The sequence below is a fragment of the Halolamina pelagica genome (assembly GCF_001307315.1).
In the GTDB taxonomy this organism is placed as follows: Archaea; Halobacteriota; Halobacteria; order Halobacteriales; family Haloferacaceae; genus Halolamina; species Halolamina pelagica_B.
Window position 1 is genome coordinate 2,465,627 of record NZ_LGUC01000001.1, and the last position, 53,885, is coordinate 2,519,511.

Annotated in this window: 57 protein-coding genes, 4 tRNA genes, 1 other RNA gene and 7 pseudogenes (2 of these 69 running past the window's edge); 21 read left to right on the plus strand and 48 right to left on the minus strand. The window is 69.9% G+C overall.

What is annotated here, in order from left to right:
• Together rimI and SY89_RS12835 are read right to left on the minus strand one after the other, a co-directional pair.
• On the minus strand, positions 1-7 hold the 5' portion of the coding sequence (rimI, locus tag SY89_RS12830; protein WP_054584513.1) for a ribosomal protein S18-alanine N-acetyltransferase. The gene continues 509 nt to the left of window position 1, outside the view; 7 of the gene's 516 nt are visible here — the first part of the coding sequence; its start codon is at positions 5-7; the stop codon falls past the left edge of the window.
• A gap of 144 nt (positions 8-151) precedes the next feature.
• A complete protein-coding gene (locus tag SY89_RS12835; RefSeq protein ID WP_054584514.1) occupies positions 152-2,125 on the minus strand; it encodes an aconitate hydratase in 1,974 nt (657 codons plus the stop codon).
• A 136-nt stretch (positions 2,126-2,261) separates the two neighbouring features.
• Between SY89_RS12835 and SY89_RS12840 the strand changes: the two genes are divergently transcribed.
• Positions 2,262-2,729 carry a deoxyuridine 5'-triphosphate nucleotidohydrolase gene (locus SY89_RS12840; RefSeq protein ID WP_054584515.1) on the plus strand — a complete coding sequence of 156 codons (468 nt, stop codon included), beginning with the start codon at positions 2,262-2,264 and terminating at the stop codon, positions 2,727-2,729.
• Positions 2,730-2,767: 38 nt separating this feature from the next.
• Here SY89_RS12840 and SY89_RS12845 read toward each other — a convergent pair.
• Positions 2,768-2,841, minus strand: a tRNA-Lys gene (locus SY89_RS12845).
• A gap of 79 nt (positions 2,842-2,920) precedes the next feature.
• On the opposite strand from SY89_RS12845, the pseudogene SY89_RS12850 reads away from it, so the two are divergent.
• A pseudogene (locus SY89_RS12850) lies at positions 2,921-4,170 on the plus strand (M20/M25/M40 family metallo-hydrolase).
• On the opposite strand, the gene SY89_RS12855 reads toward SY89_RS12850, so the two are convergent.
• From SY89_RS12855 to SY89_RS12865, 3 genes are all read right to left on the minus strand, one after another.
• Positions 4,161-4,835, minus strand: a complete 675-nt coding sequence (locus tag SY89_RS12855) for a DUF7119 family protein (protein WP_054584516.1) — start codon at positions 4,833-4,835, stop codon at positions 4,161-4,163. The pseudogene SY89_RS12850 and the gene SY89_RS12855 sit on opposite strands and share 10 nt — an antisense overlap.
• A 69-nt stretch (positions 4,836-4,904) precedes the next feature.
• On the minus strand, positions 4,905-5,261 hold the full coding sequence (locus SY89_RS12860) for a DsrE family protein (RefSeq protein WP_054584517.1): 357 nt from the start codon (positions 5,259-5,261) through the stop codon (positions 4,905-4,907).
• 79 nt (positions 5,262-5,340) lie between these two features.
• A complete protein-coding gene (locus SY89_RS12865; RefSeq protein ID WP_054584518.1) occupies positions 5,341-6,786 on the minus strand; it encodes a dihydrolipoyl dehydrogenase in 1,446 nt (481 codons plus the stop codon).
• A 100-nt stretch (positions 6,787-6,886) separates the two neighbouring features.
• On the opposite strand from SY89_RS12865, the gene SY89_RS12870 reads away from it, so the two are divergent.
• Positions 6,887-8,320, plus strand: a complete 1,434-nt coding sequence (locus tag SY89_RS12870; RefSeq protein ID WP_054584519.1) for an FAD-dependent oxidoreductase — start codon at positions 6,887-6,889, stop codon at positions 8,318-8,320.
• Between the two features lies 1 nt (position 8,321).
• Here the strand turns inward: SY89_RS12870 and SY89_RS12875 are convergent, their stop codons facing one another.
• Complete coding sequence (locus SY89_RS12875) at positions 8,322-8,705, minus strand: winged helix-turn-helix transcriptional regulator (RefSeq protein WP_054584520.1); 384 nt, start codon at positions 8,703-8,705, stop codon at positions 8,322-8,324.
• A 120-nt stretch (positions 8,706-8,825) separates the two neighbouring features.
• On the opposite strand from SY89_RS12875, the gene SY89_RS12880 reads away from it, so the two are divergent.
• The 4 genes from SY89_RS12880 to SY89_RS12895 all read left to right on the plus strand — a co-directional run bounded on the left by SY89_RS12880 (position 8,826) and on the right by SY89_RS12895 (position 10,206).
• Positions 8,826-9,014, plus strand: a complete 189-nt coding sequence (locus tag SY89_RS12880) for a hypothetical protein (protein WP_054584521.1) — start codon at positions 8,826-8,828, stop codon at positions 9,012-9,014.
• Positions 9,015-9,090: 76 nt separating this feature from the next.
• A complete protein-coding gene (locus SY89_RS12885) occupies positions 9,091-9,396 on the plus strand; it encodes a CGCGG family putative rSAM-modified RiPP protein (RefSeq protein WP_054584522.1) in 306 nt (101 codons plus the stop codon).
• Between the two features lie 25 nt (positions 9,397-9,421).
• Positions 9,422-9,724 carry a hypothetical protein gene (locus tag SY89_RS12890; protein ID WP_054584523.1) on the plus strand — a complete coding sequence of 101 codons (303 nt, stop codon included), beginning with the start codon at positions 9,422-9,424 and terminating at the stop codon, positions 9,722-9,724.
• 56 nt (positions 9,725-9,780) lie between these two features.
• Positions 9,781-10,206, plus strand: coding sequence for an SRPBCC family protein (locus SY89_RS12895; protein ID WP_054584524.1), 426 nt, complete (start codon positions 9,781-9,783; stop codon positions 10,204-10,206).
• Here SY89_RS12895 and SY89_RS12900 read toward each other — a convergent pair.
• Both SY89_RS12900 and SY89_RS12905 read right to left on the minus strand, forming a co-directional pair.
• Positions 10,194-11,479: pseudogene (locus tag SY89_RS12900) on the minus strand (MBL fold metallo-hydrolase). The gene SY89_RS12895 and the pseudogene SY89_RS12900 sit on opposite strands and share 13 nt — an antisense overlap.
• Positions 11,480-11,530: 51 nt before the next feature.
• Positions 11,531-12,792, minus strand: a pseudogene (locus tag SY89_RS12905) (MFS transporter).
• Positions 12,793-12,926: 134 nt separating this feature from the next.
• Here SY89_RS12905 and SY89_RS12910 point away from each other — a divergent pair.
• Positions 12,927-13,661, plus strand: a complete 735-nt coding sequence (locus SY89_RS12910) for a helix-turn-helix domain-containing protein (RefSeq protein WP_054584525.1) — start codon at positions 12,927-12,929, stop codon at positions 13,659-13,661.
• Positions 13,662-13,664: 3 nt separating this feature from the next.
• On the opposite strand, the gene SY89_RS12915 is transcribed toward SY89_RS12910, so the two are convergent.
• From SY89_RS12915 to SY89_RS12945, 8 genes are all read right to left on the minus strand, one after another.
• On the minus strand, positions 13,665-14,567 hold the full coding sequence (locus SY89_RS12915; protein WP_144427223.1) for a hypothetical protein: 903 nt from the start codon (positions 14,565-14,567) through the stop codon (positions 13,665-13,667).
• Positions 14,568-14,691: 124 nt separating this feature from the next.
• Complete coding sequence (locus SY89_RS12920; protein ID WP_054584527.1) at positions 14,692-15,000, minus strand: hypothetical protein; 309 nt, start codon at positions 14,998-15,000, stop codon at positions 14,692-14,694.
• Between the two features lie 127 nt (positions 15,001-15,127).
• Positions 15,128-15,522, minus strand: an RNA gene (gene rnpB / locus SY89_RS13610) — RNase P RNA component.
• Positions 15,523-15,829: 307 nt separating this feature from the next.
• Positions 15,830-16,660, minus strand: a complete 831-nt coding sequence (locus SY89_RS12925) for a DUF4097 family beta strand repeat-containing protein (protein ID WP_054584528.1) — start codon at positions 16,658-16,660, stop codon at positions 15,830-15,832.
• 82 nt (positions 16,661-16,742) lie between these two features.
• Positions 16,743-17,294 carry a sensor domain-containing protein gene (locus SY89_RS12930; protein WP_054584529.1) on the minus strand — a complete coding sequence of 184 codons (552 nt, stop codon included), beginning with the start codon at positions 17,292-17,294 and terminating at the stop codon, positions 16,743-16,745.
• A 179-nt stretch (positions 17,295-17,473) separates the two neighbouring features.
• Positions 17,474-17,752 carry a DUF7521 family protein gene (locus SY89_RS12935; protein ID WP_054584530.1) on the minus strand — a complete coding sequence of 93 codons (279 nt, stop codon included), beginning with the start codon at positions 17,750-17,752 and terminating at the stop codon, positions 17,474-17,476.
• Entirely contained in the window at positions 17,745-18,089 is a 345-nt protein-coding gene (locus SY89_RS12940) for a hypothetical protein (RefSeq protein ID WP_054584531.1), read from the minus strand. Before SY89_RS12940 ends, SY89_RS12935 begins: the two co-directional genes overlap by 8 nt.
• The gene (locus tag SY89_RS12945; RefSeq protein ID WP_054584532.1) at positions 18,089-18,433 is read right to left on the minus strand and encodes a winged helix-turn-helix domain-containing protein; all 345 of its coding nucleotides are present in this window, start codon (positions 18,431-18,433) and stop codon (positions 18,089-18,091) included. The genes SY89_RS12940 and SY89_RS12945 overlap by 1 nt, the downstream gene beginning before the upstream one ends.
• Positions 18,434-18,583: 150 nt before the next feature.
• Here SY89_RS12945 and SY89_RS12950 point away from each other — a divergent pair, with 150 nt between their 5' ends.
• A complete protein-coding gene (locus SY89_RS12950; protein WP_054584533.1) occupies positions 18,584-19,345 on the plus strand; it encodes a sensor domain-containing protein in 762 nt (253 codons plus the stop codon).
• 27 nt (positions 19,346-19,372) lie between these two features.
• Here the strand turns inward: SY89_RS12950 and SY89_RS12955 are convergent, their stop codons facing one another.
• Both SY89_RS12955 and SY89_RS12960 read right to left on the minus strand, forming a co-directional pair.
• Entirely contained in the window at positions 19,373-20,521 is a 1,149-nt protein-coding gene (locus tag SY89_RS12955) for a nicotinate phosphoribosyltransferase (protein WP_054584534.1), read from the minus strand.
• A gap of 73 nt (positions 20,522-20,594) precedes the next feature.
• Positions 20,595-21,809 (minus strand): iron-containing alcohol dehydrogenase family protein, encoded by a 1,215-nt coding sequence (locus SY89_RS12960; RefSeq protein ID WP_054584535.1) that lies wholly within the window; start codon positions 21,807-21,809, stop codon positions 20,595-20,597.
• A 95-nt stretch (positions 21,810-21,904) separates the two neighbouring features.
• On the opposite strand from SY89_RS12960, the pseudogene SY89_RS12965 reads away from it, so the two are divergent.
• Positions 21,905-22,707, plus strand: a pseudogene (locus SY89_RS12965) (YqcI/YcgG family protein).
• Here the strand turns inward: SY89_RS12965 and thiD are convergent.
• Together thiD and SY89_RS12975 are read right to left on the minus strand one after the other, a co-directional pair.
• Entirely contained in the window at positions 22,695-24,038 is a 1,344-nt protein-coding gene (thiD, locus tag SY89_RS12970) for a bifunctional hydroxymethylpyrimidine kinase/phosphomethylpyrimidine kinase (protein WP_054584536.1), read from the minus strand. The pseudogene SY89_RS12965 and the gene thiD overlap by 13 nt on opposite strands.
• Positions 24,038-24,961, minus strand: coding sequence for a sulfide-dependent adenosine diphosphate thiazole synthase (locus SY89_RS12975; RefSeq protein WP_054584537.1), 924 nt, complete (start codon positions 24,959-24,961; stop codon positions 24,038-24,040). Before SY89_RS12975 ends, thiD begins: the two co-directional genes overlap by 1 nt.
• Before the next feature lie 128 nt (positions 24,962-25,089).
• Between SY89_RS12975 and SY89_RS12980 the strand changes: the two genes are divergently transcribed.
• Positions 25,090-25,800, plus strand: a complete 711-nt coding sequence (locus SY89_RS12980; RefSeq protein ID WP_054584538.1) for an AzlC family ABC transporter permease — start codon at positions 25,090-25,092, stop codon at positions 25,798-25,800.
• A gap of 126 nt (positions 25,801-25,926) precedes the next feature.
• On the plus strand, positions 25,927-26,097 hold the full coding sequence (locus SY89_RS12985; RefSeq protein ID WP_239685667.1) for a hypothetical protein: 171 nt from the start codon (positions 25,927-25,929) through the stop codon (positions 26,095-26,097).
• A 3-nt stretch (positions 26,098-26,100) separates the two neighbouring features.
• On the opposite strand, the gene SY89_RS12990 is transcribed toward SY89_RS12985, so the two are convergent.
• Genes SY89_RS12990 through SY89_RS19120 form a run of 4 tightly spaced genes read right to left on the minus strand, consistent with a single transcriptional unit; the run spans position 26,101 to position 29,126 of the window.
• Positions 26,101-27,432, minus strand: a complete 1,332-nt coding sequence (locus tag SY89_RS12990; RefSeq protein ID WP_054584539.1) for an Hvo_1808 family surface protein — start codon at positions 27,430-27,432, stop codon at positions 26,101-26,103.
• A 31-nt stretch (positions 27,433-27,463) separates the two neighbouring features.
• Entirely contained in the window at positions 27,464-27,517 is a 54-nt protein-coding gene (locus tag SY89_RS19690; RefSeq protein WP_080506746.1) for a hypothetical protein, read from the minus strand.
• The gene (locus SY89_RS19115) at positions 27,502-28,332 is read right to left on the minus strand and encodes an Hvo_1808 family surface protein (protein WP_054584540.1); all 831 of its coding nucleotides are present in this window, start codon (positions 28,330-28,332) and stop codon (positions 27,502-27,504) included. The genes SY89_RS19690 and SY89_RS19115 overlap by 16 nt, the downstream gene beginning before the upstream one ends.
• Positions 28,314-29,126 carry an Hvo_1808 family surface protein gene (locus SY89_RS19120; protein ID WP_054584541.1) on the minus strand — a complete coding sequence of 271 codons (813 nt, stop codon included), beginning with the start codon at positions 29,124-29,126 and terminating at the stop codon, positions 28,314-28,316. The genes SY89_RS19115 and SY89_RS19120 overlap by 19 nt, the downstream gene beginning before the upstream one ends.
• A gap of 88 nt (positions 29,127-29,214) precedes the next feature.
• Here SY89_RS19120 and SY89_RS13005 point away from each other — a divergent pair, with 88 nt between their 5' ends.
• Positions 29,215-29,784: a cysteine hydrolase family protein gene (locus SY89_RS13005; RefSeq protein WP_054584542.1), complete on the plus strand. Its 570-nt coding sequence runs from the start codon at positions 29,215-29,217 to the stop codon at positions 29,782-29,784.
• On the opposite strand, the gene SY89_RS13010 is transcribed toward SY89_RS13005, so the two are convergent.
• Positions 29,781-30,272 (minus strand): PaaI family thioesterase, encoded by a 492-nt coding sequence (locus SY89_RS13010; protein WP_189319167.1) that lies wholly within the window; start codon positions 30,270-30,272, stop codon positions 29,781-29,783. The genes SY89_RS13005 and SY89_RS13010 overlap by 4 nt on opposite strands.
• A gap of 42 nt (positions 30,273-30,314) precedes the next feature.
• Positions 30,315-31,235 carry a hypothetical protein gene (locus SY89_RS13015; protein ID WP_054584543.1) on the minus strand — a complete coding sequence of 307 codons (921 nt, stop codon included), beginning with the start codon at positions 31,233-31,235 and terminating at the stop codon, positions 30,315-30,317.
• A gap of 53 nt (positions 31,236-31,288) precedes the next feature.
• Between SY89_RS13015 and SY89_RS13020 the strand changes: the two are divergent.
• The 3 genes and pseudogenes from SY89_RS13020 (at position 31,289) to SY89_RS17375 (ending at position 33,627) form a co-directional block, all read left to right on the plus strand.
• A pseudogene (locus tag SY89_RS13020) lies at positions 31,289-32,022 on the plus strand (lipoate--protein ligase family protein).
• A gap of 24 nt (positions 32,023-32,046) precedes the next feature.
• A pseudogene (locus tag SY89_RS13025) lies at positions 32,047-33,347 on the plus strand (dihydroorotase).
• Positions 33,348-33,468: 121 nt separating this feature from the next.
• Positions 33,469-33,627: a DUF7563 family protein gene (locus SY89_RS17375; RefSeq protein ID WP_166623270.1), complete on the plus strand. Its 159-nt coding sequence runs from the start codon at positions 33,469-33,471 to the stop codon at positions 33,625-33,627.
• Between the two features lie 78 nt (positions 33,628-33,705).
• Here SY89_RS17375 and SY89_RS13030 read toward each other — a convergent pair whose 3' ends face one another.
• From SY89_RS13030 to SY89_RS13065, 8 genes are all read right to left on the minus strand, one after another.
• Positions 33,706-35,589 carry an FAD-binding protein gene (locus SY89_RS13030; protein ID WP_054584544.1) on the minus strand — a complete coding sequence of 628 codons (1,884 nt, stop codon included), beginning with the start codon at positions 35,587-35,589 and terminating at the stop codon, positions 33,706-33,708.
• Between the two features lies 1 nt (position 35,590).
• On the minus strand, positions 35,591-36,493 hold the full coding sequence (locus SY89_RS13035; RefSeq protein WP_054584545.1) for a succinate dehydrogenase/fumarate reductase iron-sulfur subunit: 903 nt from the start codon (positions 36,491-36,493) through the stop codon (positions 35,591-35,593).
• Between the two features lie 2 nt (positions 36,494-36,495).
• Positions 36,496-36,864 carry a succinate dehydrogenase/fumarate reductase transmembrane subunit gene (locus tag SY89_RS13040; RefSeq protein ID WP_054584546.1) on the minus strand — a complete coding sequence of 123 codons (369 nt, stop codon included), beginning with the start codon at positions 36,862-36,864 and terminating at the stop codon, positions 36,496-36,498.
• Between the two features lies 1 nt (position 36,865).
• A complete protein-coding gene (gene sdhC, locus SY89_RS13045; protein WP_054584547.1) occupies positions 36,866-37,258 on the minus strand; it encodes a succinate dehydrogenase, cytochrome b556 subunit in 393 nt (130 codons plus the stop codon).
• Between the two features lie 138 nt (positions 37,259-37,396).
• Positions 37,397-38,032, minus strand: a complete 636-nt coding sequence (locus tag SY89_RS13050; RefSeq protein ID WP_080506747.1) for a DNA-3-methyladenine glycosylase family protein — start codon at positions 38,030-38,032, stop codon at positions 37,397-37,399.
• A gap of 2 nt (positions 38,033-38,034) precedes the next feature.
• Entirely contained in the window at positions 38,035-38,787 is a 753-nt protein-coding gene (locus SY89_RS13055) for an MBL fold metallo-hydrolase (RefSeq protein ID WP_054584548.1), read from the minus strand.
• A gap of 38 nt (positions 38,788-38,825) precedes the next feature.
• Entirely contained in the window at positions 38,826-40,481 is a 1,656-nt protein-coding gene (locus SY89_RS13060; RefSeq protein ID WP_189319168.1) for a sensor histidine kinase, read from the minus strand.
• Between the two features lie 84 nt (positions 40,482-40,565).
• Positions 40,566-41,453, minus strand: coding sequence for a complex I NDUFA9 subunit family protein (locus tag SY89_RS13065; protein ID WP_054584550.1), 888 nt, complete (start codon positions 41,451-41,453; stop codon positions 40,566-40,568).
• Between the two features lie 95 nt (positions 41,454-41,548).
• On the opposite strand from SY89_RS13065, the gene tmk reads away from it, so the two are divergent.
• Positions 41,549-42,142, plus strand: a complete 594-nt coding sequence (gene tmk, locus SY89_RS13070) for a dTMP kinase (RefSeq protein WP_054584551.1) — start codon at positions 41,549-41,551, stop codon at positions 42,140-42,142.
• 60 nt (positions 42,143-42,202) lie between these two features.
• Here the strand turns inward: tmk and SY89_RS13075 are convergent, their stop codons facing one another.
• Together SY89_RS13075 and SY89_RS13080 are read right to left on the minus strand one after the other, a co-directional pair.
• Entirely contained in the window at positions 42,203-42,523 is a 321-nt protein-coding gene (locus SY89_RS13075; RefSeq protein ID WP_054584552.1) for a hypothetical protein, read from the minus strand.
• 137 nt (positions 42,524-42,660) lie between these two features.
• On the minus strand, positions 42,661-43,185 hold the full coding sequence (locus SY89_RS13080) for a DUF5813 family protein (RefSeq protein ID WP_054584553.1): 525 nt from the start codon (positions 43,183-43,185) through the stop codon (positions 42,661-42,663).
• 141 nt (positions 43,186-43,326) lie between these two features.
• On the opposite strand from SY89_RS13080, the gene SY89_RS13085 reads away from it, so the two are divergent.
• Together SY89_RS13085 and SY89_RS13090 are read left to right on the plus strand one after the other, a co-directional pair.
• Entirely contained in the window at positions 43,327-44,547 is a 1,221-nt protein-coding gene (locus tag SY89_RS13085; RefSeq protein ID WP_054584554.1) for a carboxylate--amine ligase, read from the plus strand.
• Positions 44,548-44,696: 149 nt separating this feature from the next.
• Positions 44,697-46,052 carry an LLM class flavin-dependent oxidoreductase gene (locus tag SY89_RS13090; protein WP_054584555.1) on the plus strand — a complete coding sequence of 452 codons (1,356 nt, stop codon included), beginning with the start codon at positions 44,697-44,699 and terminating at the stop codon, positions 46,050-46,052.
• Between the two features lie 214 nt (positions 46,053-46,266).
• Here SY89_RS13090 and SY89_RS13095 read toward each other — a convergent pair whose 3' ends face one another.
• Together SY89_RS13095 and SY89_RS13100 are read right to left on the minus strand one after the other, a co-directional pair.
• On the minus strand, positions 46,267-46,455 hold the full coding sequence (locus SY89_RS13095; protein ID WP_054584556.1) for a hypothetical protein: 189 nt from the start codon (positions 46,453-46,455) through the stop codon (positions 46,267-46,269).
• 182 nt (positions 46,456-46,637) lie between these two features.
• Positions 46,638-47,873 (minus strand): RNA-guided endonuclease TnpB family protein, encoded by a 1,236-nt coding sequence (locus SY89_RS13100; protein WP_054584557.1) that lies wholly within the window; start codon positions 47,871-47,873, stop codon positions 46,638-46,640.
• Between the two features lie 54 nt (positions 47,874-47,927).
• Here SY89_RS13100 and SY89_RS17380 point away from each other — a divergent pair, with 54 nt between their 5' ends.
• Entirely contained in the window at positions 47,928-48,065 is a 138-nt protein-coding gene (locus tag SY89_RS17380) for a hypothetical protein (RefSeq protein WP_189319169.1), read from the plus strand.
• 174 nt (positions 48,066-48,239) lie between these two features.
• Here SY89_RS17380 and SY89_RS13105 read toward each other — a convergent pair.
• The 8 genes and pseudogenes from SY89_RS13105 to SY89_RS13140 all read right to left on the minus strand — a co-directional run bounded on the left by SY89_RS13105 (position 48,240) and on the right by SY89_RS13140 (position 52,213).
• Positions 48,240-48,324: transfer RNA gene (locus tag SY89_RS13105), tRNA-Leu, on the minus strand.
• A 45-nt stretch (positions 48,325-48,369) separates the two neighbouring features.
• Positions 48,370-49,331: pseudogene (locus SY89_RS13110) on the minus strand (succinylglutamate desuccinylase/aspartoacylase family protein).
• Between the two features lie 42 nt (positions 49,332-49,373).
• Positions 49,374-50,027, minus strand: coding sequence for a DUF7504 family protein (locus SY89_RS13115; RefSeq protein ID WP_054584558.1), 654 nt, complete (start codon positions 50,025-50,027; stop codon positions 49,374-49,376).
• Positions 50,020-50,889: a GAF domain-containing protein gene (locus SY89_RS13120; RefSeq protein WP_054584559.1), complete on the minus strand. Its 870-nt coding sequence runs from the start codon at positions 50,887-50,889 to the stop codon at positions 50,020-50,022. Before SY89_RS13120 ends, SY89_RS13115 begins: the two co-directional genes overlap by 8 nt.
• A 40-nt stretch (positions 50,890-50,929) precedes the next feature.
• Positions 50,930-51,469 (minus strand): hypothetical protein, encoded by a 540-nt coding sequence (locus SY89_RS13125; protein ID WP_239685626.1) that lies wholly within the window; start codon positions 51,467-51,469, stop codon positions 50,930-50,932.
• 96 nt (positions 51,470-51,565) lie between these two features.
• A complete protein-coding gene (locus SY89_RS13130; protein ID WP_054584561.1) occupies positions 51,566-51,760 on the minus strand; it encodes a hypothetical protein in 195 nt (64 codons plus the stop codon).
• Between the two features lie 108 nt (positions 51,761-51,868).
• Positions 51,869-51,980 (minus strand) — tRNA-Ile (locus SY89_RS13135).
• Positions 51,981-52,140: 160 nt separating this feature from the next.
• Positions 52,141-52,213: transfer RNA gene (locus SY89_RS13140), tRNA-Asn, on the minus strand.
• Positions 52,214-52,314: 101 nt separating this feature from the next.
• Here SY89_RS13140 and cca point away from each other — a divergent pair.
• Complete coding sequence (gene cca, locus SY89_RS13145; protein ID WP_054584562.1) at positions 52,315-53,727, plus strand: CCA tRNA nucleotidyltransferase; 1,413 nt, start codon at positions 52,315-52,317, stop codon at positions 53,725-53,727.
• Positions 53,728-53,748: 21 nt separating this feature from the next.
• Here cca and SY89_RS13150 read toward each other — a convergent pair whose 3' ends face one another.
• Positions 53,749-53,885, minus strand: partial view of a histone deacetylase family protein gene (locus SY89_RS13150; RefSeq protein WP_054584563.1) — the final stretch only. 871 nt of this gene lie beyond the right edge of the window; only the last 137 of its 1,008 coding nucleotides appear in the window; its start codon lies beyond the right edge, outside the window — the gene reads right to left on this strand; it ends in the stop codon at positions 53,749-53,751.

Here is a 53,885-nt window from a genome sequence, read left to right on the forward strand (position 1 = left end):
GCGGCATAAACGCCGTGGCCGCAGGCGCCGTCGCTGGGGCGAAAAAGAACGGAGAACCGCAAGTCGCGAGCCGTGGGTGGCTACACGATCACGGCATCACGCTCCCTGGCCGCGCGACGGAGCGCGCGGCAGGACGCGAGCCGTGATCGGTTCAGTCGTCAGCCGGCGCGGCGCCGCTGCCGTCCTGGGCCTGCTGCTTCGTCCACGAGAGCTTGCCACCGGCCGCGAGGATCTCGCGCTCGCGCTCGGAGGCGTCGAGGTGGGCGGTCCCCTCCCACTCGTCGTTGACGCGGAAGGTGAACTCGTCCTGGCCGGAGCGCACGCCGGCGCCGACGTCGTCGACGATCTCGACGTTGTCGCCCTGCTCGATGCGCTCGTAGTCGTCCTCGTCGATCGTCAGCGGGACGAGGCCGAAGTTGAACAGGTTCGCCTTGTGGATGCGGGCGAACGACTGCGCGAGGACGCCCTCGACGCCGAGGTACATCGGACAGAGGGCGGCGTGCTCACGCGAGGAGCCCTGGCCGTAGTTCTCGCCGGCGACGAGGAAGCCGCCGTCGGCGTCCAGCGCGCGCTGGGCGAAGCTCTCGTCGACACGCGAGAGCGTGAACTCCGAGAGCTTGGGCACGTTGGAGCGGAACTTCAGGATGTCCGACGTGGCCGGGATGATGTGGTCGGTCGTGATGTTGTCGTCCATCCGGAGCAGCACCTCACCCTCGAGGTTGGACTCGAGTGGGTCCTTCAGCGGCACGTCGCCGATGTTGGGGCCCTTGACGAGCTCGTCGTCGACGGCCTCGTCGGGGGCGATGAGGTCGACGTCGTGTCGGTCGTAGCCGCGACCGAGCTCGAAGCCGGGGTCCTCCATGTCGCCGAGTTCGTCGGCGAGGTCACGCGGGTCGACGATCTCGCCCTTGATCGCCGCGGCGGTGGCGACCTCCGGCGAGCAGAGGAAGACGGAGTCGTCCTCGATCCCCGAGCGGCCCTCGAAGTTGCGGTTGAAGGTGCGCAGCGAGACGGTGTCGCTGCCGGGGACGTGGCCGATCCCGATACAGGCACCACAGGTCGCCTCGGAGAAGTTCACGCCGGCGGCCATCAGCTCGGCCGTCCAGCCCTCGCGAGCCAGCATCTCGGAGGCCTGCTTCGAGGCGGGCGCGATGATCATCTCGGTCTTCTTGTTGACCTCGCGGCCCTCGAGCATCTTCGCGGCGGGGAGGATGTCCTCGTAGGCGCCGTTGGTACAGGAGCCGATCATGACCTGCTCGACGGACTGGCCCGCGGCCTCGCGGACCGGCACGACGTTGTCGGGCATCGACGGCTCGGCGATCATGGGCTCGATCTCCGAGAGGTCGACGACGATCTCGTCGGCGTACTCCGCGTCGTCGTCGGGCTGGAGGTCGACGTAGTCCTCGGGGCGGTCGACCTCTTCGAGCCACTCCTTCGTGCGCTCGTCGGTCGGGAAGATGGAGGAGGTAGCGCCGAGCTCGGTCCCCATGTTGGTGATCGTCGTTCGCTCCGGCACGGAGAGCGTCTCGACGCCGGGGCCGGTGTACTCGAACACTTTGCCGACCCCGCCCTTGACGCTCAGGCGTCGCAGCAGCTCGAGGATGACGTCCTTCGCGGTGGCCCACTCGCCGAGTTCGCCCTCGAGTCGGATGTTGACGACTTCGGGCATCTCGACGTAGTAGGCGCCCCCGCCCATCGCGACGGTGATGTCGAGGCCACCCGCACCGATGGCGAGCTGGCCGAGGCCGCCGGGCGTCGGCGTGTGGGAGTCCGAGCCGAGCAGCGTCTTGCCGGGCGCGGCGAAGTTCTCCTTGTGGACGTTGTGACAGATACCGTTACCGGGCCGGGAGAAGTGGGCGCCGTAGGTGCCCGCCGCCGAGCGCAGGAAGCGGTGGTCGTCGGTGTTCTTGAAGTCGAACTGGTACGTCTGGTGGTCGCAGTACTGCGCGGCGAGTTCGGTCTGGACTTCGTCGAGACCCAGCGCCTCGAACTGCAGCCACACCATCGTACCGGTGGTGTCCTGCGTCAGCACCTGATCGATCTCGATCCCGATCTCCTCACCGGGGGTCAGCTCGCCCTCGACGAGGTGATCGTCCAGGACTTTCTCCGTGATTGTCTTTCCCATATCGTTCCAAGATGGGCTTGGTACGGTGATAAATCCGGCGAGAACGAAGTGCGGCCGCCACACCCGCACGACGGCGGGCGAGAGGCGCTCACGACGGGTTCGGCAGGGTTTTGACGCCGGGGCCGAACCGCCGACCATGTTCCGCTCCGGAGCCAGCCTCGCCGCCGGCATCGACGGCGTCGCCGACGACGCAGTCCAACCGAACGGCGTCGACCTCACCGTCGCAGCGGTGTTCGAACAGACCAGCCCCGGCTACGTGGGCCGCGACGGGAAATCCGTCGGCGACCGCACGGAGGTCGACCCACACGGCGGCGACCCGCCGATCTACCGGCTCGAACCGGGCGACTACGTGGTTCGCTACGGCGAGCGACTGGCGGTACCCGAGGACAGTGTTGGGTTCGTGCTCCCGCGCTCGACGCTGCTGCGAAACACCTGCTCGCTCGATACGGCGGTCTGGGACGCCGGGTACGAGGGCCGCGGCGAGGGGCTGTTGCAGGTCGGCCGGGCGATCGAGATCGAGCAGGGGGCCCGGATCGGGCAGTTCGTCGTCGCGGATGCGGACCACGAGGGGACGTACGACGGGACCTATCAGGGCGAGAACTGAGGCGTCGACGGCGCTCGCGGGTCGGTTGGTCGGAGAAACGGGCTGAGAGGGACTTGAACCCCCGACCGTCTGGTTAAAAGCCAGACGCTCTCCCAAACTGAGCTATCAGCCCTCACCCCAACCCAGTAGGAGCACCGGGTAAGCGTTTACGGTTCCCTCGAAGCTAAGCCCCCGCCGACCGACCCCCCGTCATGGACATCCGGACGTTCACCGAACGGCTCATCGAGTCCCGGACCGTCGACGGCGGGGAGGCCGATGCCGCGGCGTGGGCCCGGGAGCAACTCGACGCGCTCGGGTTCGAAACGTACGAGTGGCTCGCCGACGCCGAGGCGCTGGCGAATCACTCCTCGTTCCCGGACGACCCGGACCTGATCGACACGGCCGACCGACCGAGCGTGGCGGGCGTACTGGAGTTCGGCGATCCCGACGCCGGCCCGACGCTCGTCCTGAACGGCCACCTCGACGTGGTGCCGGCCGACGAGGACGCGTGGTCGTCGGACCCGTTCAAGCCCGTCTGGGGCGAGACCGACGACGGCGCGGAGACGCTCACCGCCCGCGGCGCCGTCGACATGAAGGCGCCCGTCGCCGCCTGCGTGTTCGCGGCGCTGGACGCCGCCGAGCGCGCGGACTCGGCCGACCTGAACGGCCGACTCGTCGTCGAAGCCGTCGCCGGCGAGGAGGAGGGCGGCATCGGCGCCGCCGCGGCCGCGCTGTCGAACCCCTACCCCTTCGACCGCGACGCCGCGATCGTCGCCGAGCCGACCGAGCTGACCCCCGTCACGGCCGTCGAGGGAACCGTGATGAAGCGCCTGGAGATCCAGGGCCGGGCAGCCCACGCCGCCTCGCGCTGGCGCGGCGAGGACGTGCTCCCCCACTTCGAGCGCATCCGCGCGGCGTTCAAAGCGCTCGAAGCCGAGCGCGGGGAGACGGTCACGCACCCGCTGTACGAGGAGTACCCCGTCCCGTGGCCGATCGTGATCGGGATCGTCGAGGCCGGTAACTGGGCCTCCTCGGTGCCGAGTTCGCTCACGGCCGAGATGCGCTTCGGCGTCGCCCCGGGCGAGACCGTCGACGAGGTGGAAGCGCAGTACGAGGCGGCGCTGCAGACCGTCGTCGACGGCGACGACTGGCTCTCGTCGCACCCCCCAGTTTCGAGCGGTTCAGCATCCAGTTCGAGCCCGCCGAAACCGACGCCGACGAGCCGATCGTGCGGACGCTCCAGGCGGCGATGAAAGCGACGAGCGTTCCCGACACCGAGCCCCGGGGCGCGACCTACGGCGCCGACTCCCGACACTACGTCGCCGCCGGGATTCCGACGGTGCTGTTCGGCCCCGGAAGCATCGAGCAGGCCCACTTCCCCGACGAGACGATCGAGTGGGCCGACGTGGAGCAGGCCAGAGAAACGATCGCCGAGACCGCCGTCCGCTTCCTTCAGTCGTAGCGCTCGGCGAGCGCCTCGGCGACGACGTCGCCCGGCTGCTCGTTGCGCATCGACGCCTCGCGCCGGAGTTCGCGGTACTGCTCGACCGGCAGCGAGAGCGCGATGTCGCCGAGTTCGATCCCCCGCTCACGCAGCGCTTCCTGTGCCGACGCGCCGTCGGTGATCTCACTCGCCAGCGAGCGCACCTCCCGGACGGTGAGGTCGTGGTCGAGGGTCGCCCACGCCAGATCCAGCCGGGCGGTGCCGCCGACGCGCGCGAGATGTTTCGCTGTCGACGGGGCGATGTTGCCCCGGGCGACGTGGCGCCGGACCGACTGCGGCAGGTCGTGAACCCGGGCCCACGTCCGGAGGAACGAGACGGAGACGCCGTCGGCGCGCTCGGCGGCCTCGCGGTAGGAGCCGACGCCCCGGACCAGCGCCGCACACGCCGCCGCCCCGCGGAGCATGTCGAGGTAGTCGCCCGGCCCGTCGCCGTCGGCGAACGCGGCGAGCACCTCGGCGGCGTGCTCGACGCTCTCGGGGTCGTCGGGGTCGAAGTCGATCGCCTCCGCTGCACGCTCGCCGGTGATCTCCGGATCGGCGCGGACGACCGGCTCGCCGACCCGCGAGCGGCGGTCGGTCGAGGGCGTCGGCTTCTCGCCGTCGTCGGGGGCATCACGGGGCAGTTCGAGCCCGGTCCCGAAAAGCCCCCGGCGCTCGGGCGATCGCTTGCCGTACTGGGACAGCTCGCATGGTCAGAACGTGATGATCTCGTAGTCGTCGTCGACCAGCGACCGGATGCTCGGGTGGCCGTCGTGGTCGTCGAGCTGGACGACGCCGGCGTCCTGGACGGCCTCATCGACGCCGAAGGCGCCCGAACAGTACTCACACGCCGACGCCTCGGGCTTCACGGCGGCGTAGAGGTCGTGGTAGTCGCTGTCCTCGTCTTCGAGTTCCGGGATCCACTGCGTGCCCGCGCCGTCGAAGATCAGTTCGAGCTCGTCGTCGTCGTTCCGGGCGAACTCCCGCGCGGTTTCGAGTCCGTTGACGAGTCGACCGAGGTTTGCGTGCCCGTCCGTCCCTGCGAGGATCACGACTGCCGCGTTCGTCATGCGAGTACCGTACCCAACCCAGCGGGAAAAGCGCGGGCGAACCGCGGGGTAACGGGGTTACGTCGGTGTTACCGAGGTGTCAGTGGTGATGCTGGTGGCCGGCGCCGCCGCCCCGCGTGAACTGCCCGGAGAAGGCGCGCTGGACCACCTCCGGCAGCGCCGGGTGGACGTGGATCGACTCGCGGATATCCCGGACGGTCCCGCTGCCCGCGGTCATCGCCGTCACGACCTCCTGAATCAGCGTCGAGGCGTCCGGGCCGACGATGTGACAGCCGAGGATCTCGCCGTCGAGATCGATGATGGCTTTCACGAACCCGTCGGCGTGCATCGCCTTCCCGCGAGCGGTGTCGTCGTAGCGGTAGGTGTTGGTCGCGTATTCCGCACCGTCGGCCCGCAGCGCCTCCTCGGTCGCGCCGACGCCGGCGACCTCGGGCGAGCCGAACACCGCGAACGGCATCGCCGAGTAGTCGACCGGCTCGGGCTCGTCGCCGAAGAGGTTGCGCATCACCGCCCGGGCCTCGTGGTTCGCGCTGTGTTTCAGCAGGTACTCGCCGACGATGTCGCCCAGCGCCCAGACGCCGTCGGCGTCGGTCCGGAGGTGCTCGTCGGTCTCGACGAACCCGTCGTCGTCCGTCTCGACGGCGGTGTGCTCCAGATCGAGCGTGTCGGTGTTCGGCACCCGACCCGCCGCGACGAGCAGTTCGTCGCTGGTGACGCTGAGCGTGTCACCGGCCTCGACGACGTGTCCGTCCTCGCCGTCGTCGTACTCGTACGGCAGCGCTTCGACGGTGATCTCGCCGCCCGTCTCGCGCACGCTCGTCGCCGCGTGACCGGTGTGGACCGCGACCCGCTCGCCGTAGCGGTCGGTGAACGCCGCGGCGACCTCCTCGTCGGCGTTGGGGAGGAGGGTGGGCCGCCGGCCGAGGATCGTCACGTCGGTGCCGAACGTGCCGAAGAAGTGGCCGAGTTCGGCGGCGATGTAGCCGCCGCCGACGATGGTGAGCCGGTCCGGCGGCGTCTCCAACTGGAGCGCCTCGCGGCTCGTGAGGTACTCCACGTCCTCGATGCCGTCGATCGGCGGAATCGCCGGTCGGGTGCCCGCCGCGATCAGGATGGTCTCCGCGCGGACGCGGGTGCTGTCTTCTTCCCCACCGTGGATCTCGATCGTGTGGTCGTCGACGAACCGAGCCTCGCCCTCGTAGAGGCGGTGCTGGTCCGACGAGCGCAGGCCACGGCGGATCGAGTCCGACGACTCCCCCACGTCCTCGTTGACCTCGCGGACGATCTCGGCGAACTCGACACCCGCGATCTCGGCGTCGATGTGGAACTCGTCCGCGCGCTCGATCGTCTCGTACACGTCGGCGTGGTAGAGCAACTGCTTCGAGGGGATGCAGCCGCGGTTGAGGCAAGTCCCACCGAGGGGTCCCTTCTCGACGACGGCGACGGATTGGCCCTGGTTCACGGCGGCGTTGGCCACGTCCAACCCGGAGCCGGAACCGATGACGAGGAAATCGTACTCTTCCATACGCCGATGTGGGGCTCGCGGCTAATCAAACACCAGTAGCGTTCGGGTCGATACTGTTGAAACACGCACCATTACGTGGTTCGCGGTCGCCCGTCGAACGATGAGTGATCCGTTCGTCGTCGTCGGCGGGGACGCCGCGGGGCTGAGTGCGGCGAGCAAATGCAAACGCGAGGATCCGGACCGCGAGGTGATCGTCTTCGAGAAGGGGGAGTGGGTCTCCTACGCCCACTGCGGGATGCCCTACTACGTGAAAGGCGAGGTCGAGTCGCTGAGCGACATGCTCTCGCTCACGCCCGCGGAGATCGAGGACCGCGGGATCGACCTGCGCCGGAACCACGAGGTCGTCGCCGTCGACCCCGACACGAACACCGTCACCGTCGAGCGCGAGGGCGAGCGGTTCCAGCAGCCCTACGGCGATCTGCTGGTCGCGACGGGCGCCCACGCGGTGTCCGACCCCATCGCCGGCGCCGACCTCGCGGGCGTGTTCACGATCCACAGCATGGACGCCGCGGCGGCGCTGCGTGCGTTCCTGACGCCGCCGGCGGCGTTCGACCCCGACGCGTTCGACGGCGCCGGCGAGTTCGTCGACTGGGAGCTCGTCGAGGCGTACGCCGCCCGCGACCCGCCCGAGTCGGCGGCGATCGTCGGCGGCGGCTACGTCGGCGTCGAGATGGCCGAGGCGTTCAGCGCTCACGACCTCGACGTCCACCTGTTCCAGCGACCCGAGCGCCTCCTCCCGCCGTTCGGTGCAGCGCCCGCCGAGCGTGTCGCCGAGACGCTGTGCGAGCACGGCGTCACGCTCCACCTCGACACCGAGGTCGACGAGCTGGTCGCCGGCGCCGACGACACCGTCGCGGGCGTCGTCGTCGACGACGAGCGCGTTCCCGTGGACACCGCTGTCGTCGGGATCGGCATCGAGCCGAACACCGCGCTGGTCGACGGGGCCGGGATCGAGCTGGGCGTCGAAAGCGCGATCGCGATCGACGACTACGGCCGAACCGACCGCGAGCGCGTCTACGCGGCCGGCGACTGCGCGGAGATGCGCCACGCCGTCACCGGCGAACCCGACTGGGTGCCGCTGGGGCTGACGGCCAACCGTGCGGGCCGAGCGATCGGCCAGACCGTCGCCGGCACGCCGACGCCCGTCGGCGACATCGCGGGCACGGCGGTCGTGAAGGCGTTCGAGATGGAGTGTGGCCGGACCGGTATTCTCGATCACGAGCGCGCCCGCGAGGCCGGTTTCGACCCGGTCTCCGAGACGATCACCGCCGGCTCTCGGTCGGGCTACTACCCCGGCGGCGCCGAGACGACGGTCACGCTGACCGCCGACCGCCGGACGGGCCGCCTGCTCGGCGGCAGCATCGCCGGCGAGGACCGCGCCGCAATCCGGATCGACACGCTCGCGACGGCGCTCGAGGGCGACATGACCGTCGGCGAACTCGAACGGCTGGATCTGGCGTACGCGCCGCCGTTCAGCCCGGTCTGGGACCCGATTCTCACGGCCGCGAAGGTGCTGAACGGGGAGCTCGCCTGAGTCAGGCGAGCGACGTGCTCGGGTCGTCGACTTCGACGAGGTGTTCCTCGCCCCACTCGTGCATGGCGTCGATGACCGACTCGAGCGAGGCGCCGTGGTCGGTCAGCGAGTACTCGGTTCTGACTGGCTTCTCGTTCACGATCTCGCGGTCGATCAGCTGCTTGCTCTCCAGATCGTCGAGCACGTCCGAGAGCACCTTACTGGAGATGCCGTCGACGCGTGCCTCGAGTTCGCTGAAGCCACAGGCGCCCTGCGCGAGCAGTCGATCGATCACCACCGGATGCCACTTCTTCCCCACGAGCATCGCCGTCGTCGTCACCGGACACCACTCCTCGCCCGCACACCACACCGGCAGTTTCTCCGGATCGTCTGGCTGACTAGTCATGGGTGGTTCTCACCCGACGACGACTTAGCAGTTACCCCCAGTTACTTGGTTACGGGAGGTATCCCTCAGTTGGTCGTCGTCATGCAGGCGTTTTACGTCGATGGATCCGTACGCCCGCCTGTGGTCACCAGTAGCCAGCAAGCGCTCGCGGTCTGGGGTGTGCTCGTCGCCCCGTTCGCCCTGCTCGCACTGGTCCTGTGGACGCGGGATGCGCTCACCGTCCGGTTCGTCGGCGCCTACTGGTTCGCGCCGGTGGTGCTGACCCTCATCGGCGTGCTCCCCGCGCCGTGGCACGCAGTTCCGGGCTGAGTCGGCACAGCCCTCCGAAGGCGAACACGTTCGGGCGGCCGGACTAGGTCGTTTGGCCCGAACCTCGGGTAGAGCCATGTCCCAACACGATCACGAGACCCCGGACCCCGTCACCGACCACGTTCACGACAACTCCTGGTCGGCGAACCTCGAAGGGCCCGAGCACGCCGCTGACCGCGAGCTGCTCGTCGAGCAGGGGATCGAGGCGGTCGCACACACCACCGCCGGAAACCACGTCAACCTCGTGACCCACGGCGAGCACGGCCACCCCGAGACGTTCCTCTACGACGCGCTCGACCGCGAGTTCGGCGACGACGTGGACTGGGAGTACGTCGAACAGTGCGGCTGTGGCGGGCACGTCGTGCGCGTCCACGTGAACTGACTGCCCACCCGACGATCGCTCCGCTATGCCACCACACGGCCTACCTCGGCGGGGGGCGGGCCCCGAGCTGGTCGAGGAGTCGGCGTCGGCGATCCACGACGTGGCGGAACGGGAGTTCGCGGCGCTCACCGGCGTCGCGGCGACGGCCGTCGACGCTGCCCGGCTCCGACGGTGGATGCCCGCCTACGACGGGACGTGGGACGCGCTCGACGCCGTGGATCTCCCGGCCGGCGTCGATCTGTGTGCGAACTACGCGGCCCGGGCCGGGATCCCCGGGCGGCTCCGGTCGGCCGAGCGGCTGGCGACCCGGATCGCCGGCGGGGGCTGACTCACGCGGAGATGTTCGCACGGGGAGCTATCAGTCGGGCGGTCGTAGCCGAGGGTATGAACTCGGTCAGTGTCTCGCGTGAGGTGGCGGCGCCGCCCGAGGCGGTACGGGCGCGGATGAACGACGTGGGGGCGTTCATGCGCGCCGCGGGGTTCGACGAAGTGACCACCGACGGCGACCGGATCACGATCACCAACGGCGTCGGCATCGCCACGGTCGAACTCGAACTCGAACTGATCGACCACCCGGACGCGGCGCTGGCGTACCGCCAGCGCGACGGGATCTTCGAGGAGATGGTGACGCGGTACACGCTCGAACCGACCGACGACGGCACCGAGGTGACCGCCGAGACCGAGTTCGCCGTCGACGTGGCGCTGGTCGGCAAACTGCTCGACGCGACCGTGATCAAGCGCCAGCGCCGCCGGGAGTTGGACCAGCAGTTCGACTGGCTGGAACGGGAGTTTGCCGGTCAGACTGAGTAGGTCGCGCCCAGTTCGGGCGCCGACGCGTCGTAGCCGTTCGTGCGGAGTTCCGCCGCGAACTCGCCACAGCGGTCGCCGTGGTTGACGAGGATCTCGGCGTCGTCGTACGCATCGAGAAACTGCCGCAGGCCGTCGTGGTCGGCGTGCGCGGAGAAGTCGTACCCCTCGACCTGCGCGCTGACGGGCATCACGCGGCCGTCGATCTCGGCGCGGCCGGTTTCCAGCAGGTCGCGGCCGGGGTCCCCTCGACCTGGTACCCGGTCAGCGTCACCTTGTTCACGGGGTTCGCCCGGATCTCCGGGATGTACGTCATCGCCGGGCCGCCCGAGAGCATCCCGCTCGTGGTGACGATCGCCGCGGGCTGGTCGGCGATCCGTTTTCGCTGGCCGTCGCGACCCGTCACGAACCGGGCGTGTGATTTTGCGCGCCGCAGCGCGTCGGCGTCGCGGACGAACTCGGGGTGGCGCCGCAGCATCTCGGTCACCTCCTTCCCCATCCCGTCGACGTAGCAGGGGATGTCGTGGGCCGCACAGACGAGCAGCAGCTCCTGCGTGCGGCCGATGGCGAACGCGGGGACGACGACGGTGCCGCCCTCCCACAGCGTCGTCTTGGCGCTCCGTGCGAACCGGTGTTCGACGCTCGCCCGCGGCTCGTGATCCACGTCCGAGTACGTGCTCTCGCAGAGCACCACGTCGGCGTCCGGGCGCGCGGTCGACCCCGCGACGAGGCGCTGGCCGGCCGGCGGGTCGCCGGCGTCGAACCCCGCGGGCGGGTCGGCGGCGGACTGCTCGTCGACGTGGAAGTCGCCGGTGTAGAGGAGGCGGGTGTCCCCATCGTCGACGAGCACGTGCGCGCTGCCGGGGATGTGGCCGGCGTTGTAGAACGTCACCTCGTAGCCGGCGGCCGTGAACGTCTCGCGGTAGCCGTGGGTCTCGGACACCTCAGTGACCCGCTTCACGTCGGTCTCGGTGAACGGGCAGTGCGGCGAGTGGCCGTGGAGTTTGAGCGTGTCGCGCGCGAGCGTCAGCGCGAGCTCGCGGGTCGGCGGCGTCCAGTGGATCGGCGGCCGGTTCGACCCCGAGAGCAGCGACGGGATCGCCCCCACGTGGTCGAGGTGGCCGTGGGAGACGACGACGGCGTCGGGCGCCGGCGTCGCCACGGGGTACTGCGGCGGCTCGGCGGTCAGCAGCCCGAAGTCGAGCAGCAGCGAGTCGTCGACGAGGACGGCGCTGCGGCCGACCTCGCCCGCGCCGCCGAGGAACCGAAGCTCCATGTGCGCCAGGGTAGCCGGGCGGCGGGTTTGACGCCGTCGGTCCGCGCCGGTTCAGTCGTCCGCCGGCGCGGGTGCCGGCGGCTCGTGGGTGCCGAACTCGGGGTGGGTCTCCTCCATCCAGACGACCACGACGGCCCCGGAGAGGAACATCAGCCCGGCGGTGAGGTAGAACGCCGCCTCGGGCGACGCGAACTGCATCGTGACCCCGATCAGGATGGCGCCGACGCCGTAGCCGGAGTCGCGCCACATCCGGTAGACGCCCATCCCCGCCGAGCGCCAGGTCGGGTGGGCGGCGTCGCTGGGCACCGTCATCAGGTTCGGGTACAAAAGCGCCATCCCGAGGCCGGAGACCGCCGCCAGCACCGCCCACGGGAGGTAGCCGTCGACGAGCACCATCCCGAGCACGCCCGCGCCGGCGAGGAACATCCCCGCGACCACCGGGGGTCGCCGGCCGATCCGGTCGGCGAGGCCGCCGGTCCCGATCTGGAGGAAGTACATCGCGCTGTGGACCCCGACGACGACGCCGACGAGCTCGATCGCGAGCCCCTGACTCGTGAGGTACAGCGGCACCGCGATCCAGAACAGCGTGTCGACGAAGTTCTCGACGTGGCCGGCCTGTGCGGCCGCGAACAGCGTCCGGTCGCCATAGGTCGCCCGCTTGAGCACGTCGACGAACGGCAGGTTCGCGTCGTGGTGGTCGTCGTCGCCCTCGAGCTGGGCGAGCTGGACGGTCTCCTTGATGAGGAACACCGAGATGAGGAACGCCAGCAGGACGACGGCGCCGAGGAAGTAGAACGGCTCGGGCCGGAGGTTCGTCTGGCCCGCGATGACGCCCGTGATCCACGCGCCGACGGCGACGCCCGTGTAGCCGAACGCCTCGTCGATACCGACCGCGAGCCCGCGCTGGTCGGGCCTCGCGAGGTCGATCTTGGCGTTGATCGCCATGCTCCAGGTCAACGCCTGGTTGACCCGAGCAGGACGTTCCCGACCGTGATCCAGCTCCAACTCGGCGCGTAGATGAGGATGATCGGGATCGGCAGCGCGGTGAGCCAGCCGAGGACGAGCACCGGCTTCCGGCCGTACTCCTCGCCCCACTTGCCGGCGTAGAGGTTGAGCAGCGCCTTGACGAAGCCGAAGGAGACGACGAACGAGCCGATGACGAGGAACGACTCGACGCCGAGCACCTCCTCGCCCAGCACGGGGACGACGGTTCGCTCGGAGCCGATCGTCAGCCCGGTCGCGAACACCAGCAGGACGTGCAGCGAGAACTGTCCGAGATGTTCGCGGATCCCCTGTCGATGCTGCCCCGCCATTAGGTATCGCTGCCTCCCCCAGTTCGGAATCGCTGTCGGTCGCTCGGCATGGGAGCCGGTACGCCGTTGTCCGGGATATGGGTGGTGCCGGTCATGACCGGCACCGTTACGGGCGGCGACCGCCTACCCGGGGTATGAGCCTCTACGAAGCCTCCTTTCGGGTGAAACACGAGTGCCCGTACCGGGAGATCTCGGAGCGACACCCCGACCTCACGATCCGGGAGTGGTACCTGAGCGACTGTCAGGTGTTGGAGATCACCTCCGCGTCGGCGCCGACCGACGAACTGCTCGCCGAGATCGACGCCATGGGGACGGTGCTGCACCAGTCAGTCGACGACGACGGGCTCCACGTCGTCACGCAGGCGTGTCTCTGCTCGCTCGAGGAGTCGATCGTCGACCGCTTCGAGGCGCACAACTGCCTCTACCAGCCGCCGACGATCTACCGGCGGGGGTGGGAGCATTACACCGTGATCGCGTTCGACGAGGGCGACGTGCGGGCGCTGTTCCGCGACCTCGAGGCCGACCGCGAGATCGACGTGCTCTCGAAGACCGCCATCGCCGAGCAGCAACTGCCCCACAGCATGCTCGCGCCCGTCGATCGGCTGTTCGAGGCGCTCACCGACCGCCAGCTGGCCGCGCTGCGGTTCGCCCTCGAGCAGGGGTACTACGAACAGCCCCGGGGCACCTCGCTGCGGGAGTTGGCCGAGCAGACCGCTGTCGCGCGATCGACGTTCGAGGAGCACCTCCGCAAGGCCGAGAACAAGCTCCTGACCAACGCCGGCGAGTTCCTCCGGCTGGTGACCGCGTCGGCGACCGACGACCCGCTGGGCGTCGAGGAGTCCTCCCGGGCCGCCTCGATCGCCGACTGAGCGCTACCAGATGCTGGGGCTGTACTCGAACTCGTACTCGTCGACGCGCTCCGCGGGCAGCCCCACGTTCTCGAACATCTCCCGGAACACGCCACGGTACTCCGACTCGGGCAGCTCCTCGCCCGCGGACAGTCGAACCTGCAGACGGAAGCCGCCCGCGCTGTCGAGTTTGATCTCGTAGCGATGCCCGGAGTCCCGGGTCGTGATCTCCGCGCTCGGGACGACGACCGCGAACGAGCCGAACGCCGTGCCGTTCTCGCTGAAGCCGAGGTTGATCCAGCCGTCGCCCTGGGTCTCCGGAACGGTCGTCTCGGTCGCCCGGTCGGCGAAGGCGGTGTGGGTGGCGGCCACGTCCGGCTCGGCGTCGACGCCGATACTGACCAACGAGTCGTCGGTCCGCGAGGCTTCCGTCTCGAGGTCGACGACCAGCGCGTCCGGGTCGGCGGCCGGAAACAGGAGCGAGATCTGCTCGCGGAGCCAGTCGTCCGGCGGGAGGTTCACGGGTCGGAACGGCTGCTCGAAACCGAGTTCGTCGTCGACGGCGCTCAGTTGCGGCGCCTCGGCGCCGGTGAACCGCGCTTCGAGGGATTTGGTCTCGGAGTACTGAAACTGCACGTGGAGGATGCGGGCGTCGGCGCCGAACTGCTCCGTGAGCGCGGCCACCCCCAGCGGGCGCCCGATGCGCTCGTGTCCGTTGACGTAGAACGGTGCCTCGACGCCGTAGCCCGCCGAGCGCGCGCGGTCGAGAACGGCCTCGTAGTCGAGGCCGTCGACGCTGTCGCCGACCGTGCTGTAGCTGGCGAAGTTCGCTCCGGGCGTGCCGAGACAGCCCGCGAGACCGAGCGTCACACCGCCGCCCAGCGCCGCGAGAAATCGTCGTCGATGGGGCCGCGGATCCATACGCATGGGAGAACTGTCGGGCGGAGAGAACATATCCGTTCCGGCGGCGCTCACCGACCGTATTCTCCTGGAGGGGCCGGAGAGACGCCCACTCACGGCTCGACGGCGATCACCGCCACGTCGCCGCGGGCTACGCCTCCGATCCGGGGTAGCGTCCCACCGAGAACGCCTCGTAGCCGCCGTAAGCCAGCGAGAGCACGCCGATCCACCAGTTCCAGCGATCCGCGGGCGAGCCGTCCGGCGCGTCAGCGAGTTCGGCGACGATCAGGTCGACCGAGAGGTGGCGACCACTGTCGCGGCGGTACCGGCCGGAGTCCGCCAGATCGACGGCCTGTCGGGCGACGGTGCGCCGTTCGGGCTCGGTGCCGTCGAACCGGGCGAGTGCCGACACGAGCGCCTCGGGATCGAGGGCGCCTTCGGCCGCAGGCTCGTCGGTCATCGTTCGTGCTCGATGCCGTCGTCGCCGGCGGCGAGCGGGACCGCACGATCGAGTGCCATCGTCGGAACGACGGGGTCGCCGGGCAAAACCGTTCGGGCGGCCGGCGCCGCCGCTGTCGAGGCTGAGCGGCTGAGAGGAGTAAGCCCCTTCTGTTTCGACCCGGCATTCGGCTAAGCACCCGCGCCCTGCCGTCGCCGGCTGTCCGGACTACCTTCGGGCACGGGCTTGCACCGGCGAGGATTCGCCGTTCCATCCGTTCCCGTCCGTCGGCGCGCAGCTCTCGCCGCTCGCCCTACAACGTGCCGTTCCCGGGGGACCGGCACGCCGCCCTCTCTGGGTTAGCTCCCTCCCCTTGCGGGTCGGTTCGCGCAGATCATCGGTCGGGACGGGGGTCTCGTTTCTGTTCCAGAGCCAGCCGTCTCCGGCTCCGGGCTTGCGCCCGGTCGCCCGTCCGGACGGTGGGGGACTTTCCTCACGCCCCTTGCTCGCGGGCCGGGGCGCGGGAACCGGGCTCTCTCTGCCGATTGAGAGTAGGCGAGTGGCGGGGTTAAGCGGTTCGGTGGGGTGGCGGGCGCGGCGTCAGCGGGGGATGCTGGAAGGGAGGCGGTCAGCGGGGGATGCTGGAAGGGAGGCGGTCAGCGGGGGATGCTGGAAGGGAGGCGGTCAGCGGGGGATGCTGGAAGGGAGGCGGTCAGCGGGGGATGCTGGAAGGGAGGCGGTCAGCGGGGGTGCTGGGGGAGACGGTGTTGGGGAGCACGGGGCGTCGGCAGGACGACGACTCTCGTCGGCGTACTCGGCGTCGTCGTGCGCTGCCCAGGGCGTCGCCGGGTCAGCGCGCCGTGAGGCTGATGTCGCCGGTGCTCGTCTCGACGCGGAGCGTCGGCCCGCCGTCGCCGAGGGTGCCCGAGGCGGCACTGTCCGTCCGTGTGCTGTTGTTCAGTGTGAGCCCCTCGACGGTCACGTCGCCGACGCTCGCCTCCGCGACGAGTTCGGCGTCGAGCGCGGGGGCGAGCGCGACCTCGATGTCGCCCGTCGAGGTTTCGAACGTCGTGGCGCCGTCGATGGCCGCCACCGCGAGATCGAGATCGCCCACGTCCGCGCGCACGTCGCCGACCGCCGACGCGCCCTCGATCGCCACGTCGCCCGTGCTGGTCCGGGCACTGACCGCCCCGTCGACGTTCCGGATCGTCGTGTCGCCGACCGAGGAGTCGACGCTGAGGTCGCCGGTCACGTCCTCGACAGTCACGTCGCCGACGCTCGCCGACAGCGACGCCACGCGGAACGAGCGCGGGACGCGGATCGTGAGGTCCATCGTCGGCGTCCCGCCGAGCAGGGAGCTGTCGCCCGTGTAGCGAGTCGCCAGGCTGAGCCGGTCGCCCGCGCGATCGACGGCGAGGTCGAGCTTCGAGAGATCGCCGCCGACGGAGCTGGACTGCTTGAGCATCTCGACAGCCACGTCCTCGCGCTCCTCGCCGCGGACGATCAAGTCGCCGACCCGGGCGTCGACGGACAGCGCCGTCGCGTCCTCGATCGCGATAGTTCGGTTCTCTTCGATGCGTTTGCCGACGAACGGGGTGGCGCCGGTACAGCCGGCGAGGCCGGCGAGCGCGGTCGCGCCGATACCGGCGAGCAGCCCTCGTCTGGTGGAGCTTCGGTTCACAGTCTGACAGTGGGGGCATCCCACTTCAACCGTGTTCGCCGGCTGTCGAGTCACCCAGCCGACGAAAGCTATATGTAGGAGTTCAATCGGCGTCAGCGCTGGTCCGCGAACGCGGCGTCGGCGACGACTGCCGAGAGGCGGCCGAGCAGATCCGCCACGAACAGCGTGACGAGCGCCACGCCGATGCCGCCGGCCGCCGCCCGAGCGCCCGCGGGAGCGTGTCGATCGCGACCACGCCGTAGCCGTAGTTCACGACCAGCGCGTCGCCGTAGCCCAGCGGCGCGAGCAGGAGATCGAACGAGAGGCCGGCGCCGCCGACGAGCAAGACGAACGCGATCAGGCCCAGTAGCGACCGCCAGAGGAGGTAGAGCCCACCCACCCAGGTGTCGCGGCCGAGGACCAGTCCGGCGAGCGCGTCGACGATCCCCTCGTCGGTGTCGGGGAACTGCGGCGACCCCGCGTCGATACCGAGGGTGGCGTTCGTGAGCCACAGGTCGGCCTTCGAGAGTGCCAGCACCAGCAGGAGCGTGACACCGAACGCGATCGGGCCGGCGAGGGTGACCGCCAAGCCGAGCGTCGTCGAGACGGCCACAGTCAGCACGAGGAAGTAGCAGAACCCGAGCGGGACCGTCACCAGCAGGTAGCCGAGCCGTCGGTACGTCTGTGTATCGAGCGGTGCGTCGAACGCCGGCAGGAGGCCGGGGTGTCGGTCGTCATCTCGTGATCACCACGGTCCGACCGTGTCGCTCTCGAACGGTATACCCCGATCCCGGTTCGGCGAGCCGCCAACCCGGCGAAAGCTTCAAGGAGCGGTCAGGTCCCCTCGAGCGAGTAGAGCACCGCGAGCAGGCCCGCGATGTTCGCGAGCAGCACCCCGAGCAGCGTCGCCGCGTCCGAGAGCGCCAGCAGCGGCCCGAGCCCGTAGGTGATGGGGAACGGGGCGACGGCGATGCAGGCGACGCCGACGGCGAGGTACCGCATCGCCGGACTGTCGTTGCGGCGGTAGCCCTGGTAGGCCAGCCACGCGACGAGGCTGCCAGCCGCCGCGGTCGCGCCGGAGGTAAACGTCAGGAGGGCGGCTGCCTCAACCACGGTCGAACACCACCGTGAGCACGACGAGAAGGCCGGCGAGCTGGCTCGTCGTCGCCGCGAGCGCGCGGGTCGTCGCCGACACGTCGCCGACGTTGGTCAGGATCAGCCGGAGCACGAACGGCACCGTCGTCAACAGCACGAGGCCGACGAGGAGGCCGAGCATCGGCCGCCCGCCGCCGCGGTGATACCCCCTGTAGAGGCGGGCGGCGACGGCCAGCGAGAGCACCGTCGCGACCAGGAGCGCGAGCAGTGCGGCGAGAACCACCGCCGTCGAGCCGCCGGTCGCGGTCTGGAGCGAGAGCGGCAGCGCGACCGCGTGGGTCGGTCGCGGGAGCATCACTTGAACCCCTCGTACAGTCGCGTGAAGCGGTCGGCCGGCTCCTCCCCCTCGGTGAAGTCGATATCGATCTCGTACCCCTCGGCGCGGACGTGGACGTGGACCGCCTCCAGGGCGGTGTCGTACTCTTTGTAGTGGTGGCCACCGGGGTCGAGGCGCTGCTCGTGGGTCAGCAGCCCGGCGTCCTGCAGGCGCTCGACCCGTCGGTAGATGGTCGACGGGTCGGCGCCACAGGCGTCGCTGAGCGCCTCGACGGATTTCGGCCCGTCGCGGGTCTCCGCGAGGATGGTTCGGACGTAGTCGTCGCCGATGAGGTCGACAACGTCGTCGCCGCCGTCGCTCATCGGGTGGGCTGTCGGAGTCGCCATCGAAATAGCCACGGGGTTTGCACGGCTCGGCGGTGTACGTGACGGCCGAAAAGCCCGGGGCAGAGCTGTCGGCTCGGCGACTCGACCCGAACCCTTATTCCGGCACGGGCGTCAGCATCGCCCGAAATGTCCTCCACACACGCGGCCGACCCGGCAGGGAGGAGCCGCCTCCGGTCGTTTCTCGCCGCGCCGGTCCGCTCACAGACGTACCTGAACCTCGCGTACCTCGTGCTCGCGTTCCCGCTGGGGCTGGTGTACTTCGTGTTCGTGACCGTCAGCATCTCCCTCGGGCTGGGGCTCTCGATCATCCTCGTCGGGATCCCGCTGCTGGCTGCCGTGGTCGCGCTCTCGTTGATCGCGGCCGCGCTGGAGCGCCGGCTCACCGCGTGGATGCTCGACGTCGACGTCCCCGCCGGGCCCCAGCCCACCGGCGACGGCTGGCGGGAGCGACTCCGCGCGCTCGCGACCGAGCCCGGGACGTACGCGCCGCTGCTCTACCTCCCGCTGAAGTTCGCCGTCGGCACGCTCGCGTTCGTCGTCGTGATGAACGCGCTCGTGACCGGCGTCGCGCTGCTGTCGGTGCCGCTGCACTACGACGAGCCGGGGCTGTACGTCGGCCTCGTCACGAATCGCCCGATCGAACTCCACCCCGCGCTGCATTTCGGCTGGAACCGCCTGCTCGTCGGTGTCGAGACTGTCGTGACGATCGAGGCGTGGGAGGTGACGACCCTCGCCGAGGCGCTCGGCGCCGCAGCCGCCGGGGTACTCCTGCTGTTGGGCGGGCTGGCGGTGCTGAACTGGCTCGCGAGCCTCCACGGCCGGCTGACCGCCGCACTGCTGGGTCGCGCGTACGATCCGGTGTCGCTACTCGGCTCGAAAAGCGAGTGACGGCGGGCCCCGCGCCGCGCCGACCGCTCAGTTTCTGAACCCGACCCGCTCGGCGTCGGCCAGCGCCCGCTCGGCCGCGGCGTCGATGTCGAACGCCCGGACCACCTCGCCGTCCCTGATCAGCGGCGCCAACAGCGACTCGCCGTCTTCGGGTCCCGCCCGATCGCACAGGCCGACGTGGTGGCCGCCGTCGGGAGTGCGGTACACCGACTTCGTCCCCGAAAGCTTGCCGCGTTTCGCCGCCGGCTCGCCGTCGATCTCGACGATGTCCAGCGCGAAGTCCAGCGGGTCGGCGTTGGCGATGTAGCCGCCGACGCCGAAGCTGTCGGCCACGTCGCGGAGCGCCCTGAGGTCGGCGGGTCCGAGCCCGCCCGAGAGCAGGATCTCGGGCTCGGGGGCGTCCCGGGCGGTGAGCTCCCAGCGCACCTCCCGGACGATGTGGCGCAGATCGCCGCGGCGCGAGCCCGTCGTATCTAGGCGGACGGCGTCGAGATCGTCGCCCAGCGTCTCGACCGCGCGGAGCACCTCGTCGACCTCGTCGCCGTAGGTGTCACAGAGCGCGACCCGGGGCACGTCGGCGTCGACCGCCTCGTCGAACGCGCGCCAGGCGGCTTCCTGGTTCCCGCGGCCGAAGCATATCAACAGGGCGTGGGGCATCGTACCGCCGACCTCGCGGTCGAGCACCTCGCCCGCGGCGACGTGGGAGACGCCGTCGGCGCCGCCGACCAGCGCCGCACGCTCGACCATCGCGCCGATCGCGGGGTGGACGTGGCGGGTGCCGAAGGAGAGCAGCCGGCTGTCGGGGGCGGCGACCCGGCTCTCCAGCGCCGCGGTGGCGACGCCGGAGGCGTGGGCGGTGAACCCCAGGATCGGCGACTCGTGGCGAGCGAAGGCGCGGTAGGGGCCCTCGATCCGCAGGACGGGGCCGCCGTCGAACAGCGTCCCCTCCGGGAGCGCGTCGACGTCGATCGGCAGGCCCTCGAGCAGCGCGGCCACGTCCTTCACACCCGCGAACAGGTCGAAATCGCCGGTCGGGAACTGATCGGTGGCGAGCTCCGCGACGACGGTCGGGTTCCGGCCCGCGTGCTCGAGCACGTCCTCCGTCCGGTGGAAGTACGCCGCGGTCGCGTCGCCCCGGCGGATGGCGTCGTCGCCGACGGTGTCGAACTCGGTCATGGCCGACGTTCCGCCAGCGCGGGCAAAAGTCAGTCGTTCCCCCCTGTCGGGCCGGGCGTCGCCCCCCGCGAGCCTACCAGGCGCGTTCCAGCACGCCCCGGATCTCCTCGACCGACGGCTCGACGGGTGCGTCGGCGAGCAAGCTGTCCTCGTGGATCGTCTCGGCGATCGCGGGCAGGTCGCCCTGCGAGAGCCCGGCGAGTTCACGGAGCGTCGTTGGGAGGCCGAGATCGTCCCGGACGCCGGCGACGGCGTCGACGACCGCCTCCGCGAGCTCGGCCGCGGACTTCCCCGCCGTATCGACCCCCAGCGCGTCGGCGAGCAGCGCCCGCCGCCCGTCAACTTCCGAGAAGACGTACCGCAGCACGTGGGGCGCGAGCACGCCGTGGACCGTCCCCTGGTGGGCGTCGTAGTCGTTCGAGAAGCCGTGGCCGAACGCGTGGATGATCGAGGCGCGGTAGGCGCCGGGGGGAGATGCCGTACTGCGCACAGACCACGCCCGCGACGGCGTCGGCGAACTGCTCGGGGCGGGGTCGGCGTCGGGCAGCGCCGCGAACCCGGACTGCATCAGCGAGAGCCCGCGGCTCGCGGTGCCGTCGGTGATCGGCGTCGCGTGGGGCGAGTACAGACACTCGACGGCCTTGTCGAACCCGTTCATCGCCGACGCGGTCAGCACCGATCTCGGGGTGGTCTCGAACAGGTCGGGGTCGTAGCACAGCGCCGTCGGCATCAGCCGGCGACTGCTCACGCCGCCGCTGGGGATCTCGCTCGGATCGGCGTCGGCATCGAGCGTGAGCCCCACGCCGCCGATCACCGAGAGGTCCGCGCCGGCGAGCGTCGTCGGTACGGCGATCACGGGCGTCGGCCGGCCGTCGTCGGCGACCGGCACCGATCCGGTAGAGAGCGCGTGCTCGGCGGCCGCCGCGGGGTCGGCGTAGCTCCCGAGCGCGCTGGCGACTTTCGCCGTGTCGAGGCTGGAGCCGCTGCCGACGGCGACGATCGCCTCGATCCCCTCGGCCTGCACGCGCTCGGCCGCCGACAGCGCCGCGCCGAGCGTCTTCGCGGGCGTCGTCTCGTCGAACACGCCAGCGAGAACGTCGCCGAGGCCGTCCTCGACGGGCGCCATCACGTCGGGGTTGGCGCCGACGTTCGCGCCGGTCAGCACCAGCGCGGAGGCGAGCCCGCGGGCCGCCAGCAGGTCGCCCAGATCACCGACCGTGCCGCGGCCGAACCGGATCTCGCCGGGGTCGTAGTCGAGCGTGAACTCGCGGGCCGTGGTGTCGTCCATACCGGGGATGGGCGCCGGGTTACATCAACCCCGGTCGAACCGACATCGGCCGAAAACCCGACGAGTTCAACACCCCGCGCCGTCCAGTTCGGGGTATGACCGACCCTGTCGTCGACGGCCTCGTCGAACAGTCGACACTCGACGCCCGCGTCGAGGCTGGCGACGCGCCCGACTGGGTGGCCGCACACTGGCGAACGTTCGACGCCGGGCTCACCGACGAGTACGACGGCGAGCCGTTCCCGTGTTACTTCGGCGCCAACTCGGTCCGAGCGGGCGAGCCGCTGTACACCGCCGTCCCGTCGACCACCGACCCGGACGCGCTGTTCCAGCTGGGGGAGACGCTCCTCGACTACCTCGACCGCTACGAGGACCTGCCCGAGCGGGCGTCGCTGGTGGCCTTTTTCAAACCCCACGAGGACGACCTGAGCGAGGCCGAGTACCACGAGACGCTCTGGAACGTGCTCCAGTTCCTCCACGTTCACGACCCGGAACCCTGGCCCGAGGAGATCCCCACCGATCCGGACGACAAGCACTGGGAGTTCTGCTTCGGCGGCGAGGCGATGTTCCCGACCTGTCGGGCCCCGTTCTACGACGAGCGACGGAGTCGCTACTCCCCGTCGGCCTCGAAATCACGTTCCAGCCCCGGCGGCTGTTCGAACGCGTCGGCGTCACCGCCGACACGCAGGCGGGCCAGCACGCCCGCGAGGCGATCCAGGAGCGCATCGAGAACTACGACGGCCTGCCGCCCCACCCCGACCTCGGCGACTGGGGCGTCGACGGCGACCGCGAGTGGCCACAGTACCTGTTCGAGGCCGACCCCGAGCAGTCGCCCGACGAGCCGCCGATCCGGGTGACCCGCGAGCACCCGAAAGTGGATCGGCTGATTCAGGCGGACTGAGCGGCATCGACCCGCTCGGCCACGCCCAGCACCCGTTCTCGCAGCGTTTCGGCGTCCGCCGCCAGCAGCCGGACCATCGGCTCCTTGCCGTGGGCGCCGCCGTCGACGATGGCCTCGGGGGCGTCGCCGTCCCGGCGGGTCAGCACGCGCTCGGCGGCCCAGTCCATCGTCCCGGCGGCGTCGTCGGGCTCCTGGGTCCGGTCGACCGTCGCCACACACAGTTCGCCCTCGACGGCCGCCCGAACCGCCTCGCTCGCCCGGACGTTGCAGGCCGCGGCGATGCGCTGGTCGTGCTGGCGCACCCCCAGTAACAGGCGCGCGATGTGACTCGACGCGCCGAGGGCGGCGCCGCCGGGGGCCCGCACGCCGCCGGGGACGCGGGTGAGGCGCCCCTCACAGGCGGCCACGTCGCCCGGCTCGACCGCCGTCTCGGGGGCGACGGCGACAGTCATCCCGACTTCGGGGATCAGCGGCGCCATCGCGGGCGTCTCGAACGCCCGGACGGTCTCGCGCACCGCCCGGAGCGCGCGGGGCGCGTCGGCGCGCGCTCGCAGGCCGGCGAGGTGGTGGACCGGCCCCGTCCCCTCGCCGAGGTCGTGCCCGTGGGCCACCGCGCGGACCAACAGGGCCTCGGCGTTCTCGACCGCCCGCTGGCGGTCGAGCCCGCGTGCGAGGTCGGCGGCGACCGCCGCCGAGAGCGTGCAGCCGCTGCCGTGGCTGTTCGCGCCCGACACGCGGGGGGACCTGAACTCCCGGACCTCCTCGCCGACGAACACGTCGACGACTGCGTCGCCGTCGAGGTGGCCGCCGGTGACGAGCGCGGCGTCGGCGCCCAACTCCCGGAGCGATTCGCCGGCCGCGACCGCGTCGGCGGGCGTCTCGACCGCGACGCCGGTGAGCAGTTCCGCCTCCGGCGCGTTCGGCGTCACCAGCGTCGCCGCCGGGAGGAGGCGCTCGCGGACGACCGCCTCGCCGGCCTCCGAGAGCAGGCGATCGCCGGACTGGGCGACGACGACAGGGTCGACCACCACGGGGTAGTCGGCGGCTGCGAGTTCGTCGGCCGCGGCGCGGGCCACCTCGGCGTTCGCGAGCATCCCGGTTTTCGCGGCGTCGACGCCGAGATCCGACTCGACGGCGCGGATCTGCTCGCGGACCATCGCGGGGTCGGTATGAGCCGCGTCGCGCACGCCGGTCGTGTTCTGGGCGGTGAGGGCCGTGACCGCCGACGCGCCGAACGCGCCGCGGGCCTCGATCGTCTTCAGGTCGGCCTGCACGCCGGCGCCGCCGCCGCTGTCGGAGCCGGCGACGGTGAGCGCGACTGGTCGGCCCATCAGTCGTCGGCGGGCCCGGGCTGTGTGCTCGGCATCCCGACGCGCGGCGCGTCGTGGCCGAGTTCGTCGATCGCGACCTGGGCGGCCTGCTTCCCGGAGAGCAGCATCGCGCCGAACGTCGGCCCCATCCGGGTGAGCCCATGGGTCGTGGCCGTGGCGAGCCCGGTCGTGATCAGGCCGTCGTGGATCTTGCCCGTCTGCTCGACGACGTCGTCCTCGCTCTGGCCGACCCACATGGAGTCGTGGCCGGGCGAGTCGTGGCCCGGCGCGCCGTACTCGCCGTCGGCAGTCGTGTCCATCCCGGCCTCGCCGGTCTCCTCGATCCCGGGCGCGTCGATCACGCCGCGCTCGTGGAGCTTGGAGACGACGACCGCCTCGTGACCCGTCGCGTCGATCACGAGGTCGGCCTCGACCGCGACGGGGTCGACGCAGGTGAGTTCGCGCGGGAGCGAGTGGACCGGCGTCCAGTTCAGCACGACGCCGGAGACCTCGTGGTCCTCGCGGACGACCACGTCGGTGAACTCCGTCATGTTCTGGATCCGCGCGCCGGCGTCGCAGGCGGCCTTGATCAGCGCGGAACTGGCGTGTGGCGCCGTAGCGACGTGGAGCCCCTCGGCCTCGTCGGTCTCCTCGTAGGGCACGCCGAGTTCGTCGAGCACCTCGTGGGCCGGCTCGCGGACGGTGAGCTTGTTCATCAGGAAGCCGCCGAGCCAGAAGCCGCCGCCGAGGTAGTTGTTCTTCTCGACGACGGTCACGTCGACGCCGCGCTCGGCGAGTTCCTTCGCCGCGACGAGCCCGGAGGGGCCGCCGCCGACGACTACCACCTCGCTGTCGGTGAATTCCATGAACTCGTCGTGCCACTCGTCGGCGATCGCGCGGGTGACCTGTGCCTCGCTCGCGTCGGTGAAGCCGTCGAAAGACATCATTACTACGTGGTACTACCGAGTAGTTAAGCGTTGTCGTCGGCCCCCCACGGTCCGCCCGGAGCCAGGACGGATCGGCCGACGGCGTTCTCAAAGCGCTTAGGCATCCCCGTTAGAACGCCCAGTCGATGACCAGCGATACGGACGGCCGGACGGCCGTCACGTTCTCCGCCGCCGGCGCCCGCGCGGGGTTCCGCCGCTGTCTCCCCGTCGCGGCGGGCGTCGGCGCCTACGGCCTCGTCTTCGGCGTCGTTGCCAGGCAGTCGGGGCTGAGCGTCGCGGAGGCCGCGCTGATGAGCGCGACCGTGTTCGCGGGGGCGGCCCAGCTGATCGCCGTCGAGCTCTGGGCCGACCCGATCCCGGTCGCCGCGGTGCTGACGACGACGGTCGTGGTCAACGCCCGCTACGTGCTGATGGGCGCGGCGCTGCGCCCGTGGTTCGCCCGGCTCCGCCCCAGCCACTCCTACGGCAGCGTCTTCTTCCTGATCGACGAGACCTGGGCAGTGACGATGGGCGAACTGAGTGAGGGCCGGGGACAGGGGGCGTTCCTCGTGGGAAGCGGCGTCGCCGTCTGGCTGTTCTGGGTGGCGGCCACCGTCGCCGGCGCGAGCGTCGGCGCCGCCGTCGGCGAGCCGAGCCGGTACGGGCTCGACTTCGTGCTGCCGGCCATCTTCATCGCGATCGCGGTCGGCCTCTGGGAGGGGAAGTCGACGCTACTGCCGTGGGTCGTGGCGTTCGCCGTCGCGATCGTGGCCGCCGGCGCGCTCCCCGGCCGGTGGTACATCCTCGCCGGCGGCGTCGCGGGCAGCCTCGTGGAGGTGATCCGTGTCGGGCGTTGAACTCAGCCCGACGGTGGTCGCCGTCGTGGCCGCGATGGCGCTGCTGACGTACCTCACGAAGGCCGGGGGTTCTGGCTCCTCGGCCACGTCGACACCTCCGAGCGCGTCGACGCCGCGCTCTCGGCGCTGCCCGGTGCCGTGGTCGTCTCGATCGTCGGCCCGGAGCTCGTGGCCGGGGGCCCGAGCGCCTGGCTGGGCGGAGCGGCGGTGGTGGTGCTCACCAGAAAGACGGGGAGCCTGCTGGCGGCGATGGTCGGCGGGCTGGGGGTCGTCCTCGCCGTGCGGGCGGTGCTCTGAGCGCTACGGGTCGTGGACGCGGTCCAGCGCCTCGACCGTCGGCGCGTTCACGATCCGGACGGTTCGCCCCTCGCGTGTCACGCGGAACGCGTCCGCGAACGTGCCGTTCTCGACGCGGTAGACGCCGTCGCCCTCGGCGGTCGCGTTCAGTGATTCGGTGAGCATGCCGCGGTACGCCTGCACGAACTGTCGGGCGTCGCGGTCGCTCTCCCACCGGGTCTTCAGGACGTAGCCGTCCATCGACGGGTCGTCGCTGTCGGCGTCGAAGTACGGCACCAGCTTGTCGCCCGCCCAGCCCGCAGTCGCGGGGTGGGAGTAGTTGTACGGCGAGTACGGGCCGGGGTTCTCGCTGAAGCTCGACCGGTCGATCGCGCGCTGCTGCCAGAGCATCGCGAACAGCGTCGCCTCGCCGATCCGGCTCGCGCTCGCCCGGTCGAACTCGCTGGTCGAGCGGTCCGGGACGGCCACGCTCGCCGGTCCGTCCTCCGGGTAGTCGTCGGGGTGGAGCAGCTGCTCGCTCGATCCCGGCGGCCGGACGTACAGATCGTTCACCGCCGCCCAGCCGCCGCGCTGGCGGATGCGGTGGACCAGTGTCGGCCCCTCACTGTAGGGTGCGTAGACGGTGAGATAGAGCCCGAGGTTCCGGTCGTCGATGGACGCCCCGCCGCCGGCGTCTGGGCGGTCGATGCAGTCCCACTCGCCCTCGCAGCGCTCCTCGTACTGCGCTTCGACGTAGCTGGCGTCGCCCTCGACGACGCCGGTCTGTGCCATCGCGGCGTCCGGGTTGTCGGCGCCGCCCAGCAGCGAGAGCCGCTGGTCCTGCAGCGCGTGCATCAGCTCGTGGGCCAGCGTCGCCCGATCGACGGTCGGCGTTTCGCTGTCGCTCACGAGCACGATCTGGTCACCGCCGGGCGAGTAGTAGCCCAGCACGGAGCCGCCGTAGATCGAGTCGAACGCGCCGCCGACGGTGCGGTCCTCGCCGACGAGCATCGCCGCCTCGTAGCGCTGCTCGCGGGCGCGCTCGGGGGGCGTGTCGACGGTCGTGTCGCGACCCGACCCGTTCTGGAACTCCTCGCGAGAGATCACTTCGACCGGAACCGTCCGCTCGAACTCCAGCCCGCGGATCAGTTCGACGCGAGCCATCGTGCGGGCGACGACGGCGTCGAGCTCCGACTCGTTCAGCCCGTCGCTGGTGTCGACGGCGATAGCGTCGGTGGCGGCGTAGCCGTTCTCGACCCCCAGTCGGTCGGCCGGGGGCGTCGGCGACGGCGCGGCCGGCGCAGCACAGCCAGCGAGGACCAGACAGCAGACGACGGCGAGCAGACGTAGCCTCACACCGACGAATGCACCGCCGAAGCGAAAAGCGTTACCGGCGACCGGCCAGCAGCGCCGCGCCCAGCACCGCTACCAGCGCGGCCACGACCGAGAACCCGGGGGCCTCGGCGCTCGTCGCGGACGCCGCCGGCGTCTCCTCACCCGGCGTCGCCGTCCCTCGTCCGGTGCCGGCGTCGCGGTCGGCTCGGGCGTCGACGCGTCCGTATCGACCGACTCGCGCACCGCGGAGAGCGAGTCGACCGACGGCGCGTTGACCACGGTCACCGTGTCGCCCTCGACAGTCAGGTGGAACGCGTCGGCGAACTCGCCGTCGGCGACGCGGTAGGTGTCCTCGCCGACCTGTTCGGCGCCCCAGAACGTCAGCAGCGACTCGTAGGCGCCGCGGAACTCCGTCGCCTCGTCGGGGCTGTCCCAGACGAGCCGCCAGACGTAGCCAGTCTCGCCGTCGGCGCTCCGGTAGACGTGGAGTCGGTCACCGTCCCAGCCCGCGGCCGCGTCGAAGCCGTAGTTCAGGGGATCGAAGCGGCTGATCTCCCCCGAGTCGGTGTAGTTGAGCCAGGTGCGGGGGCCGACCACGTCGGACGCGTAGCTCCGAACGCTCCCCTCCTCCGCGTACAGCGGGTAGGCGAACATCGCGGCGACGCCGGACTGGCCGATCTCGGCGTAGTCGCGGCGGCGCTCGGGGCGGACGCGCTCCCAGTTGTCGGCGTGCTCGTCGGCGAGTTCCACCTCGGTCGGCGGGTCGGTGCCGTAGCGTTCGGGGTGGATCACCTGCTCGGCGCTCTCGGGCGGGGCGTCGTACAGGTCGTTGACCGCCGCCCAGCCGCCCTCGCGTTTCTGCTCGGCGACGAGCGCCGGCCCGTCGCTGTAGGGCTGGTAGTTCAGGAAGTAGACGCCCATGTTCGGCGGCGACGCGCCGCTCCCCCGCCGCCGTCCGGCCGGAGGCAGGTTCCGTTCCAGGCGCCACCCTCACCACAGCGCTCTTCGTAGCGGTACTGGACGAAGTTGGCGTCGCCCTCGATCAGCCCGCTGTTGGCGTTGGCGCCGTCGCGGGTCTGACTGGTGAAGTTCGCCAGATCGAACTCTTGGTCCTGCATCGCGTGGACGAGCTCGTGACCGAGGGTGAACTCGTCCACCTGGAGGCTGCTCTCGTTGTCGGTGACGAGCACGATGGCGTCCTCGCTGGGGCTGTAGTAGCCCGCGATCGAGGCGCCGCGGTTGGCCTGCTGTGTCTCGAGGGAGTCGGTCTCCTCGCCGATCAGGAACAGCGCTTCGAACTTCACGTTGTCGAACGTCCGGAACGACTCGCTGTAGGAGGCGTTGCCGGAGCTGTTCGCGAACTCCGAGCGCGGGACGATCTCGACGGGCACGTCCATGTCGAACTCGACGCCCCGGATCAGCTCGACGCGGGCTTTCGCTCGCGCGATCGTGGCGTTGAGTTCCTCCTGCGTGAGCCCGTCGCTCTGGTCGACGGCGATGCTCTCGTTGTGCCAGTAGCCGTCCTCCCAGCCCAGCCGGTCGGTTTCGGGATCCGGCGGGGCGCTCTCGTTCTCCGCCTCGACCTGTGTCGTGGCGTCGACGCTACCCGACGCTACGGCTGCGTCGGCAGTGGCGGCAGGCCCGGCTGCCGCGACGGGAGCGAGACCGGCGAGGACGACGACTGCGACGGCGAGGACCGCGGAGACTCGTCGCATAGCCACACATGGGGCTGACCACGCAAAAATACCTCGGCGAGAGCACGCTCCCACGGAAGCTAAGACGCGGACGGCCCAACGGGTCGTCATGTTCGATCCCGACAGTACCGCGGTCGTCGTCGTCGACATGCAGAACGGGTTCTGTCACCCCGAGGGGAGCCTGTTCGCGCCCGACAGCGAGGCAGCGATCGAGCCCGTGACCGACCTCGTCGCCCGCGCCCGCGACGCCGGCGCGAGCGTCGTCTACACGAAGGACACCCACCCCGAGGAGCAGTTCGAGGGTAACCACTACTACGACGAGTTCGAGCGCTGGGGCGAACACGTCGTCGAGGGGACGTGGGACGCCGAACTCCACGACGACCTCGACGTGCGCGACGAGGATTACGTCGTCGAGAAGCACACCTACGACGCGTTCTACGAGACCGGGCTCGAAGGGTACCTCGACAGCCACGGCATCGACGACCTGCTGATCTGCGGGACGCTCGCGAACGTCTGCGTGCTCCACACTGCCGGCAGCGCGGGGCTGCGGGACTACAAACCGGTGCTCGTCGAGGACGCGCTTGGCTACATCGAGGCCGAGCACAAGGAGTACGCGGTCGACCACGCCGACTGGCTGTTCGGCGAGGTGACCGAACTGTCCGAGGTCGCGTTCGACTAGCTACCGGAACAGCCGGTAGGAGGGCTGACCCGTCGCCACGAGCCGTTCCTCCCCTCGTCGACGCCCCAATCGCGGTCGTCGTCGCCGTGCTCCGGCACGGTGCTGGTCACGTCGACACGGCTGACGCCGATGGTGGTGCCGGCCCGGATCACGTCCGCACAGGCGTGCAGGTCGCCGGTTGCGCGCCGGAGGTAGTTCACGTTCAGGCTCACCGTCGCCACGTCGGTCGCCAGCGGGTCCTCGGCCGCGAGCCGGAGCGCCAGCCCGCCCGCCGTATCCACGAGCGTCGCCGCGACGCCGCCGTGGATCGTCGGCTTCGAGGCGGGGTTGGTGAGCTTCTCGTCGAACGGGATCGTGAGCTCGATCCGGCCGGGCTCGACGGCGGCGACTTCGGTGCCGAGCCACGAGAGGTAGCCGTGATCCTCCTCGATCGCGTAGCGAATGAAGTCGGCGGCGCCGTCCGGCAGCGGCGGCAGATCGTCGGCCATACCGGCCTTCCGCGGGCCCGGGTGAAGTAGCCGGCGGGAGCGTTACCCGAGCCGGATCGACGACGCCGCGGGCGAAACGGTCACCGTCACGGCGTCGCCGACGGCGAACTCGTGGCCCTCGTGGAACACCAGCTTCGCGCCGAACGTCTCGCGGGAGGCGAACAGCGACAGCCCCGTCGCGCGCTCGCCGTTCACGTCGATCGCCAGCTCGCCCCACGCCACGTCGGCGCCGGTGCCCGTCCGGGGCGATGCGGTGCCGACCTCGGTGCCGAGCAGCGAGACCGACCCCGCCGTCGCGGCGCCGGCGGCCCCGGCGGTCGCGTACGCCCCACCGCCCGTGTAGTGGGCCAGCCCGCCGTCCAGCGGCGTCCCGTCGTCGGCCGCGATCGCCGCCCACGAGCCCGGGTCCGGGTGGGCCGGCGCGTCGAGCCGGACGTACGTCTCGCCGGTCTCGACGACCGTGCCGGTGCCGTCCCACGGCGTCCCGGTGATCCCGACTTGGGGCTCGACGGGGAGCGATCCCGACGCCCGATACGGGTTCGCGTCGGCAGGCCGGAACCCCAGGTGGAGGTGGTCGTCGACCCAGCGCCCGAAAAAGCCCGAGCGCACCGAGGCGCCCAGCGAGTCGCCCGCGTCGACCCAGTCGCCGGCGTCGACGCCCGGATCGACGTGGAGGACTCTGGCGAGCAGGGCCGCGCCGCGGCCGTCGGCCCAGTCGTCGGCCACGTCGACGACGATCAGGTGGTCCTCGTCGACGGCGTAGGAGCGATCCGGGCAGGCGACGGTGCGCGTGTCGATCACCTCGCCCGGAACGGGTGCGGGGGCCGTACCGTCGTCGGGGTAGAGATCCACCGCAGCGCCGCGGTCGTGGGCGGGGTAGGGGGAGTTGTAGCAGGAGAACCGCGCGTAGCGATCGAGGAGGGATGGGGGAAGCGGGACAGGGGAGCGCTCGGCCGCGGGCATGCTCGGCGAGTGGCGACGGCCACGCTTAGGTACGTCGGACCCCGACTGCGCCCATGCGCGTGATCCGCGGGCGAGCGTCCACGCCCGAGGGGGACCGGGAACGGACGCGGGAGCTGCTGGACTCGGTCGCCGACACCGGAACGCCGGTCGTCCGGGCGTGGACCCCCACCGCCATCTCGCCTTCGGGCGCCGGGACGCGAACGAGTCGGGGTACGGCGACGCCCGGCGCGCGGCCGAGAAACGGGGGTTCCCGCCGGTCGAGCGCTCGGTCGGGGGCCGGGCGGTCGCCTACACCGGCACGACCGTCGCGTTCGCCGCGCTCGAACCGACCGAGGACAGTCGCTCGGGGATCACCGAGCGCTACGAATCGGGCGTCGACACCGTCGTCGAGGCGTTCGCGTCGCTCGGCGTCGACGCCGAACCGGGCGAGCCGCCCGACTCGTTCTGTCCCGGCGACTACTCGGTGCAGGCGCCGTGTTCGACCGACGGCGGGGGTCGCCGTCCCGGCAAAATCGCCGGGATCGCCCAGCGAGTGACCGCCGGCGCGGCGATGGTTTCCGGCGTGGTCGTCGTCGCCGACCGCGAGGAGATCCGTGACGTGCTCGACCCGATCTACGACGCGCTCGACGTGCCGTTCGACCCTGACTCGGTCGGGAGCGTCGCGGCCGCGGGCGGGCCGAGCGAACCCGAGCGCGTGGCTCGCGCGCTCGAGGACGCGCTCGTCGACGGCCGCGAGCGGTCGGTCGAACGGCTCCGCGAGGCGACGGACACCAGTCGGGAGGCTTAGGGGAGCGCCCCACACACTGGGCGTATGCTCATCACCGGCGCCGAACTCCCGGACGGCCGGGTTCGGGACGTTCGCACCGACGAGGGCCGCATCGCCGAGATCGCCGAGTCGCTTCACGCCCTGCCCGGCGAGGAGACCGTCGACGCGACGGGGCTGACGCTGCTACCCGGCGCGATCGACGTGCACGTCCACTTCCGCCAGCCCGGTCACGGCCACAAGGAGACGTGGGCCACCGGCTCGCGCTCGGCGGCCGCCGGCGGCGTCACGACCGTCGTCGACCAACCCAACACCACGCCGCCGACGGTCGACGGCAAAGCGTTCGACGAGAAGGCGGAGTTCGCGGCCAACGCCGCGGTCAACTACGGCATCAACGGCGGCGTCAACGACGAGTGGGACCCCGACTCCCTCCTCTCCCGGCCGGTGTTCGCCCTCGGCGAGGTGTTCCTGGCCGACTCGACCGGCGACATGGGGATCGACGAGGAACTGTTCACGGACGCCCTCGCCGCGGCCGCCGACGCCGGGATCACCGTCACCGTCCACGCCGAGGACGCCGATCGGTTCGACGAGTCGGCCCGCGACGGCGACGCCGGCGGCACGGGTCGGGACGCCAACGCGGATCTGTGGAGCCAGTACCGTACCGCCGAGGGCGAGATCGCGGCCGTCGAGGCCGCCTGCGAGGCGGCGACGGACGCCGGCGTCGACATCCACGTCGCCCACACCTCGACGCCGGAGGCCGCCGAACACGCAGCCGAGGCGGGGATGACCACCGAGGTCACGCCGCATCACCTGCTGCTCTCGCGGGAGGATCTGGACGACCTGGGCACGTTCGGGCGGATGAACCCGCCGCTGCGGAGCGAAAAGCGCCGCGAGGCGCTCTACGAGCTCGTCGTCGACGGCACCGTCGACGTGATCGCGACCGACCACGCCCCACACACCGTCGCCGAGAAGGAGACCGGCCTCTGGGACGCCCCTCGGGCGTGCCGGGCGTCGAGACGATGCTCCCGTTGCTGCTGGGGGAGGTCCGAACCGGCGACCTGTCGCTCGAACGCGTCGTCGAACTCGTCGCCGCGAACCCGGCCGAGCGGTTCGGTCTCGACCGGAAGGGCCGGATCGCCGAGGGGTACGACGCCGACCTGACGCTCGTCGACCTCGACGACGCCGAACCGATCCGGGCCGACGCGCTCCACACGAAATGTGACTGGACGCCGTTCGAGGGCCGCGAGGCGGTGTTCCCCGAGCTCACGGTCGTCGACGGCGGCCTCGTGTACGACGGCCGCGCGGGCGACCGGTTCACCGCTGGGTTGGGGCGCAACGTCCGCGAGTAAGCAACGAGGGGCGGGCCGGCTCCGCGGGGCCGGCTCGCGACGCCTGACGGCGCCATCGTGGCCCCGGCTGAGAGGGTCACGCAAGGCAAGCTTTACATGCATTATCATATAAATAGGAACGATGCCCGAATGCCAAAACTGTAATTCGTTCGTCACGCGACGGTACGTCCGGGTGTTCACACCCGAGGGGCAGGAGACGCCGCGAGTCTGTCCCTCCTGTGAGGACAAGATTCGGGACGGGAGCGACGTACGCGCCGCGCGCTCGACGCGAGGAAACTGACAGCTGACGGCAACGGGGCCTAGAACTAGTTCGGTCGCGGGGGTTCCCCGCGACGGATCGTCTCAGAACGCGTAGCGCTCAGTAGCTCCGCTCTTTCGGCTCGTAGCTCTTGTCTTCGCCCTCCAGCACGGCCGGCTTGTACCAGAGGCCGGGACTGCCGTCGTTCCAGGAGAGCATCGTGTGCTTGAGCCACTCGTCGTCCTTGCGCTCCTGGTGCTCCTTGCGCCAGTGGGCGCCGCGGAACTCGTCGCGGGCCAGCGCGCCGACGGTGATCGCCTCGGCCACGTCGAGCAGGTTCCGCGTCTCGATCGTGTGGATCAGGTCGGTGTTGTACGTGCGCGAGGGGTCCTCAACCGTGACGTGCTGGTAGTCCTGGCGAGCCTCGCGGATGTCCTCGAGGGCCGCTTTCAGCGCGTCTTCCTCGCGGAACACGTTCACGTTCTCGGTCATCGTCTCCTGCAGTTCCGAGCGGACCTCGGCGTGGTTGATGCCCTCCTCCTTCTCCAGGAGGTAGTGCACGCGGGTGCGCTCGGCCTGCACGGCTTCCTCGACGACGCCGGCGTCGCCGGCGGATTCGGCGGCCGCGCCGCCGTCGGCAGCATCGGTCGGCGGCGACGATCGGCCGCCGTCGGCGAGCGCCCCCTTCTCCGCGGAGGGGAGGCCGGCCTCGCCCAGCGGGACGGGCGAGACGTTCTCGCCCTCCTCGCTGTCCTCGTCCCAGCCGGTGGTGATCTCCGCCTCCTCGTCCACGTCGCCGGCGGCGTGCCGGCCGGCGCGGGCGCCGAAGACGGCGAGTTCGGGCAGCGCGTTGCCGCCCAGCCGGTTGGCGCCGTGGACCGACGCGCAGGCACACTCGCCGACGGCGTAGAGGCCGCCGACGCAGGTCGCGCCCCACTCGTCGGTCTCGATCCCGCCCATCGCGTAGTGCTGGCCGGGCTTGACCGGCATCGGCTCCTCGAGGCCGTCGACGCCCTCGAAGTCCTCCGCGAGGTGGAGGATGTTCTCCAGGCGGTCGAGGATGCGGTCCTCGCCGAGGTGGCGCATGTCGAGGTGGACGTACTCGTCCTCGATCCCGCGGCCGTTGTTGACCTCGTTGAGTTCGGCGCGGGAGACCACGTCACGGGAGGCCAGCTCGCCGTCGTTGTTGGCGTAGCCGTGTTCGAACATGAACCGCTCGCCCTCGCTGTTGTAGAGGATCCCGCCCTCGCCGCGGACCCCCTCGGAGATGAGCACCCCCGTCGACGGCAGCGTCGTCGGGTGGAACTGGATCATCTCCATGTCCTCGATGGGGACGCCGGCGCGGTAGGCCATCGCGACGCCGTCGCCGGTGTTGGCGATGGCGTTGGTGGTGTGATCGTACACCTGCCCGAGCCCGCCGGTCGCGAGGATCACGCCGTCGCGGGCGCGGAACCCCTCGATCTCGCCGCGCTTGATGTCGTAGGCGACGACGCCGTGACAGTCACGCTCCTCGGGTTCGTCCTCGTCGGAGACCGCGAGGCGGGTGACGTACCACTCGTCGTACACCTCGATCCCCCGCTTGACCACCTGCTCGTACATCGTGTGGAGCATGTGGTGGCCGGTCTCGGCGCCGGCGTACGTCGTCCGCGGGAACGAGAGGCCGCCGAACGGCCGCTGGGAGACCTGCCCGTCCTCGTCGCGGGAGAACGCCATCCCCCAGTTCTCCAGCTGGATCGTCTCTTTCGGACTCTCACGGGTCAGCGCCTCCACTGCGGGGGCGTCGCCGAGGTAGTCCGAGCCCTTCATCGTGTCGTAGGCGTGGTCGTGCCAGTCGTCGCCCTCACGAAGCGCCGCGTTGATGCCACCCTCCGCCGCGCCGGTGTGAGACCGAACGGGGTGGAGCTTGGTCACCATCGCAACGTCCGCGCCGGCCTCCTGTGCGGCGATCGCCGCACGCAGGCCCGCGCCGCCGGCACCGACCACGATGACGTCGTACTCTCTCATGTTACCAGAACTTCAGGTTGGATTTGACTGCCTCCCGCTTGAGCTCCTGAATGTGCTCGGTCAGCGGGATGTCCTTCGGGCAGACGTTGGTACACGAGAACTGGGTCTGGCAGCGCCAGACGCCGTTCTCCTGTTCGATCAGCTCCATGCGGTGCTCCTTCATGTTCTCGCCCTCCCGCTCGTCCATCGCGAAGCGGTAGGCCTTGTTGATCGCCGCGGGGCCGAGGTAGGCGTTGTCGTCGGCGGCGATGTTGCAGGAGGACATGCAGGCGCCACACCAGATACACCGGGTTGACATCTTGATCTCCTCCCGGTTCTCGGGCGTCTGGAACTGCTCTTCCAGTTCGCCGTCGGGCGTCTCGTCGGTCTGGAAGTACGGCTCGACCGCCTCCATCTGGTCGTAGAAGTGCTCCATGTCCACGACGAGGTCTTTCACCACGTCCTGATGGGGCAGCGGCTCGACCCGGACCACGTCGCTGTCCAGATCGGCGACCTGCGTCTGACAGCCGAGGCGCTGGCGCCCGTTGATGAACAGGGCGTCGGAGCCACAGACGGCCTGCCGACAGGAGTGGCGGAACGTGAGCGAGGAGTCGTACGTGTCTCGCGCCTCGATCAGCGCGTCGAGCACGGTCATCCCCTTCGTGAAGGGGATCTGGAACGTGTCGAAGCGCGGCTCGGTCTTCCCCTCGACCTCGGGGTCGTAGCGGAACACCTTCAGCGTGATCGCGTCGTCGCCGAGGTCCGGTTCCGCCTCGGCCGCCTCGCGGTCACGCTCGGCGGCGCGGGCGGCCTTCTCGTCACGGCGGCGCTGGCCGGGGCTCCGGGGCTCCGGTTCGGGCTCCGCCTCCGGCGTCGATTCTGTTTCGTCGTCGGTTTGTTCGGGTGGTTCGGTTTGCGTGCTCATTGTTAGAACAGGTTGGTCCAGACGAGCGCGGTTCGCAGCCCCTGGACGACCATGATCAGGCTGGCGACGACCAGCACCGCCGTCACGGCGGTCTGCTTCCAGCCGTCGATGCCGTCCCGGTGGACGATCGCGTTGTGGACGCCGTTGACGCCGTGGAACGTCGCCGCCAGCAGGAACAGCACCATCAGCGAGAAGTACGTCCACGTGCTCATCCGGGCGGACGTACCGGCGAACGTCACGTCGGCGGCGTGGTTCACGAAGTGCAGGAGGAAGAAGTGGAACGCGAGCACGACGACCAGGAACGCCGCCGTGACGCGCTGGAGTAGCCACTTCGTTCCCGAGCGGTCGAACGAGGAGTAGTGTTCGGCCATCTCAGAACACCCCCGAGACGAACGTCGGGACGCTGGCGATCGTGATCGCACCCGTGATCACCAGCGACGCGTAGAAGCTCTCCTCCTGTGCCTCAAGCCCCTTACCGAGGTCGATGAACAGCAGGCGGACCCCGTTGAGGATGTGGAACACAGCCACCGCGAGCAGCCCGACCTCGAGCAGGCGCACGATGGCGAGGCTCTCTAGCCCGACGATAGTGTTGTTGTACGCCGCCTCGCCGGTGATTGCCGTCGAGAGCACGGCGATGTGTGTGAAGAGGTAACCGATGAGGACCCAGCCGGTGAACTTGTGGAACAGCCACGCCCACATGCCGGCGGTGAAGGAGCGCCACCGCCCGAAGTCCTCGACGGTTCCCCGATCGTACGACTGACTCATGTAACAGGTTCACTCGGGTCGCAGGGGGTATAGAAGTTACCGTATCGGTTACGCCATCGGCCCGGGAGAATGCGTGGCCGTAGCCGCCGATGAATCGGGTGGCTCGCGGGCGTCGGGGGAGAAACCGCTGGCTAGCTGCTACTCCCCGACGACGCCGACGCGCTCCTCCTCGACCTGCCAGAGGTACAGTGCCGCGTAGCTCCGGACCGGCGCCCAGCGCTCGGCGAACGCGGTCATCTCCCCGCGAGTCATCTCGGGGTCCTCGCCGTGGTGGTCGACCAGCGTCTTCAGCCCTTCCCGGACGCCGAGGTCGCCGACGGGGAACACGTCCGGGCGACCCAGCACGAACAGCAGGAACATGTCCGCCGTCCACGGGCCGACGCCGGTGATGGCCGTCAGGGTGTCCCGGACCTCAGCCTCCGCCATCGAAGCGAACGACTCGCGGGTCCAGCCGTGCTCGTGGAACGCGTCCGCGATCTCGTTGACGTACCGCGTCTTCTGCCGGGAGAGGCCCACTTCCCGCAACAGGTCGTCGTCGGCCCCCCGGATCCCCGCGGGCGTCACCGCGACCGCGTCGAACAGTCGCTCCCGGGTCGCCGCCGCCGACGCCACCGACACCTGCTGGCGGAGGATGGAGACGACGAGCCGCTCGAAGGCGTTCTCCGCGGGGTCGAGTGAGACCGGGCCGGACTCGGCGGCGATCGGGCCGAGGTACGCGTCCTCCCGGAGCCGCTGATGAGCCTCCTCGGCGTCGATTTCGCGCGGTTCGGTCACGCTCACACCTCGAACCGCAGCCCGTCCTCCGCGACCGATACGTCGCCGTCGAAGCCGGCGCGCTCGATGCTCTCGATCATCTCGTCGTGTTTCCCCTCGGTGTGGGGGTAGAGGTGGGTGAGCAGCAGGCGGTCGATGTCGGTCCCGGCGAGCGCCTCGCCCAACTGCGTCGGCGTCGGGTGGTTGTCCACGTCGACCTCGTCGGGGAACGAGCAGTCGTGGAGCAGCGTGTCCGAGCCGTCGGCGAAGCGGGCGATCGACGCGCTCGCCTCGCCGTCGGCGCCGAAAGTGAAGTCGTCACCCCCGTCGTCGCCCGCGAACCGGTACGCCAGACAGTCCATCGAGTGGACCGTCTCGTGGGTCGAGATCTCGAAGCCGGCGGCCTCGAACTCGGTGCCGGCGCCGACCTCCCGGATCGAGAGGTCCACCCGGCCGTCGAGGTAGTCGTGCACCGAGAGGAGGTCGTCGACCAGCGCCTTCGTCCCCGTCGGCCCGACGACTTCGAGGTGGGTCTCGCCGGCGAGCCAGCGCGCCTTCAGCAGCGCGAGGAGATCGTTGACGTGGTCGAGATGGTGGTGGGTCAGCAGCACCGTCGAGACGCCCTCGTAGCCGACATCGGTGGTCGAGAGGCGGTGGAGGACGCCCGCGCCGCAGTCGACGAGCAGCGCGCGGTCGTCGCGTTCGAGCAGCAGGCCGGTCTGGACGCGGTCGGGCAGCGGCATGGCGCTCCCCGTGCCCAGTAGCGTGACGCGCATACCCGGAGGTGAGCGGCCTGCGGGGAAAGGCTGTGTGGTCAGCCCTGGTCGGCGGAGGGGAACTCGATCTGGATCGTCGTCCCGTCGGCGTCGCTCGAGACGATCGTGAGTTCGCCGCCGGCCGCGCGGGCGCTCCAGGAGGCGAGCCAGAGGCCGAGTCCCCGGCTGTGTTTGAGCGGCGTCTCCGTCTCGCGGCGGAGCACCTCCCGCTCCTCCTCGGGGAGTCCCGGGCCGTCGTCGGCGACGCGGAGACACGTCCGGTCGCCGTCCCGTTCCGTGGCCACCCGCACCCACGGCTCGTCGGACTCGTTGTGCTCGATAGCGTTCTCGAGCAGGTTCGTCAGTGCGGTCTCGAGGGCGGACTCGTCGGCGACGGCCGCGCGGGCCCGTGTGGTCTCACACTCGAGGGTCACCGGGTCCCCGGTGTCGAACCCTGTGGCCACCGGCTCGACGACCGTGGCCAGGTCGGTCGGCGCCGCCTCGCTGACCGAGGAGGGCTCCATCCGAGTCATCTCCCGCACTTTCTCGCTGGTCGCGACCACGTCCTCGACTTTCGACCGGATCTGGGCCGCGGTTGCCTGGGGCTCCTCGGCCTCGCCGGCTTCGATCTGCCCGGCGAGCCCGTGGACGACGTTCATGTCGTTACGGAGGTTGTGCCGGAGCACTCGGTTGGCGACTTCCAGGCGCTGTTCGTACGCGTGGCGATCGGTCACGTCCCGGAGCACCAGCGAGTGACCGCTGAGCTGGCCCTCGGCGTCCAGAAGCGGCGAGACCTGCACCTCGTACGTCCGGCGGATGTCCTCGGTCTCGCTCTCGATCGTCGTCCCCGAGAGTCGCTCCAGCGGGGTGTCGGGGAACACCGTCGAGACGTGGCTGCCGGCCGCCGGCGCCGGCGTGAGCACGCGGCGAGCGCGCTCGTCGGCGTCGACGACCATCCCCTCGGCGTCGAGCACGACCAGACCGTTGCCCACCACGTCGAGCGCCGCCTCCCGGGCGATCGGCGTGCGATCGAGCAGGTCGAACCGGAACAGCGAGACGGTGATGAACACCGCAGTGACGCCGAACGTGAACGGTGTCAGATCCAGCCCCGGCACCGGGCTCGCACGGAGCGTGAACGCGACCTGGGCCGCGGTCGGCGGCACCACCGCGGCGAGCAGGGTGGCCGCTTGCCGCCGGTAGAGGGCGGAGGAGTGAGCGGCGGTCCGGAGCACGAGATAGCTACCGAAGGCGACGATGGCGTAGGCGTAGGCGATGTGGGCGTAGTAGCCGATCGCGAACGTCGGTGCGAACACCCGGACGGGGGCGGCGACCAACTGGAGGTCGGTCCAGATCAGCCGGTGGCTCGGGTTCGTGAGCACGAACGCCGCGAAGACGATCGGCTCTGACACCATCGTCCAGCGAGCCGGGCGGGTGAGCCACCCGTCCTTCCCGGCGTAGCGCAGCGTGAACAGCAGCCACGCCGTCGGGACGAACCCCGCGACGGCGAGGCTCAGCTGCCACCACGGGAGCTGGGCGGCCCGGGTGTCGAACCCGAGCTGGACACCGTAGCTGAACGCCCACGTGCAGATGACGACGACGAGCGCGATGAAGCCGCAGACGTAGCGCTCGCTCCGTGATCGCCGGACGGCGACCGCGACAAGTGCCGAGAGCAGGCTGATGCCGAACAGGGCCAGCGACAGGTACCCGGGGACCACGGCATCGTACGACTGTGGTGTCACGATGGCGTCGTAAAAAACGATGGGGCAACTCATCCCCTTCACGGGGAGCCGGACGCGGGGTCAGTCGAGGTCGAGGAACGACGACAGCGTCGTCAGTTCGCCCTCGTCGACGCCGAAGGCGGTCACGTCGTTGTCGTCGACGGTGTTGTCCATCTCCAGGGAGCGGTACTGGTCGGCGCCGAACGGGAACCCGGGGACGTAGTCCAGCACGGAGAGGCCGATCTTCGCCATCGGCATCGGGACCGGGAGCACGTTCACCCCGCGGCCGTCGGCACGGTGGCCCAGCCGCGCCACCTCGGCCATCGTGAGCTTCTCCGGGCCGCCGATGTCGTACGTCCCGCCGATGTGCTCGTCGTCCAGCAGGGCGTCGGCCATTATCGGCACCAGATCGCCGACGTGGATCGGCTGGAAGCGCGTCTTCCCGCTGCCGGGCAGCGGGGTGACGTAGGGGGGCGCGAGCAGTTTCGTGAACTTCACGAACTCGCCGCCGTCGCCGAACACCACCGAGGGGCGGGTGATCGTCCAGTCGAGGCCGGAGTCACGCACGACTTCCTCGGCCTGGCCCTTCGCCCGGATGTAGTTGGTCGGTCCGTCCGGGTCGGCGCCGAGCGCGCTCTGCTGGAGGAACCGATCCGCGCCGGTCTCCTCCGCGGCCGCGACGAGATAGCGCGTCCCCTCGAGGTGGACCGAGAAGTGCTGCTCCTCGCCACCCCTCGGGCTGAACAGCGGCGAGAGCGCGACGAGGTTGACGACGGCGTCGTGGCCGTCGACGACCGGCTCGATCGAGTCGTAGTCGGTCACGTCGCCCGTCTCGTGGGAGACTCCCTCCGGGAGGGGCTCCTCGGGTGGGCTGCGGGACATCGCGGTCACGTCGTGGCCGCGGTCGGCGAGCTCCGCACAGAGCGGTCGGCCGATGAAGCCGTCTCCGCCGGCGACGAGTACCTTCATACGTCATCGCTTGACGCGCAGCCAACTTAAAGCCGGGCGCCAGCGGCACCCCGCGAACCGACGCGCCTTAATCCCGGGCCGAACACCCTCCGGCCATGCTCATCACGCTGGAGGGGCTGGACGGCAGCGGCAAGACGACCGTCTGGGAGGCCCTCCACGACTCCCACCCCGAGGCGACGTACACTCGGGAGCCCACCGAGTCGTGGTACGGCGACGCCGTGAACCGCGCCATCGACGACGACGCCGACCCGCTGGCGACGCTGTTCCTGTTCACCGCCGACCACGCGGACCACCTCTCGCGCACGATCCGGCCCGCACTCGAGAACGACGAGCTGGTGATCTCGGATCGCTACTCCGACTCGCGGTACGCCTACCAGGCCGCCGCGCTCTCGGGGAGCGACCTGACGCGGCCGATGGAGTACATCCGCGGCATCCACTCGGCGTTCACTCGCGAGCCGGACAAGACGATCTACATCGACGTGGACCCGGAGACGGCGGCGGCCCGGAGCGGCTCGACCAACCAGTTCGAGGACGCCGCCTTCCTCGCGCAGGTGGAGTCGAACTACGAGCGGCTGATCGACGCCGAGCCCGAGCGCTTCGTGCGCGTCGACGGCACGCAGTCGCCCGAAGCGGTGATCGATTCGGTCGAGGACATCGTCGACCGACTGACGAGCGAACACGGTGAGTGAGCGGCCGTAGCCGCCGGGTCACGGGTGCGGCGCTCACGCCACGCCGGGCCCTGCGTCGCGCTACTCCCAGCTCTCGGGGAGATCGACGCGCTCCGGCGGCGGGATGTAGAGCACGTCGATCAGCGCGCCCATCCCCACCGGAACCGCGACCAGGAGAGTGAGCACGATCGCGGGACTCCCCAGCTCCGGCCCGAGGCTGAGCAGCCCCGAGAACAGGTACGTCGACGCCAGCAACACGAGGGGGATGCCGGTGACGGTGAACACGGCGGCGCCCCCGCGCGTGTCGAGCGCAATGCGGAAGTACCGCGTCAGCACTGCCGCGGCCAGCGTGTGCGCCGCGAGGACGACGAGCAGGAACGCGACCGAAAGCACCGAGACCATTATCCCCCACTCGGCGCCGCGTGACCTTTTCGTTGTCGCTGTCGAGTGAGCGAGGGGCGGGGCATACTGTTCGAGTCCGTCGGCTGGCCGTCGCCGACTCCTACTGCTCGATCCCGTCGGCTGCCCGTCGCCGACTCTTACTGCTCGATCCCGTCGCTCCCACCAGCCCGCCGCGCCTCGGCGAGGATCCCCGCAACCGGATCGGTGTACTCGTAGCCGGGGATCACGCCCTGGACGTACGTTCCCTCGACGAAGTCGATCAGTGCGGCGGCGTCGTTCACGCCGCGACGCGGGTCGATATCCACAAACGAGACGGTGACCGCCGCAGTCCGCGTTCCCTCGTGGACGGTCTCCGTCACCGCGGGGTCCGGCACGTCGTCGCCGGCCAGGACGCCGCCGCCGACGTTGCCGACCCGCCGCTCGAACGTCTCGTACCACCCCTCCTCGACGACGGGCGCCACGTCGTCCGCCGTCACCTCGTCGAGCATCGGTGCGCGCACGGTCACGTCGAACTCGATCCGGCCGCCGTCGGCGGGCGCCGCGTCGACGACGCCCTCGAACGGCGTCGCGGTCGATTCGAACCGGTCCGCGGCGTCGTCGACGGCCGCGAACGCGTCGTGGCTGCGGAACGCTCGCCGGGCTCTGTCGGGGAGATCGCTCATACCCGTTCCAGGCGGTTGCGCCGAATAAGCGCGTTCCTTCCGGTGGAGTGCACTCGCTTCGACGGACGAGAGCGGCCGGGATACGGTCGCTCGCGTGCCGCTTCGACGGGGCTTTTCCCCGGCCGACTCCGTAGAGCGGGTATGGCCGAGCAGTTCCTCGACACCGACGCGCTCGTCGCCGCCGTCGACGACGCCGAGTTCGACCGCACGCCCGCCGTCGTCGCGAACGCACACATCACGGGCCTGAGCGTCGCTCGCGCGCTCGACGCCCACGGGGTGCCAGTCATCGCGATCGACCAGGTCGGCGACGGTCTCGCCTACCCCTCCGACGCCGTCGAGTTCGCCGGCGAAGTGCGCTACCCGCTCGACGATCCGCAGGGGTTCGCGGAGGATCTTGCCGCTATCGCCGACGCCGCCGGCGAGGTCGTCGCCTTCGGCTGCATGGACGAGTGGGTCCACGGGTTCGCCGACGCCGGCGTCGAGAACGTACGCCTGCCGTGGGAAAACCACGTCAGCGTGCTCGACAAGAGCCGGCTCTACAAGCGCGCCGAAGAGCTCGGCGTCCCCTACCCGGAGACGTACTTCCCGAGTGAGACCGACCCCGACGCCGCCGCCGCGGAGCTCGGGTTCCCGCTGGTCGTCAAACCCGCCCGTAAGCGCGAGGGCGAGGAGGCGATCGGCAGCAACGTCGTCGAGGTCGCGACGACCGAGGAACTCCACGACGTGCTCGACGCCGCCGCCGCGGCGGGCGTCGAGGTGATGCTTCAGGAGAAGGTGGACATCGCGACCGGGAAGGACCGCTCGCTGGCGTCGTACGTCCCCACCGAGGGCGAGCCGCTCGCCGTGGTCGGGAACGCCGCCGTGCGCTTCCCGCTCGAGTTCGGCACCTCCTGTCTGGTCGAGACCGTCGACGCCCCGGAGATCGAGGCACGCGCGCTCTCGGTGATCGAGGACGCCGGCTATCACGGCATCAGCGAGGCGGAGTTCGTCTACGACGCCGACCGCGAGGAGTACGTGCTGCTGGACATCAACACCCGGCCCTGGAAGTGGATCTCGCTGCCGGTGTCGGTCGGCGCGAACCTGCCGTACGCCGCCTACGCCGACGAGGTCGGCGAGGAGTTCGATCCGGGGACGATCGACGACGGGCGCTGGGTGTATCTGCGGGACTACCTGACGCTGCTTTCGACCGCGGAGGCGTTCTGGGACGTGCTCGACACCGAGGACTGGATGGCGCTCGTCTCGGGCGCGTTCGAGACCGACGGCGACCTGACGACCGGCGTCTATCGCCCGAGCGATCCGGCGCCGACGGCGCAGCTGCTCGATACCGAGTTCACCGATCGCGAGTACTACTGCTCCTGTTGAGGCGGCCGATCGCGTTCGGCCGAGGGCGTCGTCGCCGCCCCGATCGACAACCAACCCCGATCGTTACCGCACAGGTCTGTCCACGATACCCCATCGTTTCGCCGGCATCCGGTGGTTCCTAACCCGTCGACCCGGAAGTTACACACAACATGACCGACCGTCTTCACCTCAATCTCTTCACGATGAACGCCGTCGAGCACGTCTCGCCGGGGACGTGGCGCCGGGACGGCGACCGCTCGGGCGAGTACACCGACCGGGCGTACTGGACCGACGTGGCCCGCACCGCCGAACGCGGCAACTTCGACGCCGTGTTCTTCGCCGACGTGCGCGGCATCTACGACGTGTACGGCGGCGACCGCGAGACGGCGATCGAGAAAGCCGTCCAGACGCCGTCGAACGACCCGGCGCTGGTCGTGCCCGCGATGGCGGAAGTGACCGACGACCTCGGGTTCGCGATCACCAGGTCCACCACCTACAACCACCCCTACCAGCTCGCCCGGGAGTTCTCCACGCTCGATCACCTCACCGACGGCCGCGTGGCGTTCAACGTCGTCACCTCCTACCTGGAGTCGGCTGCCGCCAACCTCGGCCTCGACGAACGCATGGCGAAGGAGACCCGCTACGAGCGCGCCGCGGAGTTCCTCGAGGTGTGCTACGCGCTCTGGGAGGAGTCGTGGGAGGACGACGCCGTGCTGCGGGACGCCGACGCCGGGCGCTACACCGATCCCGAGAAGGTCCACCGTATCGACCACGAGGGCGAGTTCTTCGACGTGCCCGGCCCGCACGGCTCCGAGCCGTCGCCCCAGCGCACGCCCGTGATCTACCAAGCCGGCTCCTCGGAGTACGGGCGCGACTTCGCGGCCGCCAACGCGGAGGCGGTGTTCTGCTCGCAACCCACCGAGGAGGGGGTCGTGGAGTACATGACGGATGTCCAGGAGCGGGCCACCGACGCCGGCCGCGACGCCGACTCGATCGCCTTCTTCATCGGGGTCGTCCCCATCGTCGCGCCGACGGAGAAAGAGGCCGAGGCGAAGTACGAGGCGCTGCGGGAGTCCGTCGACGTGGAGTCCACGCTGGCACTGCTCTCGGGCTTTCTCGACATGGATCTCTCCGAACTCGATCCGGATCAGAAGGTCGAGCACATCGAGACCCAGGCGATCCAGGGTACGATGAACGCGTTCACGCAGTCCGATCCCGACCGCGAGTGGACCGTGCGCGAAGTCGCGGAGTTCTCTGGCCTCGGCTCCACCTCGCCCATCGTCGTCGGCACGCCCGAACAGGTCGCCGACGAACTCGCCTACTGGCACGAGGATGTCGGCGTCGACGGCTTCAACGTGAAGGAGGCGGTCCGTACCGGGAGTCTCGACGACTTCGTCGACCTGGTCGTGCCGGAGCTCCAGGAGCGGGGGCTGTTCCGGACGGCGTACGAGGGCGACACCCTGCGCGAACGGCTCGCCGGCGAAGGTCAGCGACGCCTCCCCGAGCATCACCCGGCTCGGCAGTGAGAGCCGGAAAGCGCCGCCCCGTTAGGCCGTGGGGAAGCGGCCAGCGTTCCGGTAGCGAATAGGTTTAAGTTGTTCCACCCACTTGGTTCAGGTGACGCTTCGCTTTGGAGGGCCGAAGCGTCAGCGGGGACCAACCGGGCTTCCGCCGCCGCGCTTTTTCGCGGCGGCGGAGCCCGTTTTCGCTACAGTACAACTCGAGCAGCCCGGGCGCCGTTCAGTCGCTCGTTGGTGGGTTGAGCGCGACGCCGTCGACGACGGCGAGGCTCGCCAGCACCGAGCCCGCGCCGGCACCGACGCTGATCGATAGCGGCGTGAGAACTGCCGCGAGAACCCCGGCGAGCAGCGCAAACGGGATGAACAGCAGCTGGAGGTCCGGACGCGAGAGTCCGGCGACCGAGAGCATTGTAATTACATGTAATTAGAGCCGGCTTGAAAGCGTTTGTGCCTGGTGGCGTCGATGAAGGGGCAAGCCGTCGATGCCAACTGGGTTCATGCGCTTCCGGCGGTCGCACTGGAGCCACGTGACATCCTCCTCGCCGTGAACGGCGAGGCTTCCCCTACGAGGGGAATCCAACTTGGCAGGTTTCAGTCCGAGTAGGCCGCGAGCCTCATCTGTGAGAGTTTCTCGCTCGTCTCGCGGTGGACTGTGGCGCTGTCACAGGCGCTCCCGTCCCGAGGCGAGTCATCGCGTCCGGGTTCCCAACGGACGCTCTCTCCCCACGGGTTAGCGCGGCGGGCGATATTCGCCGCCGCGTTGATGTCTGCTTGGAACTCCGAAACGTGGCAGTCATCGTGCGGACACACGAACTCCGCTTGCTCATCCCGCCGACCGAGACGGCCGCAAGCGTGGCACGTCTGCGAGGTGTACGCCGCGTTGACGTACTCGACGCGAATCCCTACCTCAGTCGCTTTGTCTTCGATGCGACCCTGCAAGCGGGCGAATGCCCAGTTGTGGAGGCGGCGATTCATCCACTTTCCGTAGTCGAGATGCTCGCGGATGTACGACAAGTCTTCGAGGACGATAACCGCGTCCTCGAACTGTCGGGCATATTCGACGGCCTCCCGAGACGCCTTCTCGACAATATCTGTCAGGGCGTTCTGGTAGTGGTCGAATCGTTCGTCAATCCGCCACTGGGCGGCGTCACGCTCTTGCAGTCGCTTGAGCGTGGTATGCATCTCTTTGCGAAGGTGTCGCGCTCGACTGCCGCTGACGAGCATCGGCTTCCGTGGTACGTCGCGTTTGAGGGCACAGCCCGTGATCAACGCGCTCTCGCCGACGTCGAAGCCGATGTACGTCGGATCGTCCGACTCGGTCGGTTCTTCGACCGAGTATTCGACGGTGACGTGCAACTCCCACGACGTGCGGTGTCGCTGAAGGCGTAGTTCGCCCGCCGTCGCGTCGCCGTCAAGCAGATCGAACCAGAGTGATTCCTGTTCGGGATTGATCTGAAGCGGAATCCAGAAGTTCGTCCCGCGACCGGGTTGCGGAACCTGCCAGACGAAGCCGTGGTCGCGCTCCGCCGAGTGGTCGAATGTGGCCGCTCGATTGACGAGCCGAGCTGGATGCTCGTCGTCCAACTCCTCGGCGTTGTACGTATCCCGAAGCTTCGGGACGTAGGACTTGAGTGCGTCCTTGGCCTGATACGGCAGATCGTAGGGCGTCACGATGTCGTTGACGGCAGACATCGTGTTCGCCCCCGCGTCGAATGCGTCGTGGAGTGCGTCGCGGTAGGTGTCCAAGAGCCGCTGTAGGCGTTGCTCTTTGCCCGTGGTGGGCGTTGCGAGCGTGGCTTGTAGCGTCTTCGTCACCGTCTCGGACACACTACCCAACAGGCGACCGACACACGTAAACGTAACGTTGGTGTAACACCATGCATGAAGTATGTCAAGATAGAGTTCGAGGACGAATCACAGTACGAGAGTCTGAAAGAGACGAAGAAGCGCCACGGTCTGACGTGGAAAGGAATGCTACTTCACGCACAGAGGGATTTGGATTCCGACAGTGCCGATTGAGCGGTGGAAAGCATAGTCAAGTGACGCGATTCCCCACCCGGCCTAAAGGCCGGGGTCCCTCGCTGATTAAAGATGGGGGAGGGATTCGAACCACGGCCGGACGTGCTCGCTGCGCGCGACCTCCCTGCTTCGAATCCCTCGATACGCGTCGCTCCTCACTTCGTTCGGAGCCGATGCGAGGGGAGGGATTCGAACCCACGGACCCCTACGGGAGCGGGTCTTAAGCCCGCCGCCTTTGTCCTGACTCGGCCACCCTCGCGCGTCCGGCAGTTCCCCGCAGCGCCGGAAGTCGGTTTCGGTCCAGCTACTCCTCCAGCAGCAGCGCGACCCCGACCAGGTTCGAGCCGGCGGTCACCGTCGCCTCCCGCTCGAGGGAGTAGACGATCCCCTCGCGGTCGACGGTCACCTCCTGCAGCACTTCGTAGCTCGTCGGGTCGTAGAGGGTGCCGACGTAGTCGCCCGGTTCGACGTAGTCGCCGAGTTCGACCGGGCCGTCGACGTGGAACAGCCCCGAATCGACGGCCTTCACCCGGCCGAGGTGGTTGCGCGCGATCGTCGCGTTCGTCGGCGCGGGCTCGCCCGGCAGCATGTCGAGATGCCGGAGCGTGTCGAGCATCCCGGCGAGGCCGGCGTCGATGGCGTCCTCGACGAGTTCGGTGTTGTGGGCGAGCTCGGGCGTGATCGTCGGGATCCCCTCCTGGGTGGCCGCGACGCGGAGCTTGCCGCCGAAGTCGCGATCCGCCCACTCCGCGTCGGCGTCCTCGCCGGCGGCCTCCGCGAGTAGCAGATCGATCCCGAACGCCTCCGCGAGCGCGCGACACTCCGCATCACCTTTCAGGTAGACCGTGTGGGGCAGCATCTCCAGCCCCCGGTGTGGAGATCGACGATCGCGTCGGCGTCGCCGGCGTACTCCCAGAGCGTCGCCGCCATGCGCTCGTGGAGCGTGCCGTCCTCGTCGCCGGGCCAGCAGCGGTTCATGTTCGCGTTCACCGAGTCCAGCGGCTCCGGCGCGGTGTAGGAGACGCGGTCGAACGTGATCGGATCGGCGACGGGGACGGCGATCAGCGTGCCCGAGAAGTCGTCCTGGCGCGCGAGGAGTTCGGCGTGGAGCCGCCGGAGCACCTCGCTCCCGTTGATCTCGCGGCCGTGCTGGGCCGCCTGCACGTACACCGTCGGGCCGTCGCCGTCGCCGTACGTGTGGACTGTCGTCTCCAGTTCGACACCCGAGGGGAGTCGGGCCAACGTGATGCGCTCCGCGTCGTGCATGGCCGACCCAACGGGCGCAGGGGTCTTTGCACCACCGACTGGCTACTCCCACCCCAGGTCGAACGCCTGCCACTTCCGCGACTGACTCGGGAGGCCGCGCGCCCGGAGCTCCGGCCCGTCCTCGCCCTCGCGGACGTCGATGCGGCCGGCACAGAACTGCGAGAGCGTGCTGATCGTCGCGTCGTCGTGGATCGCCGGATCGATCAGCAGCACGCCCAGCCCGTCGAGCGCGTCGATGCGGCCGACGAGGGTGTGGACGAACCGCGAGACCGTCTTGAGGTCGCCGAACGAGAGCAGCGTCGACAGCGAGAACAGCCCCGTTCTGATGCGGTCGATCCCGGAGCGCGCGAACTTCCGGTGCACGTCCGAGTAGCGCATGCCGATCCCCGTGAGGTCCGAGGGGCCCGAAACGGGTAGGACCTGCGCCGGTACGTCGGCGTCCTCGCCGCCGACGCAGTCGAGGATTGCGCTGTTGTCGGCCGCGAGTCGGAGCCCCGCGCGCTCGCAGTCGGCAGCGATGCGCTGGGAGCGTCGATTGGTGGTGACGAGGATCGCCCCCTCCCCGTCCCGACCGGCGAGCAGTCTGAGGCCGAGTTCACGCGTTCCCGCGTGGCTCGGCCCCGCGAGGAGCACGGTCGTGCCGGGGCGGATGGCGTCGAGCGGGATGCGCTCGAACGCGTACCGGTCGTCACTCATCGGCCACCTCGCGCAGCCGGCGCCGGAGCGTCAGTTGCTCCATCGCCTCGTCGCCGAGCAGGGAGAGAAGCTCCCGGTCTCGGGCCGAGAACTCCCGCGGTTCGTCGTCGTACACGCAGAACGTCCCGATGGCCTCGCCCGAGGGCGTTTCGACCGGCGCGCTGGCGTAGAACCGGATGTCCACTGCCTGTAACCCCTCGTTATCCCTGAACCGGCGATCGTCCAGCACGTCCTCGATCACGGTCACGTCGCCGTCGAGGATCGCGTACGTACAGATGGTGTCCTCCCGGTCCATCGGCTCGAACGAGACGCCGGTGCAGGCGAGAAAGCGCTGTTCGTGGGTGTCGATCAGGCCGACCGCGGCGGCCTTGACGCCGAACAGTTCGGCCGCGAGTTCAGTCAGTCGGTCGAACGACGCCCCGAGGTCGTCGGGGTTGGCCGCGTACTGCTCCAGCGCGGCGAGGCGGGCGTCTTCGTTCTCCGGGAGCGGATACGCCGTCTGGCTCCGGAACGCGACGGCGTGGTTCAGCAGGTCGACCACCTCCGACCGCGCCTCCGGCGCGTCTTTCGGGACGTACTCGACCACGAGGTCGCCGAACGCCGCTGTGTCGATCTCCGCGATCGGCACGTCGGTGAACAGGACACAGGGCGTGTCGGGGACGGCTTCGCGCACGTCGGCCACGAGCTCCAACCCGGTCCCGTCCGGGAGCGATTGTTCGGTGACGAGCCCCTCGAGATCGTCGTCGAAACGCTCCCGCGCGGCGCCCGCCGTCGCCGCCTCCGCGACGGCGAACCCGGCATCCCGCAGCGTCTCGGCCGTCGCCTCCCGCGAGGCGGCGTCCGAATCCACACAGAGTAGCATACGCTGCCTTCCCACGGCGGGGTTAGGAAACTGACGGCCCTCAGCTGGGCGTCCGCTCGGCGATGTCGACCATGATCTCGTCCAGCGCGCGGAGCAGGTCACGCTCCCGCGGGCCGTCGGCCCACGTCCGGCCGTACGTCGACGTGCGGTTGTCGAACGTCACGCCGACCAGCATGTCCGGGTCGGGGTTGCTGTCGGCGACCCCCTCGTTATCGAACGTCCCCTGAAACGCCTCGCTCGCCTCCCAGTCGAGCCACGTCGGCTCGGCGTCGTCACCCAACAGCGCGATCTTGCGGTCCGCGGCCAGCCAGTTGGCGGCCTGTTGGGCGTCGACATCGGTGTCGCCGGGGAGGAGCAGCAGGTCGGCGTTGTTCGTCGCGCTCACGGTCGGGACCTCCTCGTGGAGCGTGAGGTCGACGTCGTCGGCGACGTAGGTGGGCGTCTGGTGAAGTTCGTCGAAGGTGAGCTCCTCGGTGGTGTCGCCAGTGCCTGGGAGGGCCGAACAGCCGGCCACAGCGGTCGTTATTGCGGCACCTGTGGCGGCGACGAACTGTCGTCGGTGGAGGGCGTTCTGTCGCACAGGTGGGCGTTGCGGCCGGGGCGGTAAAGAAGTCACTCAGAGACAAAGAACCGTTTGAGTGTGTGGGTCGCTCCCGCGCGGGATCACCGACCGGCGTCAGCCGTCGAACTCGTCGACGAGCTCGTGGACCTCCTTCTCGAGCACGTATCGCACGGCAGCGGCCTCGTCACCCCCGTAGGCCCGGTACGCGGCGAGCAAATCGCGCACGAGCTTGCTCGCGTTCTCCCGAGTGGCGAGCCACTCGTCCAGTTCGGGGTCGAGACTGACGTTCCGTCGGACCTTTCGGGCCATACCAGAACGTCCGGCTCGAGGCGGATATACGGCCGCTACACACCCATACACATGGAGGCTCGGAAGAAAGGTGCCGGTGAATCGAGTCGACGTCACTCTCGAGGTTGATGGGCCCTGGCGGATTTGAACCACCGATCGCCCGGTGTCCCACAGTGCCGACACGTGTGTCGGCTTGCTGATATGAGCCGGGTGCTCTGAGACCAGACTAAGCTAAGGGCCCTGGTTTTCGAATCGAACCGCGAACCGCTTTAGGCTATCGATCGGTCACAAACTACTCTTCAGGAGGAGCGCCTCGAGCGGTGATTCCCCGGGTTGGATCATTCGACTCCCGATGTGACAAAAGGATCTACCCGGAGCAGACGTTTCTCCAAAAGGATCGACGCCGTCGCCAGGGCTCGAACCTGGGACAACCACGTTAACAGCGTGGTGCTCTACCAGCTGAGCTACGACGGCTCATTCCCACGTACCGCGGTTTCACTCATATGGGTTTCGTTTCACCGCGACGCCGCGGGCCGACCGACACGGTTTCCCCGCGGCCCGGAATACGCTCGCGCATGACCGACGACGCCCTCGACGCCCTGCTCGACCGCGTGAGCGAGCGCGTCACGCCCGACGCCGACGAGCGCGAGCGTCTGCGCGCCGTCGCCGCGGAGCTGACCGCGCGCGCCGAGGCCACCATCGACGACCTGCCCGTCGACGCCGACGTGACCCAGGTGGGCTCCAGTGCCCGCTCGACGTGGCTCGCCGGCGACCGGGACATCGACCTGTTCGTCCGCTTCCCCACGTCGCTCGATCGCGCGGCGCTGGAACGGTACGGCCTCGAGGTGGGCCACGCCGTCCTCCCCGACGGCCACGAAGAGTACGCCGAACATCCCTACGTCAAGGGGGTGTACGACGGGTTCGACGTGGATCTGGTGCCGTGCTACGCCGTCGACTCCGCACGGGAGATCCGCTCCGCGGTCGACCGGACGCCGTTCCACGACGCCTACCTCCAGGCGCGATACACCCCCGAACTCGCCGCGGGTGCCCGCCTCCTGAAGCGCTTCATGAAGGGCGTCGGCGTCTACGGGAGCGACCTCCGGACCGAGGGGTTCTCGGGCTACCTCGTGGAGCTCCTGATCCTGGAGCACGGCGGCTTCGTCCCGCTGGTCGAGGCCGCCGCCGAGTGGCGCCCGCCCGTTCGGTTCGACCCGCGAGGGGACGGCGGGCCCGCCGAGATCCCGCCGAGCGAGGCCGACGCCGCCGAGTTCGACGACCAGCTGGTGGTGATCGACCCGACCGACCCGGACCGCAACGTCGCCGCCGTGCTCTCGGCGGCCAACCTCGCACGGTTCCAGCACTACTGCCGCGAGCTCCTCGACGATCCGCGGGAGTCGCTGTTCTTCCCGGCGCCGACCGACCCGATCGACGGCGCAGGCGTGCGCGAGCACCTCGACCGTCGCGGGAGCCACGCGGTCGCGGTGGCGTTCGACACGCCCGACGTGGTCGAGGATCAGCTCTACCCCCAGCTCCGCCGCTCGCTCGGCGGCGTCACGGACGAACTCGACCGACGCGGGTTCGACACCCTGCGGGCGACGACGGTCGCCGACGGCGTCGGCGAGGACGAGACCGGTCGGTCGGTGCTGTTCGTGGAGACCGCCGTCGACGAACGCCCCGCGGTCGAACGGCACGAGGGCCCGCCCGTCCACGTGGGCGAGCACGCCGCCTCGTTCTACGACGCCTACGCCGACGATCCGTCCGTGTACGGCCCGTTCGTCGACGCCGATCGCTACGTGGTCGAACGCGAACGCGACTACCGCACGCCGGAAGCGTTCCTCCGGAGCGACGCGCTGTTCGACGTGGCGCTGGGGACCCACGTCGAGACGGCCTTGGAGCGGGAGTACGCGGTGCTCGTCGGCGACGAGGTTACGTCGCTGGCCGAGCGATTCGGCGAGGAACTGCGGGCGTACTTCGAGCCCGAAGTCTGAATCGGTTCGCGCGCGCCGGGCTCAGAGGTCGTGGATCTCGCGGACCTCGTCGACCAGCGTCACGACCTCGTCGGCCGGCTCGCCGTCCTCGGGGATCGGATCGCGGCCGTCGAACGTCTCGTGGACGACCGCGACGCTCTCGGAGAGGGTGTCGAGGC

Coding starts and splice junctions, on each gene's coding strand:
- SY89_RS12835 (WP_054584514.1), bottom strand. CDS start 2,125: ATGGGAAAGACAATCACGGAGAAAGTCCTGGACGATCACCTCGTCGAG.
- SY89_RS12840 (WP_054584515.1), top strand. CDS start 2,262: ATGTTCCGCTCCGGAGCCAGCCTCGCCGCCGGCATCGACGGCGTCGCC.
- SY89_RS12860 (WP_054584517.1), bottom strand. CDS start 5,261: ATGACGAACGCGGCAGTCGTGATCCTCGCAGGGACGGACGGGCACGCA.
- SY89_RS12865 (WP_054584518.1), bottom strand. CDS start 6,786: ATGGAAGAGTACGATTTCCTCGTCATCGGTTCCGGCTCCGGGTTGGAC.
- SY89_RS12870 (WP_054584519.1), top strand. CDS start 6,887: ATGAGTGATCCGTTCGTCGTCGTCGGCGGGGACGCCGCGGGGCTGAGT.
- SY89_RS12875 (WP_054584520.1), bottom strand. CDS start 8,705: ATGACTAGTCAGCCAGACGATCCGGAGAAACTGCCGGTGTGGTGTGCG.
- SY89_RS12885 (WP_054584522.1), top strand. CDS start 9,091: ATGTCCCAACACGATCACGAGACCCCGGACCCCGTCACCGACCACGTT.
- SY89_RS12890 (WP_054584523.1), top strand. CDS start 9,422: ATGCCACCACACGGCCTACCTCGGCGGGGGGCGGGCCCCGAGCTGGTC.
- SY89_RS12895 (WP_054584524.1), top strand. CDS start 9,781: ATGAACTCGGTCAGTGTCTCGCGTGAGGTGGCGGCGCCGCCCGAGGCG.
- SY89_RS12910 (WP_054584525.1), top strand. CDS start 12,927: ATGAGCCTCTACGAAGCCTCCTTTCGGGTGAAACACGAGTGCCCGTAC.
- SY89_RS12915 (WP_144427223.1), bottom strand. CDS start 14,567: ATGCGTATGGATCCGCGGCCCCATCGACGACGATTTCTCGCGGCGCTG.
- SY89_RS12920 (WP_054584527.1), bottom strand. CDS start 15,000: ATGACCGACGAGCCTGCGGCCGAAGGCGCCCTCGATCCCGAGGCGCTC.
- SY89_RS12940 (WP_054584531.1), bottom strand. CDS start 18,089: ATGCTCCCGCGACCGACCCACGCGGTCGCGCTGCCGCTCTCGCTCCAG.
- SY89_RS12945 (WP_054584532.1), bottom strand. CDS start 18,433: ATGAGCGACGGCGGCGACGACGTTGTCGACCTCATCGGCGACGACTAC.
- SY89_RS12950 (WP_054584533.1), top strand. CDS start 18,584: ATGTCCTCCACACACGCGGCCGACCCGGCAGGGAGGAGCCGCCTCCGG.
- SY89_RS12955 (WP_054584534.1), bottom strand. CDS start 20,521: ATGACCGAGTTCGACACCGTCGGCGACGACGCCATCCGCCGGGGCGAC.
- SY89_RS12960 (WP_054584535.1), bottom strand. CDS start 21,809: ATGGACGACACCACGGCCCGCGAGTTCACGCTCGACTACGACCCCGGC.
- thiD (WP_054584536.1), bottom strand. CDS start 24,038: ATGGGCCGACCAGTCGCGCTCACCGTCGCCGGCTCCGACAGCGGCGGC.
- SY89_RS12975 (WP_054584537.1), bottom strand. CDS start 24,961: ATGTCTTTCGACGGCTTCACCGACGCGAGCGAGGCACAGGTCACCCGC.
- SY89_RS12980 (WP_054584538.1), top strand. CDS start 25,090: ATGACCAGCGATACGGACGGCCGGACGGCCGTCACGTTCTCCGCCGCC.
- SY89_RS19115 (WP_054584540.1), bottom strand. CDS start 28,332: ATGGGCGTCTACTTCCTGAACTACCAGCCCTACAGCGACGGGCCGGCG.
- SY89_RS19120 (WP_054584541.1), bottom strand. CDS start 29,126: ATGCGACGAGTCTCCGCGGTCCTCGCCGTCGCAGTCGTCGTCCTCGCC.
- SY89_RS13005 (WP_054584542.1), top strand. CDS start 29,215: ATGTTCGATCCCGACAGTACCGCGGTCGTCGTCGTCGACATGCAGAAC.
- SY89_RS13010 (WP_189319167.1), bottom strand. CDS start 30,272: ATGGCCGACGATCTGCCGCCGCTGCCGGACGGCGCCGCCGACTTCATT.
- SY89_RS13015 (WP_054584543.1), bottom strand. CDS start 31,235: ATGCCCGCGGCCGAGCGCTCCCCTGTCCCGCTTCCCCCATCCCTCCTC.
- SY89_RS17375 (WP_166623270.1), top strand. CDS start 33,469: ATGCCCGAATGCCAAAACTGTAATTCGTTCGTCACGCGACGGTACGTC.
- SY89_RS13030 (WP_054584544.1), bottom strand. CDS start 35,589: ATGAGAGAGTACGACGTCATCGTGGTCGGTGCCGGCGGCGCGGGCCTG.
- SY89_RS13035 (WP_054584545.1), bottom strand. CDS start 36,493: ATGAGCACGCAAACCGAACCACCCGAACAAACCGACGACGAAACAGAA.
- SY89_RS13040 (WP_054584546.1), bottom strand. CDS start 36,864: ATGGCCGAACACTACTCCTCGTTCGACCGCTCGGGAACGAAGTGGCTA.
- sdhC (WP_054584547.1), bottom strand. CDS start 37,258: ATGAGTCAGTCGTACGATCGGGGAACCGTCGAGGACTTCGGGCGGTGG.
- SY89_RS13055 (WP_054584548.1), bottom strand. CDS start 38,787: ATGCGCGTCACGCTACTGGGCACGGGGAGCGCCATGCCGCTGCCCGAC.
- SY89_RS13065 (WP_054584550.1), bottom strand. CDS start 41,453: ATGAAGGTACTCGTCGCCGGCGGAGACGGCTTCATCGGCCGACCGCTC.
- tmk (WP_054584551.1), top strand. CDS start 41,549: ATGCTCATCACGCTGGAGGGGCTGGACGGCAGCGGCAAGACGACCGTC.
- SY89_RS13075 (WP_054584552.1), bottom strand. CDS start 42,523: ATGGTCTCGGTGCTTTCGGTCGCGTTCCTGCTCGTCGTCCTCGCGGCG.
- SY89_RS13080 (WP_054584553.1), bottom strand. CDS start 43,185: ATGAGCGATCTCCCCGACAGAGCCCGGCGAGCGTTCCGCAGCCACGAC.
- SY89_RS13085 (WP_054584554.1), top strand. CDS start 43,327: ATGGCCGAGCAGTTCCTCGACACCGACGCGCTCGTCGCCGCCGTCGAC.
- SY89_RS13090 (WP_054584555.1), top strand. CDS start 44,697: ATGACCGACCGTCTTCACCTCAATCTCTTCACGATGAACGCCGTCGAG.
- SY89_RS13095 (WP_054584556.1), bottom strand. CDS start 46,455: ATGCTCTCGGTCGCCGGACTCTCGCGTCCGGACCTCCAGCTGCTGTTC.
- SY89_RS17380 (WP_189319169.1), top strand. CDS start 47,928: ATGAAGTATGTCAAGATAGAGTTCGAGGACGAATCACAGTACGAGAGT.
- SY89_RS13115 (WP_054584558.1), bottom strand. CDS start 50,027: ATGAGTGACGACCGGTACGCGTTCGAGCGCATCCCGCTCGACGCCATC.
- SY89_RS13120 (WP_054584559.1), bottom strand. CDS start 50,889: ATGCTACTCTGTGTGGATTCGGACGCCGCCTCGCGGGAGGCGACGGCC.
- SY89_RS13130 (WP_054584561.1), bottom strand. CDS start 51,760: ATGGCCCGAAAGGTCCGACGGAACGTCAGTCTCGACCCCGAACTGGAC.
- cca (WP_054584562.1), top strand. CDS start 52,315: ATGACCGACGACGCCCTCGACGCCCTGCTCGACCGCGTGAGCGAGCGC.